This window comes from Aquimarina algicola (genome assembly GCF_006443095.1).
Taxonomy (GTDB): domain Bacteria; phylum Bacteroidota; class Bacteroidia; order Flavobacteriales; family Flavobacteriaceae; genus Aquimarina; species Aquimarina algicola.
On record NZ_VFWZ01000005.1, the window covers coordinates 1 to 57671 of the forward strand.

A 57671-nucleotide genomic window follows, 5' to 3' on the forward strand; every position below is an offset into this window, starting at 1 on the left:
CAAAAAAGATTTCGGTTTAGAAGTAGTTTTAACCATTGAACAAGCTAAGGAAGAAATTATTACTCCAGCTATTAATAAATATCAAAGTATATTAAATCCTATTTTTGAGATATAAAAAAACTAAGCCTAACAATTTGTATATAGCATATGCTCCCTTCTGCAGGCAAACACAACATACAAGGGAAGTTATTTAGTATTAGAATTAAATTATGAAAATAATAGTTAATCAATTTTTTATATACTTAGCTCTGTTTTCGATTATAATATCTTTGAGTAATTGTGCCTCCTTTTCATATGAATTTCAAAATCCTGTGTTTTTAACTCCTTCATTTCTAACTTCAGAAAATGTGAAAGAATTAAATGGAGAATACAGTATTATAGCGAGATCCAAAGACTCTGCAATGAACAATTATAACAGTAGTTTTAATAATTTTTTTCAAATTTTAGATCGAAATCGAGGTAGTAAAAAGGATACCCTGAATAGAAATAATCTAAATAATTTTTCTTTTAAAATAAACGTTATTAATGATACTAATATCAAAATTGAATATCTAGTAAATAGTAAAAAATTTAACGAAAAAATAATTGAGTATGAACTTAGAGCTGGATACTTATATTTAAATAATAAAAATACAATGATTGGTGGAGTTCCTTATATATTCGGAGGAATAGAAGTCAATAAAGTAAGATTAACCAGAGATTTAAATGGTAATTTGGTTGCTGAAATAGCACATCATAACTCAGGAGCTATATTATTAGTTTTTGGAGATGCTAAAGACAATCATTACCAATGTTATTATCACAAAGTAAAATAAACACTATATCCTATGTAAAGGCCTTTCCCAAGTCAAGAGATTAAAAATACGATATTTTATTGTTTTGCTTATCTCATATTGATGATTGTATATGATTGAATTGTTAATAATTCCTCACCTATCACCAATTTATAACTAATACTATACAATAATACACCACCCAAAAATAGATCTACAAACAATCATTTTGAACCTAAAACATTCAAACAAGAACTAAAAACATTCTTCGGAGAACCTAATACGTTAAAATTTTAACCTTTGATATTCAGATTTGAACCTATTAGGTTAAAATTTTAACGTATTACATTCTATTTTGAACCTCAAAGGTTAAAACTTTAACAAAAAACATTCAAAATTGAACCTCGGAGGTTCAACCGAGAATGTAAAAGGTTCAAAAAAGCACCGAAAACATTCAGTTTTGATAGTTTGATAGACTATTTTGAACCCATCAGCTTGTCAGTCTGAGCTTGTCGAAGACCGATTCAACCTTAAATACTCAACCAAGATTCTTAACTATTCAATTTTGATAATCAAACACACTATTTTGATCTAAAAACACTCCTCAGGCATGCAAAAACAATCAAAGATACAGTGAAGAGAGTATAGGTTTTTTGCAGTAAGATGTTAGAAGTATATAGGTATATTAGGTATATCACTATTCAATCTTCACTCTTTATAGACGTATAGTGATATTAAGGTTATTGTATGTCTTTTAGTAATTCAGAAACAGTGATGCCATGAATTTCAGCAATCATACATAATGTATCAATTCTATAGTTTACACCCGCTTCCCAACGCCAAACACTTTTGTTTTCAAGATTATGTTCTATAGCGAAATTGGTATAGCTAGTGTATCCTGCCTGTATTCGTAATTCTTTAATACGATTTCCGATGGCTTTATGTCTTTTTATTTCCTTTTTAGATGCCATAGAAACAAAAATCTTGTTAAAAAGTAAAAAAGCATACGTCTAAAAAGCCGATAATTTTTTTATATTTGTTCAAGACAAGGTGTTTTGCTATTCAAAAAACCTTGCTATTTCAATAATCCAGGAGAGATGTACACCTAATTTAATTAGCCAACATATGATGAGTATACAAGAAGACGAAACTTATTTTTACTTCACTCTAGAGGTGATAAAAGCCCTGCATTTGGATAGCAAAGTGTTTTTTGCAGGTGTAGCCGACAATGCTCCTTATGAGTTTCAGGTATATAGTTGGATCAACACCTTATATAAAGATGGCAAGACCAGTGATGATGCCATTAATGAAATTCATGAAATGCGAAGGCTTTTTTTGATTCAAAATTATAATACTTCTTAGTACTGTGTTTATGATGTAATATCATACTGTAGAGTCAAAAGCAATGTGTGTATAACCCTAAACGTAGTGCTGATTTCTATGACATATAATCAATAAAACCGTCATGCTGTACTCGATTCAGCATCTCACAAGCCGAGCAACACAACATTTGTGACCCTGTACGTCATGCTGAACTTGATTCAGCATCTCACAAGCTGGGCAAACGCAGTATGTGTGACCCCCAAATCAAGTTTGGGGTGACGTAACAAGCAATTAAAACGAAAACAACGAATTATAAACCAAAAACACAAGCATGCTTACAAAAAACATGTTTTTCGTACAAAGTTTTGCGGTTTTACCACAGCAATAGATCACAAGCATTGTTCTATATTTGCTGCTCTACCCGCAGATTTGTACTAAGCTTTAACGTAAATGATCAGATAACTATTAAAACCTAAAGAGCTAGAACAGATTGATGAGTATACATACAAAATTCTATATACATGATAAGGTATATAACGTATTAGAATACGAGTTTTCTATCAACCAAAACATTGATTACAACAATAGGCCATGTGCCAAACCTCTCTTTGCAGGATTAGAAATGGTCATCGAGGCAAGCAAAGACACTTTGTTTTTTGAAGAAGCACTAAAATCGTATAACCTTTTGCAATGCCGATTAGTACGTACACCTGTTGCTATGAATGGCAAGAGCCATACACTACACTTGATTGATGCGATTGTAATAAAGTCGACAACAATCTACAAGGCAGATGGTACAACTCCTTTTGCCGAAAAGATACAGATTACTGCTGCAGGGTTAAAAGATTCTAATTCTCCCGAAGAATACTCAGCCGGTTGGCGAGTAACCCCATTATTGACAGAACAAGCGGCAGAGGAGGAGGTTGAGGATAATGAACCTAGAATTACCAGACAGTATATTACTGATCAAGAAGATGTAGTATTAGACGAATACCAACAAGGAGATCAAATCTATTATGTAATAGAAAGTGAAAATATGGTTGGCGAAGCAGTTGATATTGTATTGAATAACAAAGATGATGACTTTGTATACAAGGGCAAACGACTTGCTAACGATAAGATTACAAACTATATCATCGAAGCCGATATAGAAAAAATACCGCTAGAAGTGGTATCAGAAAATAATACAAACCAATAGTAATCATGGGTACAAATACATTTCAGGTTATATACAAGGGTACAGTTATGGGCGAGACCACTATCAAAGTGCAAACCGCCATAGATATTTACATAGATTCACAAACCGGTAACCGTTTTAAAGAAATCAAACCGAACACAGAAAACTATAGGATTATTCATAGTATGGATTATGCCGATGTATTAGAAGAATTCTCAGGGAATATTAATAGTGGCGAAGCTATTAAGAAACTACAAGAAATGAGCCAAAAAGTTACTATTGATGATACTTTTATACAAACTCTAATGCAAAAAACACAAAATAATTCTAGGTTAAGCGAATATCAGGTATACATCGTATTGCAAAGAAACTGGATTGACCCTATTGAAGCTCCTGCCATAGTTACTGCAGAAGAAGATACACATACCAAATTATACGAGCGTGAGGATGGTGAAATCATGATGAATATTATATATTATAAAGGCAAAGATGGAAATGGTTATAATATTAGTCCTAATGGGCATTTGGTTATCGGACAGGTACATGGACATAATAAAACACAGGAGCATAATATGATAAACATAGAAGGAACATCAAATAGAGATAAAAAAACAGCTATTGCTAATGGATTTAATATTTATTCACTGAGAGCATATGAAACCAATGTAGGTGGTCAAGCCGGTATTGACAAAGTAGATGGTAAGGGTGTACCTTCCCTTTTACTGGGGTCAACACGTGGTAGACCAAATGAACCAGATAAAAGACCTACCTTTGATGTAGGACGAGATGCGCTTGATTTTTGGACTAAAAATGTAAAAGTATGGGTACGACCAAAAAAATAAATTTATTCATCATCTTTGGAAGTTTAGCAATTTTGCTTATCAGTTGTAAAAGCACTAAGACAAACAATACCTTTATTCCTTATGAATTGCCATTTGAAACAGAGAAAGTTATTTATGAAGAAATACAAAAGCTACAAGGAAAATATAAACATGTAGCATTTACGTTTGATTTTAATGATGATGCAACTATTGATGTATATATGAGAACATTCAAAAATAGCCTGTCAGAATATCTTAAACTATCCAATAGAAAAGTTTTTATAAATGATCAATTTTATCCTTTAAGTTTTAATTTAGATCAAAGGTTTCAAATGGAAATGAAAAAAGATATTCCAATTATTGAAAAACATTGTTGGACTAATGTTCGCCCAAGATCAGAAACCTATGAAACTATACCTTTACCAAATATAGAAGAACGAGAAAAACTATTCAATCACCCTGATTGTAGCTTAGGGTATCGGAAAAGGCAACTTTTAATAGACTATCCCCCAATTTTAAAAATTGATATTAAAGGTCATATTATAAAATCTAATGAATAAATGGGTACGACCAAAAAAATAAATTTATTCATCATTTTTGGAAGTTTAATAATCTTACTTAGTAGCTGTAAAAGCACTAAAATAGACAATACATTTATTCCTTATGAACTTCCATTTGAAACGGAAAAAGTTATCTATAAAGAGATACAACAATTAAAAGAAGAATATAAGCATATCGCATTTACTTTTGATTTTAATGATGATGCAACCATTGATGTATATATGAGAACGTTCAAAAATAGTTTGCCTGAATATCATAAACTCTCTAATATGAAAGTCTTTATAAATGATCGTTTTTACCCACTAGATTTTAATTTGGATGAACATTTCCAGATGGAGTTAAAAAATGATATTCCAATAATTAAAAAACATTGTTGGACTAATGTTCGGCCAAGATCAGAAACCTATGAAACCATACCTTTACCGAATATAGAAGAAAGAGAGAAGCTATTTAATAATCCAGATTTTAGTCCTATCTATAAACAAAATACTTTAATTATTGATTACCCTCCTATTTTAAAAATTGATATTAAAGGGCGTATCATAAAATCTAATGAATAAATGGGTAAAACTAGAAGAATAAACAGATTGACCATTTGGGGGGTAATTTTCATTCTATTAAGTAGTTGTAAAACAACTAGAACAGACAATGCGTTTATCCCTTATCTATTACCATTAGAAACCGAAAGTGCTGTATTTAAAGAAATGAGTTATATCCCATCAGAAAAAAAAATAGCATTTTATTTTGATTTTGAAAAGAACGGAAATATCAATATATGGGCTGATACATTTTCTAATGGATATAGTAAAGAAGTCAGGTTATCTAACAGAAAATTATTTATAAATGATAAATTTTATCCTTTAGTCTTTTCAACAGATGAAACTTTTCAAGCTACACTAGAAGGTGGTAATATTATAGTTACAAAAGACTGTTACTATCATAAACCAGATAGAAAAGAAGTTATAACAGAGATAATAATTCCAACAATTTCTGAAAGAGAAAAATTATTCCCTTATATAGATAAAGAACCATGTCAGATAAGCCAAAGGAGAACAATTTCAATGAGACATCAAGGATATCTTTTAACTATTGATATTAAAGGTAATATTGTAAAAGTTGATAAAAGACCGGATGGGCTTAAGAAAATAGAGTAACCATTAAAATGAAAATATATCATATACTAGTTTTAGGAATATTTTGTTTTTCCTGCGCTACGCAGCAAACAGAGAAAGATGTAGTAGACATTTTTGAAATTATAAATGCCCAACTTCACTCAAAAACAGAACAAAAATTAATCGTCGACAAATTTGCACTACCACCACAGTCTCAATGGTGGGAAGATAAATATGGTATTTTAATTGAAGATGAAGAGGGGGATGGCCTTACTTATTTTGACAAATCTGATCTACCATATGTTACAAAACAAAGGTCTGATTTAGAAAGTGATAAAGACAATCGGCTTTGGTCTAAAAGCAAAATTGATATAAAAGGTAATTTGATAGATCTTTCTGTTTTTAAAAAAAAGAATAAAGAATTTTCTGATGAATGGTGGGCAGATGTAAAAAGTGTGCATCATCAAGAAAAAATAATATCCTATACTTACCCTGTTTTTAATAAAAAACATACAATATCTTATGTATGGAGCACAACATATACAAAAAATGCTCATCATGGATCAAATAAAGAGCAGTTATTGTTTAAAAAAGACAAGAATGATAGATGGCAAATGATTTCTGTAACAGACGCTAATTCCTTCTTTTAATATTTAAAAGAACAAATAAAAAAAATAATGGAAATAACAATATACATAGCCATAGCATGTGGTTTGATCTTTTTAGCATATTTAAAAATATCTAATATTGTACGCAACTCATCACATATTGATCATGATAAGACATATGCAGAAACAAAAACATATGTAAATCTAAAGGCTATAAAGAAGTTTGTGGATCAGGCAGATAGAGTAAAAATAGATTTGAATGCCATAGAATTTAAACATAAAGTAACCACCAAAACTGTCAATACAAATGATAAGTTTATTTCTCTTGATAATAGGATTGATTACTTGCCTGATACCTACGAGCAGAAACGCTATATCAATCACGGGGTGATTACTTTTAACTACAAAAACCAAGAACATAAACAATTGGTGGTGATGAACGGTATTGACGAAAAAAGCTTATTAATCTATCTCTACATGCAAAAACATACATATTTGTACATTGATAAACATGATATCTCAATACGGTTTCTAGACCTATTTTTTCTTCATGAAGCATCAGAAGGAAAATTTCAACCGAAAGGGATAGAACAAATTGATTTGGCAAATAATGATACGATGATCAAAAACAGTATGTATACTCAATACTAATATTTTGAGAAAAAAGGATAATCATTTGGTTGATTCTCGTTGTATGATATTTGTTTATTATCAATTTTTAAATAAGAAAAAAAAATCTATAATAAATTTTCTTCTATATTTTTACATATTGTTTTTTTTACCTGCATCAGCTTTTATGTTTACGATACTTACTTTAATTACAATTATCAAGTAACCAAAACAATTGCTTATTTCACAAACCTGCAATTTTATATAGAAAACGGTATAACTAATAGAATTGAATTTGAAATAGTACTTCTATTGATAATTTTTCCTTGTTTTTATATCATCAACAGCACCATCGTATTTATAGCCTTTATATTTGATGATAAGATTAAAAAAATATGGCAATACATCACAGGGCACAAAAACTACAAATATTACCGAAATAGTATACTTCTACTCACTGTATTTTGTTTTTTGGTCACCATATTCAGAATAGTGTATACAGATATTAAAATAGAGCAACAAGTATCTGACCTACCGGTTATTGTTGAATATGAAGAGGGTAATGGGGAAATTTACTTAAAAATCCCTATTGAATTTAAAATACAGAATCGTTGTTTTAAAAAGATTAAATATGTACCCATTACGATAACGGATAACTATTTTAAAACACCAGAAGGGACATATGCTCCTGTTAAAAATTCGAATCAAACAATAATTAGCTCTTTTAGCACATTAACCTATGTAGAATATTTTGACTATCCAGAATATATACCCAATGAAGAATTACAGAAGGTAATTGAAAAATATAGAGATACAATAAGAAAAATTGATAAGGTGAAAATTTCGAACAAAGATTTCCTTAAATCTCATAGAACATTAGATTCAATTTTGTTTACAGACATAGAAAAAAAATTCTTTTTTTCGTTTAATAGTCCTGCTTTTATTCCATTAGATAAAACGTCAGTTTTTATAAAACCAAATTGGTCTTTGGGTTTAGATTAAATAGTTAATATTCATGATCCATTAATTTTCAATAAATGAGAGTACAATAAGATAACACTATGCATGTCGGTACATTAGAAAAGTTTAGAAAAAAGCATCCAAAACTTACAGCGTATTTCTTAGAAAGTGATTTAATATGGGTAGATTATAGAAAAGAAAATAGTGATTCGTCTTTAGCATTTACACAAACTTATATTTTTTCTAACGAAATAAGCAGCAAATCTTTTGGAAATAGAGTTTACTTTTCTAAAAAAGAAAACAAAAAAGAATTGCTAGATGGGTATTATAAATCGGTTATGATGATGGCTCTTATACTCTGGTAAATTTTGTAAAAGGGGAAATATGATGGCAAATTTATTGCATATCATGGAAACGGAAACCTTAAGGCTCCTTCATTTTTAAATGATGATTTAAGATACGGGAAAGAAACTTTTTACAAAAAAAAGGAAATTAAACACAACTCAAAAAATTAATAAAAATAAAGCTGATAGTAGAATAATTGTGACTACAGCAATAAATGAAATTTTTATTTTTTTTTGAAATTTAGGATTACTAATTATCCTTTCAATGTTACTTTGTTTAGGCCCATCACCTTTTTGGATAAGTCCATTTTCTTCAAGAATTATCCTGGCTTTTTTTAAATTTGATTCTTCCACTTGAAGTCGAATGCCTCCAATGGCTTGTGAAATAAAGTTATGCACTTGAACGGTATGTTCATCGAGAACTTTACATTCAATACCTTCGGATTCAAGTTTAGACTTAACCACAGCTACATCTGTGGGTAAATCGAAGGTCATTAAAGTTTTAAAATTTTCCAATGTTAAGATTTGTCTAGTTATACTATATGCTAACAAACATAAAAGTAATAATAAGCAATAAAAAACCGAGACAATATTATCTCGGTTTGGTAAATTTTGTCTTATTTGTGACTCAGAGCATTCACGGTCCAAACTTTTTGGTTACATCTGTATCGCAATAGTATCATTTAAAATGTTATTTCTTTTTCTGTTAATTGGTATCCTGCAAAAACTCCAAACCCATTTTCTCCTTCAATGTTAGTGGGTGCAATTACAGATTCTGTAAAAGGATTATCATCATTATAATTGTTTATAAATTCTGCTCTTAATGCATTATATAATATCTCTTCTGTATTGGCAACTTTGATTTTTACCTTTGTTATTTCTGCAAAACCAGGGAGAAAAAAGCCTCCATCTGCAGTCACTACAGAGTTTTCTCTATTTGTATCCGTTATAAATCGGTTAAACTCAAAATCTAAATCTCTAGTTGTCTCTCCAGAAGTATCACCTTCAAAAGAATATGTAGCTTCTGCTCCAACTACATAATAATTACTCTTTTCTTTTATATCTTCAATAGTTACTTTCATTTTACGATTTCCTATAAAATCATCTCTATTATCTACTCCAATACTTTGCTCTATTCCTGTTACTTGCTCCAATGGGATTATGCAAGAAGATGTATATTCTTTACCTTGTACTGTTGTAGCTAAAAAATATTTTTTACCCGGAGTTATAAGTAAATCTGTTGCAGGAGCCTCGTAGCTTAAAGAGCTATTAGAATAAATAAGGCTCACCTCATTTTCTTCTTCATCTTTGATGATCACGGTGGCATCTTTGATCACAAAATCTTCATTGGTAGTATTAGTTCGTCCTCTTGCCTTGGATTCAGATTTAGAAACTTGCACTTTTAAGATGGTATCTTGCGGAGATAAAAAACCGTTGATAACGATAAGTTGCTGTTGATCCAACAAATCACTCGCATCTACATTGGTTTCGCACCCAGCTAACCAAACGCTTACTAATAATAGTATTGTATTTTTAAAATATCTCATAATTTTTATGATTTATATTTTGATTTTTTAGAATTTATATGTGTAATTAATAGAAGGAATAAACTGTAAGACAGAAACTTTGGTAAGTTTATTATTTCCTTTAAAATAGTAATAAAAAGGATTTCTTCTTCCATATATATTATAGATAGAAAATCCCCATGTACGCTCTCTATTTTTTGCCAGCTTTTTATGAAATTGAATCCCAAGATCTAAACGATGGTAACTCTCTCCTCTAAAGTTATTTCGTTCTGTACTAAAAGGAGTGGTGCTTCCAGAAAATTCAGGGTTTCTAATAGGAAAATTTCCTGCACTAGATATGGTTTCTTTATCCAAAAGGTTAAAATTATTTCCTGAAGAATATATCCATGTTCCTGACAAGGTAATTCGATCACTAGGTTTGTAGATTCCAACCAAAGAGACATCATGTCTTCTATCATATCTTGAGAAAAATTTTCTTCCTCGATTAAGTTCATCAAATTGCCTTTCTGACCATGATAATGTATATCCTAACCAACCTGTTAGTTTTCCTGTTTTTTTGCGAAGTAAAAGTTCTGCTCCATATGCCCAGCCTTGACCTGTTGTTATGTTTTCTTCCCAATCAATTTCTTTTCCTGTTTCCAGATCTTCTAATAGTAAAAACGAAGCTCCTTCTTTATAAGAAATTACATCATCCATCTTTTTATAATAGCCTTCTAAAGTAAGAGCATACCCATGATCTAAAAAATCTTTGGCAATACCCAAAGCGTATTGTTGTGAAACCTGAGGTTTTATTTGATCGGTAGAAGATACCCAAAGATCTGTAGGTAACCCAATACCAGAGTTAGAGAGTAAATGAATATACTGATTCATTTTTGCATACGATGCTTTAATAGCAAGGTCTGGTTTCACATTCCAGGCTATAGTGGCTCTTGGCTCAAAATTAAGATAGTTTGTTGATTTGAATTGAAAATGAGTTAATCGAAGACCAGGAGATACACTTAATGTATTTGTGATTTTCCAATCATCTTCAAGATACACTGCACTTTCTATAGATTCTATATTTTGGGTAATATCAACATTGTCTTCTCCTGTTTGTCTAATTTTAGATTGTTTTGGGGTAAAATTATGGTAAGTAGATGCTACTCCAAATCGTATAGAATGCTTCGGATTAGGGTAATAATCAAAATCTGCTTTAACCCCATAATCATTGATGCCTGAGCTTGTTTTAAAATTAAAAATTTCGTTATTGAATTTTTCATCTATCTTAATTCCAAAATTATAATTACTGAAAATCAAAGAAGTGTTTGAAAAAAACTTATCACTGAACTGGTGATTCCATCGCAATGTTGAGGTTATGTTACCCCATCCTAATTTGGTTTTAAGATCATCTCCTTCAAATTTGTCAACGGCATTAAATCTGTCTTGTCCAAAATAATTACTCCAATACAATTTATTTTTTTCATTAAAAACATGATGGATTTTAAAATTAAGATCCATAAAGTGATATCCTACTTTAAAATCAGAAGGCTGAAATGGTCTAGTTAACAAATCGGCATAAGTTCTGCGTCCACTAAAAACAAAAGAGGTTTTTCCTTTATTAATAGGACCTTCTAATAACATAGAAGTAGAAATTAATCCTACTTTTACTTTCCCGCTTAGCCGTTCTTTATTTCCATTTTTTGTATCTATTTTTAGTACAGAAGATAACCTACCTCCAAACTTTGCCGGAAACCCTCCTTTAAACGTTTCTATAGATCTTATGGCATCTCCATTAAATACTGAAAAGATTCCAAAAAGGTGATTAGAATTATAAACTGGGGCTTCATCCAAAATAATTAAGTTTTGATCTGGAGTTCCTCCTCTTACAAAAAAACCAGCACTTCCTTCATTTCCTCTTTGGATTCCTGGTAATAATTGAAGGGCTTTGACGACATCTTTTTCTCCTAAAATAGCTGGTATGTCTTCAATTTCTGAAGGTTTTATAGACACTACGCTCATCTGAGTTACTTGACTTTCATTAACACCTCTATCTGAATCTATAATAACCTCTTCAAGACTTTCTGTCTCAAGTTTCATATCAAAGTTAAGAGAGAGGTCACTAGTGAGATTGATATTTTTTTTAATCGTTCCATAACCGATAAATGATATTACGATATCATGAACTCCCTCGGGTAGAGTAAGAGAAAAGAAACCATAATCATTAGTCGTTGTACCAACACTACTATCGGGTACATAAATGGATACTGTAGGCAAATACTCTTGACTTCCTGACTCTTTTACATATCCACTTATTGTATATTTTTTTGATGTTTTTTCTTGACAAAATCCTTGATAAAGGCATAGGAATAGTAGACAAGATATTACAATTACTTGTTTTGTTTTCAATTTTTAAAAGTTTAATGGATTAAATTGTTGTTGTTTTCTAACTATGAAACAACCAATTATGTTGAATTTTATGAATATAAAATCTGATTTTCAATTGTTAATTAGTAATATGAATATTCATATACGTAGTTAGAATCAATTTTAAGATAGATGAGACTTCATCATTGAGAATTTTGTTTAAGAAAATGTTGGGTAAGGTACACTTCATGCTTTATGAACTTTTTTTGATTAAACACTTTAAATAGTTAGAAATGGATACATCTTATTGTATACAAGTCATTTATATTCCTAAAACAAAATGCTTACGAAATACCCTAATTTTTTTTTAAATTAAATTCTATATTGACTTTAATTTGATAATATTTTTGTCCTTATGGATGGTTAAATGGCACTATATCTCTTGTAGTACTACAGCTATTCTCTTTTTTTTAAAATACTTTAAAAAATTATATTTATACACAGCTTCATTACTTAATCTATTAAAAAAGACTTTGAGGTAGAATTAAAAATAATGAAGTTTTAATCTTGTACTTTGTATTTATTTTGAGAATATTTTTTCGTGGTTATTTCGTTTAATAATTTTTTTTGAAAATAAACCAGACAAAAAAATAGATCAATTAAGGCTTCTTTTCCTCAAATTTATTTTTAGGAGCATTCTATGACATCAAACTCAGATAAATCAAACTTACCTTTTTGAGTATTTTAAGATTCTCCTAATATCAAATATTGTAACCTGTCTTTTGTAGTAATTATTTTATCCAACGTCAAAATACCATAATGAAAATTCCTAACTATCAAATTGGTAGGTAATAGATTAATTTCATTTATACTTACAGTATTTCATTTTGAGTATTATTGATTTTTTATGAATGCCAATGGTCTTATGTATTAGTAGTAGTGGACTTCTACTTGCGAAACTTTCGTTTTATTACTTATAGTTCGTATTGTCTACCGTTATTTATTTCAAGTCAAGTTTGTCGATTTGGTTTCTAATCGTAAATTCTTTCATCTCATTTTCCAGATTATCAAAGTCTATTTGTGTTACTTTCCTTATAATTTCTCCATTTTTCATTAAATAAATTTCATCACAAGTTTCCGCTAAAGTCGAAAATATATGAGATGAAATAATTACTGTTTTCTCTAATTTTTTTAATCTTTTTATTATTTCAGTTATAACTAAATTACTTTGAATATCAACACCATTAAAAGGCTCGTCAAGAATGAACACATTATTTTCTTGTAAAAGTATGGCAGTTAAAGCTAATTTCTTTTTCATTCCGGTTGAATATGTTGAAGCATATTTTTTTAATGGTAAATCAAATATATTTCTGTCCTCAATATTGACTAGTTTCTTTTGTCTTGCGTTGGTAAGTAATTGTATATATTCTTCTCCAGTTATTTTAGGGAACAAGAAGGGTTCTGTTAATAAAAGCCCTAAATGGTCTTTTAGTTTAGTATATTCAGAAGAAATAGTTCCTTTATAGTTTTCAAGTCCTGAAATACATCTAAAGAGTGTTGTTTTTCCCGCTCCATTTTCTCCAACGATTCCATATATTTTACCTTTCCCAAATTCTAAATCGATTGAATTTAAAACTTGTTTTTTACCGTAAAATTTTGATAGTTTATCAATTTTAATCATTTAAGATAGAGTTTAATTTTTTGATTGATTTGGAATAAAAAAAAGGAATAAATATTAAAAGTATTGGAGGAAATATAAAACTAAGTACAATTAAAATTCCTTGTGATAGATGCATTTCGTTGGGGAAAAATGAATATTTAATAAAAATTATTGTAATCAGATAAGGATAACACAAAAGAAGAGATAGAATCAAAACGTCTATTTCTTTAAAAAATGAAATACTTAAAGCTATTATAATCGGTAATATTAAAATTGTAAAAAAGATTAAGCATGTTCTTGTTTTTTCTATTAAAAATTCTTTTGAAGATAAATTGTAATTCCAGACGAAATATTCATCTTCCATTTTTGAATAATACGAAAGACAAGTAAATCCAATTGCAAGCATAGAAAAAATACCAAGATTGAAGTTTCCAACTGATATCGAAATATAAGTTAAGAAATACGCTATTGGAAAAACGAAGAAGGTCTTTCTAAAACCAACTGTAAATTCGAATGGTTTTCTACTAAATGGTGTTGGGATTACTATGTTAGTAGTTTTGTTGTAGTTAAACAAAGTAACTGTAGTTATACATAAGTTTAAAATACCAGAAAAGACAAATTGTTTTTGATAAACCAAAAAAAGAGTAAAAGGCAAACAATAAATAAAGTTTTCTAGTATTCTCAATATTTTGTATTGCTTACCAAAAATAGATTTTAAAAAAACATTTCTATTAGTTTCACTTAATCTTGAAACAAAACTTAAAGCAAATAAGACATAAATATAATTGGCAAATTCTGTTTTTTCAAATAGATAACTAGACAGAAAAATAAAAATAAAAGGAGAAAGTACATATCCAATCAAAAGTGGAATTCCGAAATCTATCATTTTTCGGTTCATAATTTTAAATTGGAGTTGGAAGTATTCTTTCATTAGTGGTGATTCATTCTAATGGTTGCCAGTGTTTAATATATGTGTTATAGCAAGATAAAACGTTACAAAACAATCGAATTTTCCCTCACATTGATGGCTAATCTTCTTCTTTTGCAAACATGTATCTTACTAAAAGTACAAAAATTGTTCTATTAAAATTCTAACTGATTACTATGGTCACATGTTTCGTGTTGAGTACAGTTTTAGTTTCTATCGGAATAATATTTTGAAACGGTTCTTTGCTAGCTCTTAAAACTATATCCGATTTTATATTATTAGTTCAATTAGGTAAGGCTATTTTTGTAGTATTATTTTTGGTTGATTTCATGACCAAAAAAGAGTATTAAAACCCTTTGCCTGCTTTATACGTAAGTATAAACCCGTTGGTATTAGAAAAAGGTGTTTCCCGATCAAACATAGTGTAGCTGTATGCAAAACGCCAATTTTGAAAAAAATAAAGACCAACAAGGGCGTTTAGCGAAGAACTCGTACGATACCCAATCCCAGCTTCTATTTTATTTTTGTAGTTGACGGATACATTAAAATCGAATTGCGCCGGAGCATCTTTTTCCAGTTTAACAAGCATGCTTGGTTGTACCCTTACTTCTTCAAATCTACTTAGATATAATCTGTAACCAGAATATAAATAATATGGTGTTTGAATATTAACGTTTTGATCAGAAGCAATACTATTAGAAAACAAGTTTTGTACAGCAAACCCAACGTAAAGCTTATTATGATTATAAAGAGCTCCAAAACCAAAAGTAGGTACAGTTACATTTACATCATTTTCAAAATTTGGATCTCCTTGTATATTGAGTCGTGATAAATCCTCGTTTAAAAAAAGGACTCCGGTAGTTAGGCCAAAGGATAACACATTCGGATTATAATTCCACCATCGAGCTCTATTATAATTATGATCAAAAAAAAGTTTATATGCATAAGAAGCAAAAACAGTTGTAGCAGAAGTTACTCCGATTTGATCTCTTATGATTCCTCCACTAACTCCTACTTTATCATCAATAATACTAGTGCTAAGAATACCAGAAAATGTTCTTGGGTTTCCTTCAAAATCATTCAAGTATCCAAAATTACTTATGCTTATTTCAGTTTCAGGATAATAACCCGAATGTGCAGGATTCAGTAGTACTTGATTGTAATAATAATCAGAAAAAATAGGCGTTTGTTGCGCCTGTATAGCATTAAATAATAATGACAAAATAAACACTGTCATTACTTTATATATAGTAGTTCTCATGTAATTAGCGTTTTAAAACTAAAAAGCCTTTTAGCTTTTTTAATGAAGTATTTCCTGAAACATTAATATTGAAAAAATAGGTTCCTTCAGGTAATTCTCTTCCTCCTAAGTTGGTTAAACGATTTGCATCCCCTCTAAATACTCTTGAGGTATTGTTGTAACCAGAAATTTCAAATACTTTATCTCCCCATCTATTGTAAATAGATACGATGTTCTCAGGATAGTTCTCAATACCGTCAATTCTCCAAAATTCATTAATACCATCCCCATCAGGAGAAAATCCATATTTGGTATTATCGTCTACAATTTCTATTTGATTTTCAATGGTAAAACTTTCCGAAGTACACCCTGTAGCACTCCCTGCCGCATTGTAAGGAGTTATGGTAACACTTACGTTTTCATTAGCATTGAAAGTATTGGCAAACGTATAGGTTGTTCCAGAAGTTACATCAGCATCGGTCACGTTGTTGTTTGTTGTTCCTGTAATGGTTACCAAATACCCATCTGCATTACCAATCGGATTCCATGAAATACTGCTCAAATTAGTAGCGACATTTGTCGCTCCATTTAGAGGTGAACTTAGCGTAGTACAGTTTGGAATTACTAAGGTTGGGGCTTCAATGGTAAAACTTTCCGAAGTACACCTTGTAGCACTCCCTGCTGCATTGTAAGGAGTAATGGAGATATTTACGTTTTCATTAGCATTGAAAGTATTGGCAAACGTATATGTTGTTCCAGAAGTTACATCAGCATCAGTAACGTTATTATCCGTTGTTCCTGTAACAGTTATCAAGTATCCATCAGCATTACCAACGGGATTCCATGAAATGCTACTCAAATCAGTAGCGACATTGGTTGCACCATCTAGAGGTGCACTTAGTGTAGTGCAGTTTGGAATCACTAAGGTTGGGGCTTCAATGGTAAAACTTTCTGAAGTACACCCTGTAGCATTCCCCGCGGCATTGTAAGGAGTAATGGAGATATTTACAGTTTCATTAGCATTAAAAGAATTGGCAAACGTATATGTTGTTCCAGAGGTGACATCAGCGTTAGTAACGTTGTTATTTGTTGTTCCTGTAACGGTTACCAAATACCCATCAGCATTACCAACAGGATTCCATGAAATGCTACTTAAATTAGTAACGACATTGGTTGCACCATCTAGCGGTGCACTTAATGTAGTACAGTTTGGAATTACTAGGGTTGGGGCTTCAATGGTAAAACTTTCTGAAGTACACCCTGTAGCATTCCCTGCGGCGTTGTAAGGAGTAATGGAGATATTTACAGTTTCATTAGCATTGAAAGTATTGGCAAACGTATATGTTGTTCCAGAAGTTATATCAGCATCGGTGACGTTGTTGTTTGTTGTTCCTGTAACGGTTACCAAATACCCATCTGCATTGCCAACGGGATTCCATGAAATACTGCTTAAATTAGTAGCGACATTGGTTGCGCCATTTAGAGGTGAACTTAGCGTAGTACAGTTTGGAATTACTAAGGATGGGGCTTCAATGGTAAAACTTTCTGAAGTACACCCTGTAGCATTCCCCGCGGCATTGTAAGGAGTGATGGAGATATTTACGTTTTCACTAGCATTGAAAGTATTGGCAAACATATATGTTGTTCCAGAAGTTATATCAGCATCGGTAACGTTGTTGTTTGTTGTTCCTGTAACAGTTACCAAGTATCCATTGGCATTACCAATCGGATTCCATGAAATACTGCTCAAATTAGTAGCAACATTGGTTGCGCCATTTAGAGGTGAACTTAGCGTAGTACAGTTTGGAATTACTAAGGATGGGGCTTCAATGGTAAAACTTTCTGAAGTACACCCTGTAGCATTCCCCTCGGCATTGTAAGGAGTGATGGAGACATTTACGTTTTCACTAGCATTGAAAGTATTGGCAAACATATATGTTGTTCCAGAAGTTATATCAGCATCGGTAACGTTGTTGTTTGTTGTTCCTGTAACAGTTACCAAGTATCCATTGGCATTACCAATCGGATTCCATGAAATACTACTTAAATTAGTAGCTACATTTGTAGCACCATTTAGCGGTGAACTTAATGTGGTACAGCTTGGAATAGTTGGTGTGGCACTTCCTGTTGAGAAACTTTCTTCGATACATCCTGTTGCATCTCCAATCGCATTGTAAGGAATAATAGTTACATAATACGTTCTATCATTTCTTAATTCAGTAGGGATGTTATACGTTGTTACATTATTAACATCAACACTATTGGCAATATCAATAGCGCCACTAACACTTCCTATAGTTACTAGATATCCAGTTGCATCTGCTACAGCATTCCATGAAATATTAGTATCGATAGCAACATTGGTTGCTCCATTTAAAGGACTTGTTAAGTTTGTACAAATAGGTGGTTTTGGTATAATTTGCGTAGTGAAACGTTCTTCTGTACACCCAGTAGCATCTCCTTCTTCATTATAAGGGATTATGGATACAAATAACTCTGTATCTTCTGGTAAATCTGTCGTAGGATTATAAGTAGTTATATTACCGACATCTTCATTGAGTACATCAGATGCTCCTGCCGACGTTCCTATAATTATTGTGTATCCATTAGCATTTATGATAGGGATCCATGATAAATTTGTGTCTACAGACACATTGGTTGTTCCATTTGCTGGCATCGTTAGCGTTGTACAATTAGGTACAGCAGCTGGTGTAGTGGCAATAGTAAAACTATCTTCTGTACAAGGCCCAGTAGCATCCCCTTCATCATTAAATGGCGTAATGGTTACCATAACAGTTTCTCCACCAGAAAAATCTGTTGGAAAATCGTAAAAAGTGTCTGTTACTTCTTGGTTTACAATTTCTGTCCCTCCTACAGTAACGATAACACGATATCCCCTTGCAAATTGAGCAGCATCCCAAGTTAGATTGGTATTTACAGGTACATTGGTAGCGCCTTGTAACTCTGTAATAATACGTGTGCATTCTGGTATTGGGCAATCTAATACATCTTCTTCTATTCTCCAACTATAATTACCTATTATGGATTGCCTTTCTTCTAGTGCATCACAATAGGGTACATCCCTAGCACCTAATGTAATACCAGGTGTTAAATTTTGTTGTGACCATGCGATAAGAGTATTATCGTAATTTTCTCTATTTAGTCCTGAAAGATCTAGCATGCTATTCATGTTGGTAACAAGAGATACATTCCAGTTTGCTAAATTCTGATTAAAAGCACTGGCAGAAGAGAACATACGTTCCATGTTTACGCTGCCTAAGTCCCAATTATCTAATGGCTGATTAAAGACCTGTGCGTTATTAAACATATTTCTCATGTTATTTACATTGCTAACACGCCAACTGTTTAGAGATTGATTAAAAGAAGTAGTATTGGCAAACATAGATGTCATATTTTCAACATTTCTAACATTCCAATCATTGATGGTACTGTTAAACACTAATGCACCATTAAACATATTTGCCATAGAAATTACTGATGCCACATTCCAAGAATTCATACTTTGGTCGTAAGCTTCTGCTTTTCTAAACATGCTCTCCATAGTAGTTACAAAAGAGACATTCCAGTTATCAATATTCTGATTAAATAGTATTGCTTCATTAAACATGTCATTCATGGTCAATACTTCACTAGTATTCCAATTATTTAAGGGTTGATTAAAGGCTATTGCTTTTTCAAACATCGAAGACATATTGGTTACCGAGGCTACTTCCCAATTATTGATAGGTTGGTTAAAAATAGTTGCTTCTTTAAACATGGATTCCATTAGGGTTACTGAACTTACATCCCAATTATTTAAGGGCTGATTAAATCCCACAGCTTCTTCAAACATTGAAGACATATTAGCCACTGCGCTCACATTCCAGTTTCCGATAGGTTGATTAAAAACAGTAGCATCCTTAAACATACTATTCATAGCTACAACAGAATTCACATCCCACTGATCTAAAGGTTGATTAAAGATAATAGCGCTTTCAAACATGCTATCCATAGACCGGACATTGGTAACTTCCCAATCATTTATATTTTGGTTAAAATTAGATGCCCGGGCAAACATTCTAGACATAAATGTTACAGAAGACACATTCCATTGATCTAACGGTTGATTAAAAGTAGTTGCAGCATCAAACATGCTGGACATTGATGTGACATTGCTTACATCCCAAACGTTTATCGGTTGATTAAATGCGATAGCACGATTAAACATGTTTTGCATTTCGGTTACTGTACTTACATTCCAATTATCTAAAGGCTGATTAAATGCTAGGGCATTAAAAAACATACGCTGCATATTGGTAACTTTTCCCATCGTCCAATTGTTTAGAGCGCTATTAAAAGCAATAGCACCACTAAACATACTTTCCATGCTTTCTACATTACTTACATTCCATGTGTCAAGTGGTTGGTTAAATACTATACAATCATAAAACATATCTTGCATATTGGTAACTTTTTCAGTATTCCATGAGTCTAAAGGCTGATTGAATGCTTCTGCACCTCTAAACATTCTAAGCATATCAGTAACATTACTTACATTCCAACTATTCAATGGTTGATTAAAAGCCTTGGCATTAAAAAACATATTTTTCATGTCAGTTACGTTACCAACATTCCAATTATCTAAAGGCTGATTAAAAATTTCACAATCATAGAATACATTTTCCATGTTGGTTACATTACTTACATCCCAATTATTGATATCACCATCAAAGAGTTCACACCGCCTAAACATTCTTGCCATATCGGTTACACTAGATAAATTAGGAACATCGGTTGCATTGTACTCCATATTTTCACAAAACCAGAATGCATTTCTCATCGTTTGCCATACTTGAGTTCCCCATTGATCTACAGAAATAAGTTTTTTATTATCTCGTCTTGTACTATTATAAACATGAGAAGGATAATCGCCTATGATAGCTATAGTATAGATCCCTGGATTGAGATAGGTATGTGTGATTTCTGAAGTTACACCATTATCATATTGATTATCTCCCCAATCTACTGAATAGTTATAAGTAAGATTTCGAGTAGTTTCTAATATAATTTGATTTGCAGATGTAGATTGTACATCCAAGTTTCTGGTGTCTATAGTAATTTTAAATGCATCGGGACTATTTACCCAACTAGGTACGGTTTTAAATTGTATTTCTTCGCAGCCTGTAGCTTGTCCCGAAGTATTATAAGGTGTAACGGTAACAAAGACATTATCACCTGGAAAAAACTCATTGGTAAAAGTCACACCTACTACATTTCCAACATCTTCATTATCTTTTACAATTTGTAAAATGTTGCCCATATCATCTCTTCGTATGATTGTAACAATATATCCGGTGGCATTTGGAGCTGGATTCCAACGAATATCAGAGTTAGCAGGTACGTTATTATCACCATTTTGAGGAGAGATAATCTCGGTACATAGTACAAAATCGCAATCAACTGCATCGCCGGTAATTCTCCAATTATGATCATTAATTAATTCTTGTCGTTCCTCTCTCCCTTCACAATAGTTCAAACCTACAACATCCAAAGTAACATTGTCTTTTACAGTTTGCGAAGCCCAACTAATAAGTGTATTGTCATAATTGTCTTTTGATAGATTTGTAGCTGATAACATCTGTGTCATGTTCTCAACATTTGTAATATTCCAATTCTCTAAACTTTGATCAAAAGCATTGGCCCGATAAAATAGGTTTGTCATATCATCGACCTTACTTACATCCCAATTACTTACAGGTTGATTAAATACTGTAGTCAGAGCAAACATGCCTTCCATCTCTGCCAAGTCTGTGGTTACCCAATTATTTAAGGGTTGATTAAATGCACTTGCGTTATAAAACATTTCTAGCATACTGGTGACTTTACCTACATTCCAGCCACCAATAGGCTGATTAAAAACCGTACAGTTTTTGAACATTTCCTGCATATTAGTAACATTACCTACGTCCCAACTACCAATAGGCTGATTGAATATCATAGGTCTAAAAGAAGAATCTTCTTTAAACATTTCTTGCATATTGGTTACATTACCTACATTCCAACTACCAATAGGCTGATTAAATGTTATTGCCCCTTCAAACATATTACTCATATCCGTTACGCTAGTCACATTCCAACTACTGATATCTTGATTAAATGCAACACAGTTGGTAAACATACCTGCCATAGAAGTTACATTACTAACTTCCCAATTATCTAGGGGTTGATTAAATATCATATCCAGGAAACCACTAAACATTTCGGTCATGTTAGTTACATTACTTACATTCCAATTATTTAAAGGTTGGTTGAACTCTCGGGCTCTGTCAAACATACTTGCCATATTGGTAACTCTGGCAACGTTCCAATTATTTACAGGTTGATTATATCTAAAAGCTTCGGAAAACATTTGAGACATATCGGTAACGTTACCCACGTTCCAACTGTTAATATTTTGATTGAACACAGAAGCTCTAAAAAACATCCCACTCATATTGGTAACTCTAGCGACATTCCAACCGTCAAGAGGTTCATTAAAACGTGTTCTTGAAAATGTTAAAGACATATCGGTAACATTGCTCACGTTCCAATTGGCCAAAGGCCTGTTAAACGTTTGCGCACCATCAAACATTCCTGAAATATCGGTAATGGTACTTACATTCCAATTGTTTACAATACCATTGAACCGAGTACAATTGCGAAACATATTTTTTAGTGTAGTTACCTGAGATAAATCTGGAGCATCAATAGCGTCAAAATTCAAATTTTCGCAACCATCAAATGCATTCTCCATAGTTTGCCATTGTATATTCCCCCAACTCAAAATTTCTATAATTTTAAGTTTATCACCTGCTTGATTAAAATAAATGGAAGGAAAACTACCGCTAATATTTATAGTGTATTCACCTTCTGTAGTATACGTATGGGTGATGTCTCCAGTAACGTTAGCATCAGTTTGGCCATCACCCCAATCTACTGTATAATTATATGTGTATGCTGGGTTTGTCGGAATAGTAATTTGGTTGTTGGCAGAAGAACCAGCTTCTATATTTGAAGTATCCCAAACACTAGTAAAATTTTGAGCGTAACTATTTATATAAATTATTAATACTAATAGAAAAGTAGTTTTTCTATTCATAATAGAATTTTTAGATATTATTTATGATAGCCTCAAAAATAGATGCTTTACAGGGTAAAAACGTTTCAACTTATAAGTTGAAACCTATAAACACATAGTTAATGTTTACTGTTTGAAGTATTGATAATCTCTAAAAACTAACTAATAGAGGAGTAGTTATAAAATTTTGGATTTTAAGAGTTAGAATCCTTTTTAAGCATTGATGAGTTCTAAATGTTTCTGACGATACTCTGATGGTGTTTGTCCCACCGATTGTTTGAATAATCGATTGAATGATGTTTTACTGGCAAATCCAGATTCGTAACCGATAGCTAAAATTTTGTAGTGAGAATATGCTGGGTTTTTAATAAGTTGTTTTGCTTTATCTACCCTGTAAAGATTTATGAAGGTATTAAAGTTTCTTTGAAAACAAGAGTTTAAAATTTCAGAAAAAAGATGAGTACTCATGTTTAGATTCTTAGCAATATCTAGTTGCTTAATTTCGTGGTCCAAAAACGGTTGTTCTTTTTCCATATAATCTAAGATTTTTTGTACATATTTATTTTTTTCTTCTTGATTTAATATTGATTTTTTAGCTCCTAGTTTTGTACTGTTGGTTTTTGTCTTACTAGACTTTTGTTGTACTAATTTTAAAATTTTTGTTTTAAGAACTTCGTTTTCATCTTGTAATAAAATTTGATTTTCTTTTAATTGATTAGCTTGTAATTCTGCCTGTCTTTTCTTTTTTACGATCACTAATAATATACTGATTAAAGCAATAACTATAAATATACCAAGTATAATAGAAGACCACTTAAAAATGCTTTCTTCTTTAAGACGTTTTTCTGTGTTTTTAAGGCTTTGTTCTACTTGTAACCTTTTAGCTTTAGATAGGCTTGATAAATATTTTTTTTGAGTGTTTATATACCCTTTTTGCTGCATGTTTGCTTTTTCTAAATTTCCTTGCGCTTCAAATACTTTTGCAAGTTGTTTATGCGTATTCATTTGGATTTTTAGAAAATCATTAGTAAAAGAGATGCCCTGAGCCATCTGCAGTGGTTTAGCAGCTTCATCAAAACGATTCAAACCTACCAATGATGCTCCTATGAGGTAAAGACTTAAAGAACGACGTTCGATAGATTGTTCTTTTGTATATAAAGACTCTGCCTTTTTACTATGGGTCAATGCTTGATCAAATTCATTTAGCAGAAGATAATTCTCTGCCATACTATTTAAAGCATTAATAATAATATCATCTCGCTTTAATTTCTCTCCAATATGTTTTGCTTTTTCTAGATACAGTAGCGCTGTCTTAAAATCTTTATTAGCAGAAAACGATTCAGAGAGTCCAGTATAAACAGCCATTTTATAAACATCAGGACCATTAAATTCGTTTATATAATGTTGAGCTTCTTCAAAGGCGGTTCTAGCTTTATCATGGTACCCTATTATATTTTGTAAGTTTCCAAGATTAATTAAAATAATTGTTCTTTTCTTATAATTTTCAGGAATATTTTTAGAAAGCTCAAATGCCTTAGAGTAATAATTCATTGATGTATCATATTCATCAATTTTTTGATAGTACACACCTAATCTAATAATAGCATCAATTTCATAAGTTTTTAAATTGTGCTTCTTTGCGTGAGATAATATCGAGTCTGTATATAATTTAAAATTTTTATAATCACCTAATTGATAATATTTCCATTGGGAATCTGTTAATGCTTTAGCCTTTAGAATATGAGTATTATTATCAATATTTACTATTTCTTGTGATTGAATAGAAAATATAAAAAATAGAAATATAAAAAAAGACACTATCAGCTTTAACATTAAAAATGATTTTAAAATATTCGTAAATTAATCATTTTATTTTCTAACACGCCCTTACTAAATTGAATATACTGTTTTCAATTATTGTCCTTACAGTTTTTGATTCTTAAAAGGACTCAAGTTTTTAATGCTTCAAAATCAAGCGATTTCAAAATAGAAAAAGATATGATTTAACAAGAGTAAGTTCGAAATAAAAAGAATTTAAGTGACTGATTTTTATGTTAATAATAAAAAAGTAAATGTTAAATTTATTTTTTGCACAAAGCAGCATAGGAGTAGTAGTTAAGAATAATATTGTGTGATGAATACATGTAGGGTTCCGAAACCATTTTAACTCTTTGTATACGTAATTCTTAGGTAGTAATTAATTGCTTGTTTTTTTGGTATTTAGGGATAAAAATATCATCATATAATTTTTAAAATAGTTTAGTAGTAAAGATTACACTTTTTGTTAGCAAAACACCAATATTCAGTTTTAACATTCCTTCGCTCGATTCTTAAACCAGTTTAAGTTTTTTACCAAAGTGGCTAGATAGATTTATCGCTGTTAATTTTTAAAGAAAATTAAAGTGAAAAATCAAATCAAAACAATCCTGCTGTTTTTAGTAATCGCTTTGTTGGGGAGTAATTCTGATGATGATATTGTTCTTCCTATCATCAATCTAATAAATGAGTTCATTGTAAATAGTGATACTGCTACTGATGACGATTCAGCGAAGTAGGCAATACCCCAAGCAAAGGTAGTTGCACTCTTCATAAAAGTACTTTTGAGTCATAAAGAGGTAGTTGCAACCCTTACTTTGATCCTTCGAACTATCATATAGGTAGTTCGGTGCGTCACAAAAGTACTTCCAGACCGCGCAAAGGTAGTTCGAACCACCTTTTTTTGGGTCGATACCCCAAAAATTATCAAAAATATCCGTCAATATACGCCCTCGAAGCCGTAAATGATCAGAAAAAAGGAAGAATCGATGGCTTTGAAGCAATAAAATATGGGAAAAAAGAACCAAAGTACGGTCTCGAACTACCTTTGTGCGGTCTTGACCCCTTGTTATAGAGAGGTTACTCCCTCTATGACAAGGGGTTGCAGCTATATCAATTATAGTATGAAGTATTTTTTATTAGTTTTTTTAAGCAGCTTGACAAACAAATCATTAATTGGCGTTGCTATACAATTTTGTTTGCCTCGTTCTACTATGACTCCATTTTTGGCATCAAGTTCTATTGGTTTTCCATTGAGTCTATCTGTGAGCATTGAACTAGACTTTTCTGGAGGGTACGATAACAGTTTAGCAATCATTTTATCAATAAAATCGACTTCTATTTTAGCTCCGTCTGCTATAGCTACTTGTATAGATTCTTTTAAGGCTGTTTTATATAATTCGAGCAATTCGTCATCTTGAAAAACCCAACAGGTTTCACCACTTAAACATAGAATTGCGCCAAGTGTAGCACTCTCACATACTTTTTTCCAACATGCTGTTTTAAAATCAAAGGTTTGTTTAATCGTAGCATTTTCTCCTTGGAAAAGGTTTTCAAAATCTCTGGCTAATCTGCTCTCAGGCACTGTTAGAATTGGTTTTCTCAATATTTGATAAATATCATCTTGTTTTTGCTGTGTAGGACAATCTATGATACATTCTAAAATGTTTTCTTCCTTTGTATATTCCAACAAGGGTTCTTTATGATATAAGCCATTTCTAATAGAAACCAGTTTAGTGTGTGGCCTTACCAATTTTAATAGTGTACTGGTAGCACTATTGTATTGATGTTCTTTTAGACATATTATCAACCAATCTAATTCTTGATTGTAATTGTTTATGTCATCTACCAAGATTTCATTTTCGATACCATTATATAGAACCTTTATGGTACCTTTTGGGGTTCGATTATAAAAGTGTAGGTCGAGCGATGTATTTGCTTTTAATAGGCAGGAAATAGCACTACCTATAGCACCTATACCCAATATTCCGACTTTTGTTCTTTTAAAACCCATTAGCTATTTGTATCCTTCAAAAGAGTTTGTATTTATCTTTTTAGTTTTCATCTAGTTCTTTTGGGCTGACTCACATAAATGGGTTATAAGTACCCTCCCAGATATGACCGTCTGGGGTCTCAAAACACCCATGAAATCCACCCCAATCAGCTTCTTTGCCTTCCTTTAATAATTTTGCACCTGCCTCGATCACTTGGTTTAATATTTCCAAAACTACTTCTTTAGTACTAACATTATGTACTAAGTTTATTCCTCTATAGCCATATTCTTTTTGTTCATTAAACTTTCCACTTTTTGATTAACAAGTTCTGGTCTCCTCATTGGATTGTATAAAGATGGGTTTTTTGACATAATTACTAAAGTTGCTAATTCCTTGTCATTCAGTTTAGATAATTCTTTGTCAAAATAAAAATTAGAAGCTGATTTAATTCCATTTTGTGAATTCAGAAAATCCATTTTGTTCATAACCCAATTTAGATTCTCCTTTTTTGTGGTTTCATTTTCAATCTTTAGAGCTAGTGAATGAGCTGTAAAGAACATATTTTTATAGTATTTTTTGTTGTTTGAATGTAAATAGAATCTCGAAGACCAAAGGTTGATCGAGGGTTTGTAGGTTCCAGATATCAGAGATCTGAATTCTTGTTTAATTATTCCGTTCTCAAGAGATTCGTCAAATTCCATATTATAGAGTTCGTAAAATTTTTCAGGCAATTTTTCAGCTCGTTTTATGTCTTCGGTAAATTCTGTAAGTTCAGATTCTGTTAGATGAAATTTCCAAGAATTGACAATAAAAATATACAAAGCTATACTAGCGATTATTCCTAAAAGGAACAATATTTTAGAAAGTTTTAGAATTCGTTTTTTCATTTCAATTATAGCTAACGTTCTGCGTATGACTTGTTACGGAATTTTCCGAAGGAAGATTCCGATGAAACACTAAAGTAGCAAATCTGCAATGAATTCCGCTAAGGAATTCGGTTGTAATGAGCTATACACGTTGTTAGCATTAGTTTTTATTATTTTTAATCAATTCAGATATTTTTTCATAATCCGTTTTCTCTTCCCAATTCAAGTAAGGTTTTGGTGAACTCAAGATATTTAATATTTCATTATAATATTTTTCTATGAAATCATATTCAAATTCAAAATCGTAGAAGGATTTAAGTTCCAAAAATTTCTTGCAAATAGGAGTTGATTTGTCAAAATAATATTCCGTCACACCATTTGGACTAAATAGTTTAGCTTTTTTCTTAGTTCCTATATAAATGTAAGGCATGTCATATCCTCCATGCTGAATTGTAACCAATACCTTTTCTTTGGACATAAATAAGGCTTGTCCATCGTCAGATTTAATTTTTTGAAAACCTAATTTTGGCAGTAGGAGAGCCGCTTTTTCACAAAGCTGATCATATAAAGGGTGATTTGGCCAATCAAATGACATATTGTTTATTCTATTATTAATGCTAACGGTTGGTATACGAAAAGTAGCGCGTTTTGTAAACCGATTTTTCGGTTTGATACTGACCTCAAATTTATGAAATCAACTTTGGATTAAGCACTTATACCGCTATTTTTTACATACGTTGTTGGCGGTAGTTTTTAAATCCATCGTCTAACTTTTGATTTGTATTCCTTGTATTCGTTCCCAAAAGTATTTTCCATAAGTTTTTCTTCGTATGGAATGTAATGGTGATTTGTCATAACAAAAAAAAGTAAACATCCCAATATTGGTATAACCGTACCTAAAAGAACCCAAACTCCCAATAAGCTTAATGTAAATCCGAGATATATAGGATTTCTGCTTATTTTGAAAAGTCCATTGGTCACAAGTTTTCGCGGACTTTTAAACGAATGTATTTCAGTATCAATTTTTTCAAATCGCTTCCTAACAATTACTGTCATAATGAGTCCCAATACAATCAGCGGTATTCCAATGTAATTTAATGGGCTTGGAAAAATTATCTTGAAAACAAATAAGTTTTTTATTGTAACCATTAAGATTATACAGAATAAGAATAGAATTGGTGGAATTATTTTTTTCATACCTTCAGTTTTAATTTATCAAAGGTATTTTGATTCCAAACCGATTGCATTAACATAGGTTTATGCTAGCATCTTTTTCCTGATTCTACTCAAAGCTATAGGCGTTATTCCAAGATAAGATGCTACCATATGTTGTTTTACTCTGCTTTCCAATTTAGGAAATTCGTTTAAAAATATTCTATATCTGCTTTCGGCATCAAGTAATAAAAACTCTCTTTCTCTTTTTTCTTTTACAGAGTAGCCCTTTTCTAACAATTTTACCAATAGTAAATTCCATTTAGGATTTTGTTTTCTTAGTTTTTCCCAACAATCGTATGATATTGTCAAGACTTTTGAATCCTCAATTGCCTCGATAAAGAAATGTGAAGGTTTTTTTGAAATCATTGAAGAATAGGAACTAATAAAACTTTGTTCGGGCATAAATACTTTGGTTAACTCTTTTCCCTCGTCAGAAATATAGACATACCGAAATAATCCTGTAAGTACAAAACCCAATTCGTTTGGAATTTGTCCTTCCCTAATAAAATATGATTTAGCTTGAAAGTCTCTGGCTTTAGAAATGCTAATAAATTCCATAATTTCTGATTCCGTCAAACCGGTTAATTGTCTTATTGAATTTATTAGTTCTTCTGTCATTTTTCAAATTATCGCCAACAATGTTATATAGTCACTAAGGTAACTATATATCCTAATATTAAGAAATATAGTTACCTTAATAATGCTACACTTGTGAATCTAAAAGTAACAATATCCAACAAAAAACCGAGACAATAATGTCTCGGTTCGGTAAATTTTGTCTTAAAAGTGACCTCGGTAGGATTCAAACCTGTAACTGATATATCAGTATTTACAAAGGTTATGCTAAATTCTATATTTTATGTTGACGATTTGTGAACTAGAACCTATTCAGGTATTTTGATAAAACCTTTCGTTTTATAAAAGTAAAAATTTATTTATTCAAATTTAATAACAATCTTTATTTGAAATAGAACTCTTCTATAATTTGGATTAAATTATATATATCGTCTTTTCATATCTATAGCAAAAATTAAATTTGGTTAGCAAGAGAAGTCTGGACAATTTTTCTAAGATATTTATTTAAATATAAATGGTCTTAAATATCTGTCCGAATAAGCGTGATAACTCCATTAGTACCCAAAGTTTTGTTCTAGAACACCTTTGGATAATGTTACCTGCGTAGCAGGTAGCGGAACCACTTCGTTTGTGCCTTTTACAAAACCTAAAGGAGTAAGTATACTCTCTGCTCTGTTAGTACGAATCAGGTCATGAAACCTAAATCCCTCTCCAGCAAGTTCTACACGTCTTTCATGCCAAATGGCTTCCAATAAGTTCTGACCGTTAAGTGATGGTGACAAATCTGGTAAAACGGTGTTGGCTTCAGTCCCACGGGCTCTCCTTCGCACTTTGTTCACAAATTCTATTGCCATTGTGGGATCGGTAGCATGTATAGCTTCTGCGTACATCAGATATGCATCGGCAAGTCTTATAAGGCGAATATTGTTTGCGCTATTGTTATTTCCTCCTATATCTGGTTTTGGGTAATTAGTAAAGGGTTCCCATGCATATTTTCTTACGTACCAATCTGTGCCAAAAGGACTATCATTAAAGAAAAGTGTTGCGTCAAGCCTAGGGTCGTTTGGCTCGTATTCATTTCTTAAATCTTCTGTTGCTTGAACAAAACCTCCGCCTCTGTTGTTGTTTGGATTTACCCTTCTTGGAATTCCTGTTCCTAAAATATTGGCATCCGTGACGAAGTTAACTTCAAAGATCGATCCAGAGTTCCATTCCCCTTCGGGTTGAAAAATAGTACTATAGTCTGGTGTTAATGAATAATTCAACGCAAATAGTTGATCGCCAAAAGATCTAATCTGATCATTTTTATTTTGGTACAATAATACTCGCATCATCAAAGCTAAGGCGGCTCCTTTGTCTGCACGCCCTTGGAAATCAACTCCTCTATCAAATCGTGAGGGTAGGTTATCTATGGCAAACTGCAAATCTGATTCTATCAATTTATATATAGCTTCGCTAGAAGCTCTTGGTTGATTAAAATCGGATATTTCCAAAGGTTTCGTAACAAGAGGCACTCCTCCAAATGAATTAACGAGGTCAAAATAATACAAGGCGCGTAGAAAACTGGCTTCTGCCAAAATTTCCTGTTGTCTGTCTGTGTCTTCAAACTCGATATTGGGGACATTTGTCAAGACCAAATTAGCAAATAAAATACCTTCATAGTTTAAGCTCCATAATTCCTCAAAAATGGGGCTGGAAGTAGTATAAGCATAGGTTTCTCTTTCCAAGAGAGGTGCATTGTTTGATGCTGTTCTTCCTCCTTTTATAAAGTCATCAGTTCCAATCTCACCAAAAATAATATCCGTTCCCATTGTACCCCAAAAATTACTTCCATATAACACACGAAGGGATGAATATACTGATATAAGGGCCTGTTCTGCTTGTTGTGGTGTGGTGTAAAAATCTTCAGAAACAGGCTCCCCGAAATTTTGTGGTTCCAGTTCGTCATCACAGGATGATGCGAATACAACCAATATAACACAAAGGTAATATTTTACTCTTTTTATATTTTTATTTAATGTTGTCATCCTTTAATTTTTTAAAAATTAACATCTAATCCCAATGATATTGTTCTTGCAGAGGGGAATCTTCCTCTATCGATACCGATATCCAATGTAGTTCTATTACCGTCTTGGGTCTGAGTATTGTCTATACCTAGTTCTGGGTCCAAACCACTATAGTCAGTAAATGTTAGCAGGTTCTGTCCAGCAATATAAAAACGTATATTTGAAATAAATGTTTTTTCAAGAGCATTTTCTGGCAATGTATAGCCCAACTGTATGTTTTTCAACCTTAGATAAGACCCATCCTCAACAAACCTGCTTGAAGCTAAATTGTTATTTGGAAATCCATCAAAGGTTGCCCTGGGAAACGTATTGGAAGTTCCGGGTCCTGTCCATCGGTTCAAAAATTCAGTGCTTAAGTTGGAATCCAGAAACCCTTCCAGCATCCACCCTGTTGCGTTAAAAATATCGTTTCCTTGCGAACCTTGGAAAAATACAGATAAATCAAATTGTTTATAAGCCATATCCAAGTTAATTCCGTAAGTGAAATCAGGTAATGGAGAACCAATAATTGTTCGGTCATCATCATTGATTTCACCATCTCCATTCACATCCCTATATCTAACATCGCCAGGTTGATTGCCCTGTAAACTTGCATTATTTTCTATTTCGTTTTCATCTTGAAAAATTCCAATCATCTCCAGTCCGAAAAACGAGGCCAAAGGTTGTCCTGCCTCCGTTCTGCTTAGGTCTACAAATCCATTGCCACCCCTTCCAGCAGTAATAACACTACCTTCGTCAGCTAAGCTAACCACAACATTGTCAACAAATGTTATATTACCTCCTAAGCTAAAACTGAAGTCACCTATTTTTTTCTTGAAGTTAGCCACAAGTTCCAAACCTTTATTTTCGATCTCTCCTGCGTTTACGGTAGGATTTTCGGAAAAACCACTAAGTCTTTGTATTGGAGTCTCCAATAATAAGTCTGATGTTTTCTTGATAAAATAATCTGCTGAAAATGTAAAGGAACTTTTAAAGAAAGCCAAATCGATACCAAAGTTTGTGGTCGTGGTAGTTTCCCATTGCAAATTAGGGTTTCCTGGTCTGGTTGGGCCTAAACCTATAGCTGGAGATTCATCAACGCCCAGTACATAGTTATTATTGGTACTTAAGGTGCTGAATATGGCCGAGTTTGGAATATTCTGGTTTCCGGTCTCTCCCCAGCCAATACGAAGCTTTATTTGATTGATAGGTCTGATTTTGAAAAAGCTTTCATTATGCAAATTCCATGCAAATGCTAATGAAGGAAAATAAGCAAAGTTATTGTTTGTTCCAAAGCGGCTTGATCCATCTGCTCTGTATGTTGCCGTTATTAAGTATCGCTGATCAAAATTATAATTAACCCTACCAAAAAATGAAAGTAAACTGGACTCCGAAATATTACCTCCGTTGGTAGCTGTTTCTACCGCTCCGGATCCAAGGGTAGGGTTTTCGACACCATCAGGGATATTACTTCTTGTTGCATTTGTGGAGTTAGTGCTTAATTCTTGGCTTTCATGACCTAGAAGCACTGAAAGTGAGTTTCGTTCATTAAATGTTTTTTGGTAGTTCAAAGTATTGAACCATAGCAATGTTCTTCTCTCCACCCTGCTTACTACAAATCTATTGTTTGGGCGATTTTGTTCTGCTGAAATGAAAAATTCTTCCTCGAAATTATCTACTTTCCGGTTATTTATCTCAAGCCCAATATTGGAATCAAAAGTTAGGTTTTTGAAAAGTTGTACATTAACAAAAAGATTGCCTAAAAAACCTTCCCGTGAAGAAGGATTCAGATTATAGATAGTAGATCCGACAGGATTACGAATTTCAGTAGAAAATAAAGGTCTTGCAGGTGTGCCATCTTCATTAAATATTGGTGAGACAGGATCTATGATATAACCAGCAAAAGCTGTTTTCTGATTGGAATTGCTACCACCATCCAAAACACTTACCGTTTTTGCATTGGTATATTGGATATTATGGCCAAATTTAATCTTTGGCTTTATTTGATAGGTATTGTTGATTCTGAGATTGGTACGCTTAAATGAAGTGTTTCTCACAATGCCTTTTTGATCAAAGTGGCCAAAAGAAAAGTAATAATTAGTCTTGTCAGTACCACCTGCGACGGACACTTGATGGTTGGTTACCGTACCTGATTTGTAAATGGCATCTGGCCAGTTAAAGGTTTCCAATGAAGAAGGGTTTTCCAAATCTGGATTGATAGGTTCTCCGTCATTGATTCTACCTTCATTGTTTATTGTAGCCCATTGTTCAGCATTTAAAACATCTAGGCTATTTATTTTTTCTTCAAAACCGAAATAAGTACTGTATGAAATTAAAGGAGCGCTTTCTTTCTTTCCTTTTTTGGTAGTAATCAAAACCACTCCATTTGCTGCTCTTGAGCCATAAATTGCCGTTGCAGATGCGTCTTTGAGTACTTCAACAGATTCTGCATCTGCAAAATTAATATTATTTATATCATCGATTGGCACTCCATCTACGATGTACAAAGGATCAGCATTATTCACCGTTCCGACACCCCTTATCCTTACAGTAGGGGTTGAACCAGGTTGTCCTGAAGTTTTTGAAACGGACACTCCTGCGACCCTTCCTTGTACTGCCTGTGCTAATGATGGTACTTGGGTTTTGTTGATTTCTTCGGTTCTAACCGAAGAAACAGATCCGGTTAAATCCGATTTTTTTACAGTACCATAACCGACGACTACGACTTCGTCCAGTTGTTGTTGATCGGTTTGAAGCAATACATTGATAACAGTTTGATTACCAACTTGAATATTTTGTGTGACATATCCTATATAAGATACTACAAGAGTTTCACTTGGTAAAACTTGAATACTGTAATTACCGTCAAAATCTGACTGAGTACCCCTTGAGGTTCCCTTTACCAGAATGTTGACACCTGGTATGGGCCCTTGCTCGTCTGATATGGTCCCGGTTATTATCTGTTGGGGATTTGGTGATTGTGACTCAAATTTATCCTCATATATATTGTACTTTGAGCCTGAATCTTTGTCAAATAAATTAAATTCAACTCGAGATTGAGCGGTTTTGTATAGTTTTTCATGATTGAAACTATCCTTTTTTAGTATAATTGTTTCAATTTCTGAAGGAACAGTTGCCTGAATCTGAAGTAGGAAAGCAAAAAAGAGAAATACCGCCAATTTAATATTTGAACTTAATCTAACAGGATTCCGTTCCTTCTCCCACTTGCGGGCTAAATTTTTCATAATAATTTCATTCTGGTTGATAATTCATTTATCCACTATTCTAATCAATCGTGCCTCAAATCTATATAGACAATAAAATATGAATGTATCTAACCGTTTATTTTATGTGTCTTTCCATACATTAAATTTTCCTTTCGAAAATCTTGGTAATCGGTTTTTTTATCTATAGAATTAACCTGAGTTTCCAAAAAGAGAGAAGCGGAATGAGTGTGTGAGTTTGAGTTATAAAATCTCAAAAAACAACTCAGGATGCTCCAAAACAAAGTTATATCAATTTATTTTTTGTTGATAACCTTCTAAAAAGGAATGGGGCATAAAAGAGCATAAAAATCTAACTTATTCAGATGGCCAGATGATTGCTGCAAATTCCTGTGAAGTAGATTTTTTTTTTCTTGCTTTTAGTGCTTAAGAGCAATCGCAAGAAATAGATTGGTTTTATGATATTCACATTCGATATAATAAGTATTCAAGATAAGTTCAGTATCATAATGAAGAAGGAAATTGTTTTTAATGATGAAAACGAATACTAATATTACTAGTGAATACAATATATGAACAGAGCAATACTTTTAATCTTCTACTTTAAGTTAATTTTCGAGTGATATCAATTCTGATTATTATAATACGTGGCACTAGTAAAGAAAAATCAGTTTTTTAAACTTTTGTCTGTTCTTGAAGATTGACAGTTTATTATTTAATAAGAAGTTAAAGATAATTTTAATATAGTAAAACATGAAAAAAATCGAGAGTTTGAGTACAAAAGTTTATTTCAAAATTTTAGTTTATCTGATACTAGTTATATCATTTTTTTCATGTGCTAACACAAAAGAAGCAAAACAGATAAATAAACCTGAAAATGACAAAGCTAATGTTATTTGGATTATTACTGATGAACACAACTTCAGAACTATAGGAGCATATAGAGATCAATTGCCAAAAGATCAAGCTTTTGTTTGGGGAGATAAAGCTTATGTAGAGACTCCAAATTTAGATAAAATGGCTAGAAGTGGCGTTATCTTTAACCGTATGTATTGTAGCGCAGCTGTTTGTACAGCTTCACGTGCATCGATGATGACAGGAATGTATCCTATGACATTGGGTATTCCAAATAATTCTAATAAGAAAGGAGACGGCAAATATTTGAAATCAAATGTTACTACCATTGCAGATGTATTGAGCGATGCAGGTTATATTACAGGTTATTCAGGAAAATGGCATTTATCTGAAAGTAGAACTGATCGAGGCCTTGATAAAGATAAAAACTGGTGGTCACCTTATCCAATAGACAATCCAAACGATACTTATGGTTTTCAAGATAAGCGGTTCATGTTTAATGGTGGACACGATAAATGGATTGGTGTTGATGCTAATGGTAATCCCTACAAAGCCAACCATAAAGCTATTAAACCTCTGGGAAGAAATGATAAATATGGACAACCGTTGTATACAGATGGCAAATCAGATAACGTAAAATTTACTACAGATTGGTTAACGGATAAAACAGTTGAATTTATTGATGCTCATAAAGAAAAATCATTTTTTTATGTTGTAAGTATCCCAGACCCCCATACACCAAATGAAGTAAGAGCACCTTATGATACTTTATTTGATGAGGTAGAGATTCATTTACCCAAAACCTATACACAGGCACAAGCACAACGAGAGGAAAAATTACCTAAATGGCAGAAACCAGATGGTAAATCAGATGATAAGAAACGCCTAAAAAGAGATGTACGTCAATATTTGGGAATGGTAAAACTGATTGATGATAATATTGGACGTATCATTAAAAAATTAAAAGACGAAGGTATTTTTGAAAATACCATTATTATGTTTTCGTCTGATCATGGTGATTTGCTAGGAGAACATGCCCGTTCTAATAAAGGGACAATTCATGAAGCTTCAGCTAAAATCCCTTGTATCATTACACAAGGGGAAACCGGAAAAAACCCTTTGATACCTCGAAATAAAGTGGTGAATCTTGCAGCAAATAATACCGATTGGATGCCTACATTTTTGAGTCTCTTAAATGTAGATTGCCCAAAAGTAGCAGGTCGGGACATTTCACCGATTTTAAATGGGTCAAGACCTGCAGATTGGAAAGATATAACCTATACTCGTTTAGGTCATTACGCAGCGATTACAGAGCATTATAAGTTACATCTGGCAGCAAAAGAGAAACCTTGGTTATTTGATATTGAAGCAGATTCGTCAGAACGTGTAAATTTTATTGATGATCCAAAATACACAACCATTGCAAAAAAGTTAGCTAAAGATGTTAAAAATTACATGGTTTTGGCTAAAGATAACAATCCAAAAATTCAAAAACTTATAGATAACATTTTGACCAAATAGAATAATATTAATTCAGAGTATAGAAATATAGCAAATACTTCAAAAGCATTCATTCCCAAAAATAGGGAAGGATGGTAGTAAAAAACATCTTATAAGTATGAAAAAAATTATTCATTTTTTAATATGTACAATCACGTTTGCTCAAAACTCAGAAAAGCCTAATATCTTATTTATTATGTCTGACGATCATACGAGTCAGGCAATGGGAGTCGTTTAGCACATCTCAATCCAACTCCTAATATTGATAGAATAGGAAAAGAAGGAATCATTTTTAAAAATGCCTTTTGTACCAACTCTATTTGTACACCTAGTAGGGCTAATATTATTACAGGGCAGTACAGTCAAACCAATGGGGTTTTAGACTTACATATTCCTTTAAAAGTAGAAAGACAGTACTTACCTATAGAAATGAAAAAACTTGGATATCAAACAGCAGTAATAGGAAAATGGCACTTGAAAAAAATACCTGAAAATTTTGATTACTACAATATATTACCTGGTCAAGGAAAATACTTTGATCCTGTTTTAACAGAAATTGGAGAGACCAATGATGTAGATATCCCAAGATATGGAGGAAGAATCGAAACTATTAAAGGGAGAAAGCATAAAGGTCATTCTTCTGATGTAATTACTGATTTATCTTTAGAATGGCTAAAAAATAAAAGGGATAAGAGTAAACCATTTCTATTATTACATCATTTTAAAGCGCCACATGCAGGCTTTGATAGCGCACTCAGGTATGATAGTTATTTAGAAAATGAATTTATTCCTGAACCAGCAAGTTTGTATGATAATAAGAATAACGGATCTATTGCTACAAAAGGTGTTGATAATTCTTTAATAGATACTATTGGCTCTTCTGTTGGAAGAAGGCATTATAAGCGTCGTCAAATATATAAAGGGAATAGAGAAGCAGCTAAAAAGATGACAGATAAAGAATATAAAAGTACTGTTTATCAAAATTATTTAAAAAGATATTTACGTTGTGTAAAAGGAGTAGATGATAATATCAAGAGATTATTAGACTATTTAGAGAAAACAGGAGAATTAGATAATACGGTTGTCATTTATACCGGAGATCAAGGATTTATGTTAGGGGAGCATGATTATATAGATAAACGTTGGATGTATGAAGAATCTTTAAGAATGCCATTTTTAGTACGTTACCCTAAACTCATCCAAGCGGGAAGCGCATCAGAAGCCATAGTGAATAACGTAGACTATGCACCCACTATTTTAGATTTAGCAGGAGGAAAAACTCCTGAATATATGCAAGGAGAAAGCTTTAAATATGTTTTGGCAAACAAAGGAAAAGAACCAAAAGGCTGGAAGCAATCCACATATTACAGATACTGGATGCACATGTACAGTCACTTTAATCCAGCACATTTTGGGATTAGAACAAAGCGATATAAACTGATTTTCTTCTATGGATTACATTATAACAAGAAAAAGAAAAACAATGACGGGCTACCAAAATTCCAAACGCCGGCCGCTTGGGAATTTTATGATTTAAAAAACGATCCAGAAGAACTAGATAATAAGTATGCAGATCCTAAATATTCGAAAATTATCCAAAAGTTAAAAGCTGAACTGAAAGAGCAAAGAAAACAATACAATGAAGAAGATCAAAAATACCCTCATTTACAAGAAGTAATTTCTACTCACTGGAATGATTAGAACCAATAAATATACAAAATGAGATCAATTGAAATCGCTCTAATATCAAGTGTTTTATTAGTATCAAATACATTAATAGCACAACAAGATCATGTGCAGCAACTAGTTGATTTTTTTTTACCTATGAAACCTCAAGGACTACTTATTTTTGAGGGGATTTGGGGTAATAATAATGTGCTACCAAGAGATATTAAAAATGGACTAGAAGATTCTACTATTAAACAATGGTGCTATTGGGATGGTAAGATTGTAAAAGATGACAAGGGGAAATATCATATCTATGCAAGTAAATGGGATCAGAAATATTCGCATAGAGATGGGTGGCATAAGGGTTCTAAAGGTACGCATGCTGTAGCAGACAATATTATGGGCCCTTATAAAGACAAAGGTTTGTTGTGGCCGGATTGGCAAGAAGGTAAAGGACACAATGTAATTGGGTTACGCATGCACGATGGGCGTTATGCTGTTGTAACCTCAGAATTAACACCAGGTGAAGTCTTTGTATCGGATCATTCTAATGGTCCTTTTAAACTTTTGGGACAAATCAAAGTAGAAGACCCTCATGGATTTGGTATGGGGTTGGCGCGATATCAAAATCCCGAAAAATCACACTATGGTAATATGTCAAATGTAAAAGTTATGCTGCGTCCAGATGGCAGATATATGATTATAGCGCGCTCTACAGCGCCAATGATTAGCGAGAATGGTATCCTTGGACCTTATAAAATTATGGGAGACCGTATTTATAAAAAATATCCTGAACTACCTCAAACCAAAAATGAAGACCCTACCATTTGGTACAGCGGTGGTTTGTATCACATTGTTTATAACCATTGGCCTAGTAAAACATCATATCATTTTTCTTCTGAAGATGGTATACATGATTGGAAATACAGAGGAATTGCCTTTAAAAAAGATGAATTCAAAATTTTTAAATATACCGATGGTACTATCAATGATTGGCAATTTATTGAAAGACCTACAGCATATGTAGAAAATGGGCATGTTACTCATTTTATATTTTCAGTAATAGATGTAAAAAAAGGACAAGACAGAGGGAGTGATAACCATGCCAGTAAAATCGTAGTTGTTCCCTTTGATGGAGTTGCTTTTGATAAATACATGAAAGGAATCATAGAAAACGAAGAATAAGTTAATGTGTTTAAAAAATAGAATTATATGGTATTTTGCATTGATAACTGCATTGACAGTGCATGGTAAACATAATGTAACCAACCCCAGACCTAATATCATTATTTTTTTAGTAGATGATATGGGTATTATGGATACCTCTGTGCCTTTTTTTGTCAATACTAAAGGTGAAGTAGAAAAGCATCCTTTAAACGATTGGTATCATACACCCAATATGGAACGTTTAGCAAAATTAGGAACACGTTTCTCTACGTTTTATGCCCAAAGTGTATGCTCCCCATCTCGTATTAGTATTTTGACAGGACAGAATGCTGCACGCCATAGAACCACACAATGGATTCATCCAATAGTTAATAACCGGGGCAAATTTGGGCCAGAAGATTGGAGATGGGAAGGAATTGAAAATACTCATAAAAATCTACTGTCACAACGTTTAAAATCAGAAGGCTATCAAACCATTTTTGTTGGGAAAGGACATTTAGGAGCTATTGGTACCCATGCAGAAGAACCTTTACGTTTAGGCTTTGATTACAATATTGGAGGAAATGCATGGGGTAGCCCAGGATCATATTTAGGACAAGATAACTATGCTCACCCCAAAAAAAAGAATCAAGTACCACATTTGGAATCTTATCATGGTAAACCCGTTTTTTTGACCGAAGCACTAACATTAGAAGCTAACAAAAAAATAAGTCAGGCCGTTCAAGCCGATATACCTTTTTTCTTAGAAATGTCTCACTATGCAGTACATAGGCCTTTTATATTTGATAAAAGGTTCAAATCAAAATATACTTCAAATATCTACAGTAAAGAAGCACAAAAATTTGCTTCAATGGTAGAGGGTATGGATACATCTTTAGGAGATATATTGAACCATTTAGAAACTTTGGGTATTGCAGACAATACATTGATTTTTTTTATGGGAGATAATGGTTCTGATGCCCCGATAGGTAACCCTCATGATATTGCAAGTGTTGCGCCATTACGAGGAAAAAAAGGAACCCATTATGAAGGTGGTACAAGGATACCTTTTATGGTAGCTTGGGCAAAACCTAATAAGAATAATAGATGGCAAAAACGAATACCAATAGTTCAAGGGGCTATAAACCAAAAACTTGGAACTATTATGGATATTTATCCTACCGTTTTAGATATGCTTGGTTTAGAAAAACCCCATGATTATAGTATCGATGGTCATTCACTATACCTTATTTTGACTGGTAAAAAAGACGAAGCACGACCTAATGATTTTTTGATGCATTTTCCGCATGAGCATAGAAGTAGTTATTTTACAAGTTATAGAAAAGGAAACTGGAAGTTAATCTACCACTATTTTCCTGAAATGAATCCAGCCCAAGAGCGATACGAATTATATAATCTTTCAAATGATCATGATGAAACTAAGAATTTATATCAAAAAGAGCCAAAAATATTAGCATATATGATGACGACTATGTTAGAAAAACTAGAAGCTGAAAACGCTCTTTTTCCAATCGATAAAAATGAGGCAACATTAAAACCCTTTCTAAAAAAATAGATCTAGGATGAGAATCAAAAGAGCCATTATAGGGTATTAAATAAATTACTAAATTAATTACCAATGAAACTAAAAACGGTACTACTTTTTGTAGGAGTGACATTACTTATTATGTCTTGTACTAACAAGGTTAATTTGCAAAAACCTTCTAAAAAACAACCAAAGAAAATATTAAAAACAGAAACTAGAAAAATGTTGGCGCCAACACCTCCTATGGGGTGGAACAGTTGGAATGCTTTTGGGAAACATTCTATTAATGAGAAAGTTGTAAAAGAAACTATAGACGCCATTGTAGCCAATGGTTTGCAAGATGCAGGTTATAATTATGTAGTAATAGATGGAGGCTGGAGAGATACAAAACTAGGGGATAATGGTGAACTTTTAGTGCATCCTACAAAATTTCCAAATGGGATAAAACCTTTGGCAGATTATGCTCATTCAAAAGGTTTAAAGTTAGGATTGCACGTTGTACCGGGTTCTCATGACTGTGGGATGGATCCCGTGGGAGGTTTTAATAATGAAGAAAAACATGTACAACAATTTGTTGACTGGGAATTAGATTTTATAAAATTAGATTTATGCCGAATGCGCATGGATAACTGTACATCTTGCCCTCAATATAGATTTGGCTGGAGTGAAAAAACTATCGAAGCATCCTATAGAAAATATAGTAAATTATTAAATGAATCCGGAAGAGATATCGTGCTAAGTATAAGTGCTTATTCATATAGGGATTGGTATCCAGAAGTATGTGATATGGCACGAATCACTGGCGATATTGAGGCAAGAATTCATCACGGTGCCTATTTTAATATTGATACGACTTATCATAAGCATAGTAGTGTCACAACAATTGCTGATGTATCTAGTTTTTATGCTGACAAAGCCGTAAATGGCTATTGGAACGATCCAGATATGTTAGTAGTTGGAAACCATGGTTTAAACCAAAATGAAGAAGTATCTCATTTTGCATTGTGGTGTATGATGTCTTCACCGTTAATACTAGGTAATGATCCAAGAAATATGAGTGAGTTCGAAAAAACCTTGCTTACCAATAAAGAAATGATTGCCATCAATCAAGATCCAACAGAGCAAGGAAAGATTGTTCAAATGGATGATAGAACAAGAATTTTGGTAAAAAAACTAAAAAATGATAAATACGCATTATTGCTACTTTCCTTAGATAGAAGAGGTGTTTATGACTTTAACTATGATATAAGTAAACTAGGTTTTGATAAAGCAGCAAAAGTTAGAGATGTTATTAATCATAAAGAGATCTCATTGGACAGTAAGATAATATCGGTAAAACTCGATATTAATTCGTGTAGGCTGTTTGTGATTTCAAAATAAAAATTAAAATTTAGAAAAGTCAAAGGTTCTGGTAAAGGTCAGAACAAGAAAAGTTAAGTGTAACCGTTGCTATAAATTAAAGCAATATAAATGAATACATGATTAAATTGTACCTAAACAAATTTCTTCTGATTGTCTTGCTAGTGTTAGTAGGAGGATGCAAATCAGTAGATTACACTCAAAAGAAAACTAGTTACTGGATGTATTTATCAACTTCACCTGCAAAAGATTCTGACGGAATTGATATCTATATTTGGAATCCTGAAAAAGGTGAATTGAAGTTTTATAAAAAGAGTAAATCTTTGAAAAAATCAAAATATATTGAAATTAATACAGCAAAAAATAAACTCTATTCGGCTAATGATGGAGTATTGTCAACATATCATATTGAGAAAAATGGAGATTTAACAGTTGTCGATACACTATCTTATGGAAAAGAAAAGGGAGCGTTTTTATCCCTCAACAATACTAAACAATTCTTGTTAAGTTCTTTGTATAAATCTGGGAAATTAATGACATTTCGGCTAGATAGTACGGGAGACATTGAATGTAAGGTCACAGATATCCAACATATTGGTAAAGGCTCGAATATGAGACGTCAGAAATCGGCACATCCGCATATGTCAATACAGCCCAGAAATAGTAATGTAGTGATTGTGCCAGATTTAGGCGATGATAAAGTTTATTCATATACTTTGTTACAAAATGGAGAATGTGTACCAAGTGAGTTACCATTTGTAAAATTACCAGATGGTGTAGGTCCTAGATATGTGGCATTTCATCCTTCAAAAGAAATTATTTATATTCTTACAGAGTTGACTTCAGAAATATATGTATACAGCTATCATCCCAAGAAAGGTATTACAGAATTCATCAATAAAATAAGTATACTACCTTCAGGTTTTAAAACATTAAATACATCTGCAGATATAGCGATTACTGATAATGGTAAATTTTTGTATGCATCTAATAGAGGACACAATAGTATTGCGATTTGTGAATTAGATAGTTTAGGAAATATTAACTTTAAACATACAATAGCTTCAAATGGAGATATTCCGCGTGAGTTTACTTTAGATCCAACTGGACAATTTTTACTAGTAGCAAATCAAAAATCCAATAACCTATGTGTGTTTAAAATTAATCAACATACTGGTAATTTAATTTTAAAACAAAACATATCAACTGGCGATAGCCCTCAGGGATTTGGTTTTTTTAGAAAATGATATGTAAGAAGTTTATTCACTTTTTTACTTAAAAAGACGACTATTTAATCTATAGATACAAATAGTAGTTATGGCTTGAGTATTTTAGTTTGTCGAATTTAAGCAAAACGGATGTATACGCTTTTTCATCTTTTGATTAGTATGTGTTGTGAATAAAGATGTTTTGACAGAGTGCTTATAAGTATTAATGCGAGCTTGAGAAAAATATTTAGTGATTAGAGAGCACATTTACATAAGTGGATTTTTGTCAATAGATAAAGAAACACATGTTTATCAACAAAATTCTAAAACAAATTGGAGTCACTAATTTTAAAAACTAAAGCATTTATAATAGGGTTTATATAATAAAATAACTTTTAAATAAATTAAAAATAGAAAGCACGAAATGATTCATAGAATGAGCATTCGTAAAAGAAAAGGACAACAGATTAGGTATATAGTTTTAGGACTTTTAGTTATTGTATTGGCTTCATGTCAAGATCAAAAAGACTCAACAAAGATTGAGGTTTCAGACAAATTAAGAAGACAAAATTTTGATTTAGATTGGAAATTTATTCAAGAGGATGTACAAGGTGCAGAACAAACGAATTTTAATGATACTTCATGGCGTACATTAGATTTACCACATGATTGGAGTATTGAGGGTGAATACAATGAAAATAATCCAATGGGTGATCGTTGTGGGTATCTACCAGCAGGATTCGGTTGGTATAGAAAAACTATACAAGTGCCAGAAACCTGGAAAGGTAAATATGTAGAAATTGCTTTTGATGGGGTATATATGAACAGTACCGTTTGGGCAAATGGTCGAAAACTAGGTCACAGACCCTATGGTTGGATATCTTTTGCCTATGATATTAGTGAAGAAGTTGCAAATTCAAACAAAATCACTTTTGCTGTTCGAGTCGACAACGATAAACAACCCTCAGCACGTTGGTACACAGGAAGTGGAATTTATGCGCATACTTGGATTGATATAAAAGATAATATTCATATTGTGAGAGATGGCGTTTTTGTAAAAACCAAAGGTAAAATCCTTTCTGTAGCTACTGAAATGGCAAACAAAACCGAAAAAGCAGCACAATTCATACTCAAAACCTCAGTAGTAGATGCATCTGGAAAAATAATAACTTCCAAAGAAAATACAGTAGAAATAGGATCGAATTCAACTTCAAAAACAACAGAAACATTACAACTTAAGCAACCCAATTTATGGTCTGTAGAGACTCCTTACTTATATACTCTGGTGAGTACAATATATCAAAACAATACAGTTTTAGATACAAAAAAAACAAGATTTGGTGTTCGTGATATCGAATGGATTCCCGAAACGGGTATGTGGATTAATGGCAAAAATGTAAAGTTACAAGGGGTTTGTAACCACCAAGATGCAGGAGCATTAGGAGCAGCGGTGCCTGATAAAATTTTACGTTTCCGCATTCAGCAATTAAAAGATATGGGAGTAAACGCCATTCGTACAGCACACAACCCGCAAACGCCAATTTTTTATGATTTATGTGATGAAATGGGGATGATGGTCATGGATGAAATTTTTGATGGATGGATGCGAAAAGCAGATAACGACTATGGAGCCCACTCATTTGAAGAGTGGTGGGAGCGTGATGTAACGGACTGGATCAAAAGAGATCGTAATCATCCATCTATAATCATTTATAGTTTAGGAAACGAAACAAAAGGCGAGGTCGCCAAAGATTTAGTGAGAGTATCCCACGAATTAGATCCAACCAGACCAGTAACTTCTGGACATTCAGGATCAGAATATATGGATGTTTATGGGGTAAATGGTGTTAGTGAAAAGTTAGGTTTCTTTGATACTTTAGAAAAAGATAGAGTATTTATTGGAACAGAAAATACCCACTCATTTCAGGTACGAGGATATTACAGAACAAAATCTTGGTTTAGAAATGGGTATCCTAGTAAAAAACAAAATCCATACCCACTACCAGATTTAACTGAAAAAGAGGTGTTTTCTCACGATTGGACGACACCGGAAGCTCGTATAAACGGAAAACAGATTTTTAATTCGAGCTATGACAATGCAATGATTCGTCTAACAGCAAGACGAAATATCCAGCAAATCCGAGATATTCCAAATCATGCAGGGTCGTTTCGCTGGACAGGGTATGATTACATAGGTGAAGCAGGATTTATCCACGGGGCATGGCCATTTAAAGGATTTATGGGAGGTGCGATAGATTTAGCTAATTTTGAAAAAGACCTATATTATTTATATCAAAGTCAGTGGACAACCCAACCGATGGTTCACATCTTACCACATTGGACACATCCCAAGATAACCCTAGATACAGAAATACCAGTATGGGTATATTCTAATTGTGATGAAGTAGAATTGTTGCATAATGGAACATCATTAGGAAAAATAAGGCCAGGTAAAGAATGGGATCAAATGCAATGTCAATGGATGGTGAAATGGAAACCGGGAACACTTAAAGCCATTGGGTATAAAAATGGAAAACAAGTAATAGAAGAAGTTGTAAAAACAGCAGGAGAACCTTCTAAAATTGAATTATCAGTAGATGGAGAACCACTTAGATCTTCTGGTAAAGATATCGTACAAGTACGCGTAACAACAACAGATGCAAGCGGCCAAATGTACCCTTATGGAGAAAACAGAACATATTTTCACATATTTGGTCCAGCAAGAATTCGTGCTTTAGATAACGGAAGTCCTATAGATGTAGAAAAACATTTTGAAGCTAAAGATAGAATTGCTTTTTATGGATTAACACGTGCCTATGTAGAATCATACCGAGACAACAACGCACCAATTACAGTATTGGCGAGTTCAATTTTAGGAGAAAAAAAGCAAATCACATCAAACAAAGTTAGTATAGATACAAAACTGATAGCCTTACGGGGCAAACTTCAAAATGTAGAATTGAAAATTTATTATACAACCGATGGCTCAAAACCAACATTGAGGTCTAAAGTGTACGAAGAACCATTTACAGTTCCATTGGAAACTACAGTAAAAGCTTTAGTGATAGCCAATGGAGAAGAACTACAACATCTAGAAGAACGTTTTGGAGTTAATGAAGGCTTTGTATGGAACCCTATTAAAGAGAACTACAAAATTGTTGGAGAGCAGGCAGAAACCGCAAAATTCAAAAATGCAAAAGTAATTCAAAAAGGAGTAGGCTTTAATGGAGCAGGCTTTTTAAAATTAGAAAAGCAAGGCTCTGTAGAATGGTATCAGGAAAACGATGGAGATGAAGGCGAAGCTAACCTTTATATTCGTTATGGAGGAAATAATCCTGACGAAAAAGGAGCTTTTATTAAAGTTATCATCAATGGAAAAGTCGTAAAGGAGAAATTATTATTAAGAAATCTGACGAGAAGAGAAGGAAAATGGGGAAAGAAAAAAATAAAAATAAAGATAGAGCGAGGTGCTAATTATATAAAACTTGAAACCGTTGGAGATTTTGGACCTGCTATAGACGAAATTCTAGTGAATTAAAATACTATAAAATGCATAAGTTAAGTCTGGCTATTATAACAGTAATATTAACATCAAGCTTTGGAAACGCACAAAATGATAAAAAAATGGCGCTAGGTGAACAGCCTATATTTAAAGTGTCTAAAGCAAATGAATCTATTATTATAAACGGGAAAATGGATGAAGAGAATTGGAAAAAAACAGAAGCAAGAACTTTTGATTATACATATAATAATCTGAAACCAACCGATATGCAGACATCAACATTTAGAATGCTTTGGGATGAAAAAAGCTTGTATTTATTTTATGATTTTGAAGATAAATTCTTGAATGCCAGAGAGACCAAACGTGATGGAAAGCCATTTTTTGACGACTGTGCAGAAATTTTTGTTATTCCTGTGCCGGATAGTTTGGATATGCACTTTGGTTTTGAAGTCAATTTGTACGAAGCATCAAATGATATTTTATTTTTCAATAACTATTACAAGGGCAAAGATGTTGGTTTGAAAACATTTAACCCGGATTTTAAAACTGCAGTAATATATAATGGAACCATCAATGATGATTCTGATATAGACAAAGGTTGGACGATGGAAATGGAAATTCCATTATCGGTGTTTGGATTCTTGGGTGATTTTGTTCCTGTTAAAAAAGGAAATACCTGGGCATTTTTAGCTATTAGACAAGATAGAAATGAAACAGAAGGGGAACGCCGTATAACATCAACATTATTCCCTATTTATGATATAGAAAAAGATGTCCATCAACCTAATAGATTTGGGCTGATGAAGTTTGTGGATTAAATATAAACTGTCTTAAATATCTGTCCGAATAAAGGTGGTGATTCTGTAATGCTATGCAAATCAAATTGTCAACATTGTTGATGATTGAACATTTTGTTGACGATTTGTGAACATTTTATATCAAATAATATGATAGTCCAAAAACAACAAAACCTTGCAAATCATAGAATTTGCAAGGTTTTGATACTCTTTGTAAGTAATTTTTGTGACCTCGGCAGGATTCAAACCTGCAACTGATATATCAGTATTTACAAGGGTTATGCTAAATTCTATATTTTATGTTGACGATTTGTGAACTAGAACCTATTCAGGTATTTTGACAAAGCTTTTCGTTTCATAAAAGTAAAAATTTATTTATTCAAAATTTAATAATAATCTATATTTTACATAGAATTCTTCTATAAATTGAATTAAATTATGTCCAGCGCCTTTTCATATCTGCAGCAAAATTAAATTGGACTTACATGATAAATTCCGACAATTTTTTAAGATCTTTATTTAAACATAAACTGTCTTAAATATCTGTCCCAGTAAAGGTAGTAACTCTACACTTCCATTTGCAAGCATTTCTATATTTTTTACTTCTTTATCATGAGATTCGTTTGAAATACAAGTAATGATATGGTATCCTTGTTTGCTAGCTTCTTTTTCTATACCTACCAATACCTTAGCGAAAAAATGAGCTAAAATATTAGGAATAATTACACCTATATTTCGTGTCTTCTGTTCTTTTAGATTTTTTGCGGTAATATTGGGAATATAATTATATAACTCTGCTAGTTTTTTAATTTTGTTTTTGGTTGGCTTACTAATCTCTGAATTATCCGTAAGTGCTTTAGAAACTGTTGATACCGAAAAGTTTGACAGTTCTGCAAGTTTTTTTAATGTCATCATTCTATTGTTCATATTCAATATTTTTATACTAATGGTAACACCGTTTGATATAATAACTTACTATAAATAACCCTTGCCGTTATAATATTTGTTCCTGAATTTTAGGAATTAAGAACATAAGTAAACACCCTTTTAATCGTCCTCTATTTACCTATCTTTATCTTTTGTTAGGGATAAAAGGGTATTTCGAACCTGAAAAAAATCTATTCTGAAAATACCGCAAAACTAGGTATGCTAAGAGATAATTGATTAAACAGCGTAGTGGCTTGGTTTACATCATTTATTTGTTTAATCCCATATTACAGGCATGAAGACTGTCATCTCTGCTTCTCCTCGGTTACTCCATGCAAAATAAGGAACGAATTGTGTTTTGAATGGCTTCCACTGTGGTTGTTTAATCACTTTATACATATCTTCAGATCGGTCTGAACGAATTAGTATTTCTCCTTCAATGGTAGTTACACCGCCTAAAAAATCCATTCGATGATAAAGGTGTAAGTCCTGGTTACTTTTTATATAAACATCAAGTATCCTTGTGTTTTGTGGTAAGTCTGGTGATTCAATACAATACACAATGGGGCCTCGTTTGATCGCCAATTGATTTCGTACTTCTTCAATTCTAGGGTGTCCTTCTACCAGCGTAATTTCCATAGGCATATCCAAAATAATTACATCACCTGCTTTCCATTCACGATGTATAGTTGCGAATGTTCCTGGGACTACCTGTATTTCGGTTGATTTGCCATTGATTTTAAGGGTACTGCCTTTTGCCCATGCGGGTATTCTTATTTTAATTTCGAAAGCATTCGATTTACAAGCTTCAATAGTAATTTTTACAATACCTTTCCAAGGATATTCGGTATCTTGTTTTAATTTAAGTGATGACCCATCTTGTAAAGAAGTAATCAGGTCATTTGCTCCAAATAAATTTACAGAAACTCCATTTTCGGTTAAACTATATGCCCATCCAGAAATCTTGGCTAAGGTTCGCACTAGGTTAGGAGGACAGCAAAAACAATCCAGATAAGGTTTTCTGTTCGGTGTTTCAGTGATATTTTCATGAGCGTGGTAATCTCGTGTATTGTGAATCATTCGTAGAGGATTGGCATAGAAATAATCTTTACCTTCAATACCAATTCCGGATAAACCACTGTTGAAAAGTACCAATTCAATAATATCTGCATATTTGGATTCTCCATGAATTTGTAGCATTCGATAGCTAAACATGGCGTTACAAAGATTTGCACAGGTCTCATTATACGCTGTCATATTTGGCATCATATATTCGTCAATAAACCCCTCTTCAATCATATCCAAGTTTGTTGATGCTCCATAATGAGCTTGCCCAACAGCACCAGTGACGTACATTTTTTTTGCAGTTATGTTTTCCCAAAGTTTATCCAGTGCATCAATTAATGCTTGCTCTCCGGTTTCTGAATATACATCTGCTGCTCCTGCATAATAGTATAAAGCCAAAACAGCATGTCCAACAGCTTCAGTTGATTCTCTTAGGGCGGTTCTTTCCTGAACCATATCTCCAATAGGATATCCTTCTGTAGTACTGTGATGTTCAACATCGTACTTACCCCGATTATTGATAAAGCGTTCAGCTAGTTTTAGATACTTTTGAGACTTGGTTATTCTGTACAACTCAACTAAACCCATAATCTGAGTTTGATTAAAACCAAACCGACCATATTGCTTAGTTTCAGGCATGAATATGGTACATAACAATTCGGCTTGTTTCAAAGCAATGTTTAGAAAATTCTTTTGTCTTGTTAACTTATAATGAACACAAGCACTGATAAAAAGATGCCCGACGTTATACATCTCATGATATTTTCTATTTTCATATCGATCTACTCCTTCTGTAGTTTGTATATAGGTATGGATATACCCGTCATCTTCTTGAGCTCTGCCAATGATATCGATGTATTGATCAAGTTCTTTTAAAAGTTCTGCGTCTTTGGTTTGCGCATAAACGTAAGCTTGTGCTTCCAAAAACTTATAAAAATCACCGTCATGCCAAAACATACCTTGATGTGTTCCGGTTTTTTCTCCGGCTGCGATTTTAAAATTGTTCAGTGCATGACCTATATCTCCACACAAAACTTTACCCATATACGGTATCATGTTGTGATATAAAGAAGTAAATTTCTTAGCCCAAAAACCTTCGGTCCATTTGCAGTCTGTTACATTGATTTCTTGCATTTTTTTGAAAGGGCTTTCTATTGGTGCTATTATGTTTTGTTTTTTTATTTCTTCGTTTACATTCATTTCTCTGTGGTGTATTAGATGTATTTAGTTGATGTTACCAATGATTGAAAAAGTACTATTCAAAAGCATTATTCTACGGTAAAGGTTTCTTCAAAATTGGGCATATTCAATGTAGACCAATTTTCTTCTGTTTTCTTATCATGAAACCATTTAGGCTCTATATGTGTTTTTGCCCATTGATTCGATTTTGCTACCAATTGCTCAAGGACCTCTGGGTGTTGTTCACTAAGGTCGTTTTTTTCTTCAATATCATTGACTATGTTGTAAAGTTTCCAAGGGGTTCGCTCTCCTTTATAAGCTTTCCAGTTATTCAATCGAATCCCAACTTCATTACTTCCTGTTCTATGCCTTAAGGTGAATATAGGTTCTTCAGGTCGGGTTTTCTTTCCTTGAATAAAATCATACCATATATCTTTCCCATCTATTATTTTATTTTTTGGCATTTCAGCTTTGGCCAATTTTACAAAAGTTGGATAAAAATCTAGAGCAGATACTGGATGTTGATAAGTTTTTCCTTTCGGAACGTTTTTTGGCCAATGAAAAAACATAGGTACACGAATTCCTCCTTCGAGCGTATTTCCTTTTCGACCTCGTAAGGGGGTATTCATTCCTCCTTTGTCTGTTCTACCCCCATTATCACTTAAGAAGACAATAAGCGTATTTTCTAATTCTCCGGTTTTTTGTAAACTAGATACAAGTTTACCTACGCCACGATCGATAGCATGTACCATAGCTGCATAAATTCTCCTGTTTTTATTTTCTATATGCGCATATACTTCTAAGTCTTCATCTTTAGCTTCTAATGGTGTATGAGGAGCATTATACGACAGATATAAAAAGAAAGGCGATTCTTTTTTTGAAGCTTGATTTATGAAATTTTGTGCTTCCCGAGATAAAGCATCAGTAATGTATTCTGTTTCATCTATGTCAGCGCCATTCTCTTCTAATGGGGTAATGTATTCCCATATTTTATCATTCCCTTTTTCTTTTTCCTTTTGATAAGCTACTTTAAATTGTTCTGGGAAATAATTATGGCCACCGCCTAAGAACCCAAAAAAATGATCAAACCCTCTATTATTAGGGTGATACTTTGAAACCGTCCCAAGATGCCATTTGCCGATAGCGCCTGTATAATACCCCGCTTTGTTTAATACTTTGCTAATGAAAGGCTCTTTTATCGAAATCCCTTTTTGATCATTATTATGAGCTCTAGGTAAATTGTATTGAGAGCCAATATTGTGAGGGTATCTTCCAGTCATTAATGCCGCTCTGCTTGGACCACAAAATGGATGTGCTACATATGCCGAAGTGAAAATAGTACCGTTGTTTGCTAGGGTATCTATTGCCGGAGTTAAAATGTCTTTAGCTCCATTAAACCCCACATCTGCATAGCCAAGATCATCACATAAGATTAGGACAATATTAGGTCGTTCATCTTTTTTTGTAAGATTTGATTCTTGTGATTGCTTTTCTGCTTTGGAAGTTTCTTTGCATGAAACAGTAAAGAAAATTATTACCACAAAGGCTAGGGTACGTAGCAGAACCTTATTTGTCAGTTTATACGTTATAGTTTTATTCTTGCTCATGTTTTATCTTTTTAGAACTGATGTAATGCTTTTAAAATGATCCGCCAATCCAACCAAATCATTATTTTCGATAAGATTCTTATCAAAAAGAGAACTTCCCATTCCTACCCCTTGACATCCCACGTTTAAGAAATCAGTTATGTTTTGTTTTGATACACCGCCAGTAGGTAATAAGGGAATCTCTTTCAAAGGACCTTTGATATCTTGTATGAATTGAGTACCCAATTGGGTAGCGGGAAAAACTTTTACCATATCGGCCCCCAGACTCCAGGCTTTATAAATTTCTGTTGGTGTATACGCCCCTGGAAAGACGGGAATTTTTGCTGAAACACAAGACGAAATAACTTCTTCATTAATAATTGGAGTTACTATGAATTGAGCTCCTGCATTCAATGCCTCTGCAAGCTCTTTCATAGAACAAACTGTTCCTGCCCCTACGTTCAACTCAGGGAAACTACTAACCAACTCTTTAATAGAGGTTACCGCATTTGGAGAATTCATTGTTATCTCGATCGTGTAAAAACCAGATTTCAGATAAGCAGGAATGATTTTTATAACAGTTTCAAGAGTATACCCTCGAAGGATACCAACAATTGGTGTTTGTTCAAACTTTTTCCAGGAAAATACTTGATCATGCATAGGCTTTAGCTATTTTTTTATGCCCTAATAGGAGGGCATTGTCAATAATTTCTGGTTTGAAGCAGGTAAAATTTTCCGCAGGGATATTGGATGCCAGAGCAAGAGAATAAAGTTCTTGAAGCATTCCTGATGCGCCTAAGAAAATCTGCTGTTCAGTTTGTTTCAAATGAGCAAGTTCGCTACCAATAATCAATCCAGATAGATAGTAAAAGTTCATTTCTTTTTTGGTGTGATGAAGTATGTTATTTGCTCTTATTGAAAATAAAACTTTCATTATTTCATTATTTATTCCTTTTTGTACTCCATCCAAAAATATTTTCGAAAACTTTGGATCCCATTTTATGTTGGTCATGGAGAAGGATAAAATACTTTGCGTGCTCAGTATTTCGAAAAGTTCACCAGTCATAAATGTTGAAAAATCATATATTTTATCCTCGAGAAAAGTAATATGTTTTGAATGCGTTCCCGGTAAAACGATTATTCCTTCTGAAGCTTCTGAAATATGGTCCATTAACCCAATTACCTGCGCTTCTTCACCTCGTATAATATCCTTTTTTGTTTTAACTCCGGATATTAATAAAAGTTGAATACCTTTGGCTAAAGAGGTTAAACAACAAAGTATATCCTGACCATTGATAGATTGTGGAACAGAAGCATATTTGAGTTCTTTCATCCCAATTGTAGAGGTGATCATCCCCGAAGCAATAACCAAAAGATTGTTTTTGTCAATATCTGAGAATACGTTTAGTTGCTTTAGTAAATAATTTTTGAAAAAAGCCTCTTGAGAAAATTCGTTTTGCTCAAGGTATTTTTGATATAATTTACTAACTCCTAAATTTGTTTTGTGTTCTTGAATTACTTTTAAATTCTCAGTGTCGACCAGCCTTATTCTAAAATTGGTAGTACCCCAATCGCAACTTATAAATTGCTTTGGTAAATTCATTATTACAACTCTTTAGTAACTCTTTTCTTAATTAAATAATCATCTAGTGCAAATACAGAGCAATCGACCCCGATTCCACTATTTTTGATTCCTCCATGGGGGAGATAGATGTCATATTTAAATCCGTTTAGATGAACTTCGCCAAACTCAAGTTCTTCGGTAAATTGATGTAAGGTGTCTTCGTCAGAGGAATATACATAGGATGCAAGACCAACACTGGTACTATTAGACAATGCAATTGCTTCCTCTATAGAAGAAAAAGAAGTGATAAGCGCTACAGGGCCAAAAATTTCTTTTTGTAAAGTATTTGCTTCATTATTTTTAAATAATAGTACTGTGGGTTGATAATAAAATCCTTCTTTTGCTATTCTTTCTCCACCAAACAACAATTTTGCTCCTTCTTCTTGCGCTTTTTTGACGATATCATCCATTTTTACCAGAGATTGTTTGTTGGCTAACGGTCCCATAAAAGAAGAATTTTCTTCATCTTTTCCATAACCGATTTTTATAGTTTTTACCTTTTGGGTAAACTTTTCTACAAAATCGTCAAAAATTGTATCGTGTACATAGAATCGATTAGGTGCAACACAAACCTGTCCGGCATTACCGTATTTCAAATCAAATCCATCAGTTACTGCTTTATCTAAATCTGCATCGGGGAATACCACAAAAGGAGCATTTCCTCCGCATTCCATACTATAACGTTTTATAGATGTACTACTACTTTGGGCAATTAGTTTTTGTGCAGTTTCTGTCGATCCAATCATTGTGATCAACTTGGGAATAGTACTTTCGCACAGAGGAATACCCACCTCTGTTACATCTCCGCAGATCACATTGATCACTCCTTTAGGGAAATTAATTTCTTCACAAATCTCTCCAATCATATAAGCAGACAAAGGAGAGAACTCTGATGGTTTTAAAATAATGCTACAACCCGCTGCCAAAGCAGGGCCTAATTTAAAACCTAAGTTCAATAAGGGGAAATTGTAAGCCAGAAAGGCAACAACAACGCCTATAGGTTGATGAATTACTTTATGTGTGTGAGTGCCTTCTTTATCGTTAATAGGAATATCTGTTTTGTTTTTAATCTCCTTTGCATAAAATTCGAGAGAATTGGTTATACTCGTCATATCCTCTTGTGTACCATTCCAGCTTTTTCCCATCTCGTACATCATCATTTCCCTGAGCACGTCTGATTTTTCTATGATTTTGCTTCTTAGTTTTAAAATCCAATTTTCCCGCTCCTCAACAGATAATTTCGACCAAAATTCAAAACCTTTTTGAGCAGCATTCAGTGTATTTAGTGTATCTTGTATTGTTGCCCAACTTAATGTTGCCACAACTTTTTCGTTTAATGGTGATATTAAATCAAAATGAGTATTACCTACTGCAGGAGTTAGCTCCCCGTTAATATATAATTTTTTATGTCCAAAGTCCATGTGTCTTGTCTATTGTATATTTTTCAATTACCTCTTCATTGACAGTAAAACCTAAACCAATGATATCATCATCTAGTTGTATAATTCCATCCTTGAAAATTACGGAATCATTTGTTAACTCTTCTCTCAAAACATTTTCGGTACGATCGTGTTCTATATAATATACCGGATCGTGCAAACGACCAGGAATTGTATCAAGATTCATGATAAAATGAGTGGCAGCTGCAAAAGCAATCCCTGTACCCCAAGTATGTGGCACAATTTCTATTCCGTATACAGAGGCCAACGTAGCGATTCTTTTTGCTTCCGTAAGTCCACCCGAAGAACATATATCCGGCTGTAGAATATCGATTGATTTTGACTCTAATAGCGTATGAAATCCGTAACGTAAGTATTCACATTCTCCTGCAGCTATAGGAATAGAAGTTCTTTTTCTCAATTCTTCAAACTGGCTGTAATATTCTGGGGAAAGAGGCTCCTCAAACCAGCTAATATCATAAGGTTCGACGGCCAGCGACAATTGCGTAGCTTCTCTTAAGTTATAGGCATGATTGGCATCAATCATCAATTTCACATCAGGACCAATAGCTTTTCTTATGGCTTTTACATGTTCGATATCCTTTTCGATACTATGACCGACTTTCATTTTAATCGCCTTGTAACCAATATCTACATATTTTTTTGCCTCTTTAGATAGAGATTCAGTAAGATCTGGTGTGTTTGTAAAATACAAACCCGTTGCATACGGTGTCATTTTGTCTCTTTTTTTTCCTCCCAGTAAATCGTATACGGGTTGTTCCAAAATCTTTCCTTTAAGATCCCATAGTGCAACATCGATGGCACTTATTGCAGCTACCAGGATTCCTCTTCTGGCGTAGTCCAGGGTTCTACGATACATTAAATTCCATAGGGTCTCTGTAGCCAAAGGGTTTTCTCCTAATAAATAGGACCTTAAAAAATCTACACCTGCTTTTATAACGCTAGCCGGGCCATAACCTTCCCCCCAACCTATATGTCCTGTGTCAGTAGTTATTTTTACGATACATATACGCCTTTCTGAATATTCCCACTGAGAAAAAGAAAAACTTTCTTTTAACGTATCGCAAAGAACAAAACTTTCAATTGATTTAATTTTCACTATACTAATTTATTGTTGAATCAATTTGTTATTTAAATGTTTGAAATTTAGCTATGTAAAAAAGAAATTAAGTAATTAGAATTACGAACGAAAGATTGTTTTGGAATCTTTAGATAACAATAGCTAAACATTGTTTTAAATTTTAACAAATTAAATGCATGTTTAACAATTAAAACAGGTAGATTTTATCTTTTACATACATTATATTAACCCATTACTTTTAGACTGGAAAGAGAGCTCTTCTTTTTTAGATGCACATTAACTATAACTTTAATTAAAGTTGATGCTTATTCTTTGAATGGTGCTTTTATAA

Annotated in this window: 44 protein-coding genes; 21 read left to right on the plus strand and 23 right to left on the minus strand. The window is 32.8% G+C overall.

Annotated features, from left to right (window positions below):
• Positions 1-209: 209 nt before the first annotated feature.
• Positions 210-815: a hypothetical protein gene (locus FHK87_RS15690; RefSeq protein WP_140594714.1), complete on the plus strand. Its 606-nt coding sequence runs from the start codon at positions 210-212 to the stop codon at positions 813-815.
• 698 nt (positions 816-1513) lie between these two features.
• Here FHK87_RS15690 and FHK87_RS15695 read toward each other — a convergent pair.
• Entirely contained in the window at positions 1514-1744 is a 231-nt protein-coding gene (locus tag FHK87_RS15695) for a helix-turn-helix domain-containing protein (protein WP_140594715.1), read from the minus strand.
• Positions 1745-1898: 154 nt separating this feature from the next.
• Between FHK87_RS15695 and FHK87_RS15700 the strand changes: the two genes are divergently transcribed.
• The 10 genes from FHK87_RS15700 to FHK87_RS15745 all read left to right on the plus strand — a co-directional run bounded on the left by FHK87_RS15700 (position 1899) and on the right by FHK87_RS15745 (position 8309).
• Positions 1899-2135 carry a hypothetical protein gene (locus tag FHK87_RS15700; RefSeq protein WP_140594716.1) on the plus strand — a complete coding sequence of 79 codons (237 nt, stop codon included), beginning with the start codon at positions 1899-1901 and terminating at the stop codon, positions 2133-2135.
• A gap of 454 nt (positions 2136-2589) precedes the next feature.
• The gene (gene tssD, locus FHK87_RS15705) at positions 2590-3294 is read left to right on the plus strand and encodes a type VI secretion system tube protein TssD (protein ID WP_140594717.1); all 705 of its coding nucleotides are present in this window, start codon (positions 2590-2592) and stop codon (positions 3292-3294) included.
• Between the two features lie 5 nt (positions 3295-3299).
• Positions 3300-4115, plus strand: coding sequence for a hypothetical protein (locus FHK87_RS15710; protein ID WP_140594718.1), 816 nt, complete (start codon positions 3300-3302; stop codon positions 4113-4115).
• On the plus strand, positions 4094-4654 hold the full coding sequence (locus tag FHK87_RS15715; protein ID WP_140594719.1) for a hypothetical protein: 561 nt from the start codon (positions 4094-4096) through the stop codon (positions 4652-4654). The genes FHK87_RS15710 and FHK87_RS15715 overlap by 22 nt, the downstream gene beginning before the upstream one ends.
• On the plus strand, positions 4655-5215 hold the full coding sequence (locus tag FHK87_RS15720; RefSeq protein ID WP_140594720.1) for a hypothetical protein: 561 nt from the start codon (positions 4655-4657) through the stop codon (positions 5213-5215).
• Positions 5216-5809 carry a hypothetical protein gene (locus tag FHK87_RS15725; RefSeq protein ID WP_140594721.1) on the plus strand — a complete coding sequence of 198 codons (594 nt, stop codon included), beginning with the start codon at positions 5216-5218 and terminating at the stop codon, positions 5807-5809.
• 8 nt (positions 5810-5817) lie between these two features.
• A complete protein-coding gene (locus FHK87_RS15730) occupies positions 5818-6417 on the plus strand; it encodes a hypothetical protein (protein ID WP_140594722.1) in 600 nt (199 codons plus the stop codon).
• Between the two features lie 27 nt (positions 6418-6444).
• Entirely contained in the window at positions 6445-7026 is a 582-nt protein-coding gene (locus FHK87_RS15735) for a hypothetical protein (protein ID WP_140594723.1), read from the plus strand.
• Between the two features lie 270 nt (positions 7027-7296).
• On the plus strand, positions 7297-7986 hold the full coding sequence (locus FHK87_RS15740; protein ID WP_140594724.1) for a hypothetical protein: 690 nt from the start codon (positions 7297-7299) through the stop codon (positions 7984-7986).
• 59 nt (positions 7987-8045) lie between these two features.
• Positions 8046-8309, plus strand: coding sequence for a hypothetical protein (locus FHK87_RS15745; protein WP_140594725.1), 264 nt, complete (start codon positions 8046-8048; stop codon positions 8307-8309).
• 138 nt (positions 8310-8447) lie between these two features.
• Here FHK87_RS15745 and FHK87_RS15750 read toward each other — a convergent pair whose 3' ends face one another.
• The 7 genes from FHK87_RS15750 to FHK87_RS15785 form a co-directional block, all read right to left on the minus strand.
• A complete protein-coding gene (locus FHK87_RS15750; protein WP_140594726.1) occupies positions 8448-8804 on the minus strand; it encodes a putative signal transducing protein in 357 nt (118 codons plus the stop codon).
• Between the two features lie 167 nt (positions 8805-8971).
• On the minus strand, positions 8972-9835 hold the full coding sequence (locus FHK87_RS15755; RefSeq protein WP_140594727.1) for a DUF4249 domain-containing protein: 864 nt from the start codon (positions 9833-9835) through the stop codon (positions 8972-8974).
• A 27-nt stretch (positions 9836-9862) separates the two neighbouring features.
• On the minus strand, positions 9863-12199 hold the full coding sequence (locus FHK87_RS15760; RefSeq protein WP_140594728.1) for a TonB-dependent receptor: 2337 nt from the start codon (positions 12197-12199) through the stop codon (positions 9863-9865).
• A 958-nt stretch (positions 12200-13157) separates the two neighbouring features.
• On the minus strand, positions 13158-13838 hold the full coding sequence (locus FHK87_RS15765; RefSeq protein ID WP_140594729.1) for an ABC transporter ATP-binding protein: 681 nt from the start codon (positions 13836-13838) through the stop codon (positions 13158-13160).
• Positions 13839-15091: 1253 nt separating this feature from the next.
• On the minus strand, positions 15092-16006 hold the full coding sequence (locus FHK87_RS15775; protein WP_140594730.1) for a PorP/SprF family type IX secretion system membrane protein: 915 nt from the start codon (positions 16004-16006) through the stop codon (positions 15092-15094).
• 4 nt (positions 16007-16010) lie between these two features.
• A complete protein-coding gene (locus tag FHK87_RS15780) occupies positions 16011-23123 on the minus strand; it encodes a BspA family leucine-rich repeat surface protein (RefSeq protein ID WP_140594731.1) in 7113 nt (2370 codons plus the stop codon).
• Between the two features lie 192 nt (positions 23124-23315).
• The gene (locus FHK87_RS15785) at positions 23316-24935 is read right to left on the minus strand and encodes a helix-turn-helix domain-containing protein (protein ID WP_140594732.1); all 1620 of its coding nucleotides are present in this window, start codon (positions 24933-24935) and stop codon (positions 23316-23318) included.
• Positions 24936-25504: 569 nt separating this feature from the next.
• Here FHK87_RS15785 and FHK87_RS26305 point away from each other — a divergent pair.
• Complete coding sequence (locus FHK87_RS26305) at positions 25505-25657, plus strand: hypothetical protein (RefSeq protein WP_226294281.1); 153 nt, start codon at positions 25505-25507, stop codon at positions 25655-25657.
• Positions 25658-25767: 110 nt separating this feature from the next.
• Positions 25768-25992, plus strand: coding sequence for a hypothetical protein (locus FHK87_RS15790; RefSeq protein ID WP_140594733.1), 225 nt, complete (start codon positions 25768-25770; stop codon positions 25990-25992).
• 42 nt (positions 25993-26034) lie between these two features.
• On the opposite strand, the gene FHK87_RS15795 is transcribed toward FHK87_RS15790, so the two are convergent.
• The 8 genes from FHK87_RS15795 to FHK87_RS15825 all read right to left on the minus strand — a co-directional run bounded on the left by FHK87_RS15795 (position 26035) and on the right by FHK87_RS15825 (position 34858).
• Positions 26035-26931, minus strand: coding sequence for a ketopantoate reductase C-terminal domain-containing protein (locus FHK87_RS15795; RefSeq protein ID WP_140594734.1), 897 nt, complete (start codon positions 26929-26931; stop codon positions 26035-26037).
• Positions 26932-27001: 70 nt separating this feature from the next.
• Positions 27002-27142: a hypothetical protein gene (locus FHK87_RS26310; RefSeq protein WP_226294282.1), complete on the minus strand. Its 141-nt coding sequence runs from the start codon at positions 27140-27142 to the stop codon at positions 27002-27004.
• Positions 27143-27177: 35 nt separating this feature from the next.
• Complete coding sequence (locus FHK87_RS15800) at positions 27178-27798, minus strand: transglycosylase domain-containing protein (RefSeq protein WP_140594735.1); 621 nt, start codon at positions 27796-27798, stop codon at positions 27178-27180.
• A gap of 139 nt (positions 27799-27937) precedes the next feature.
• Positions 27938-28372: a hypothetical protein gene (locus tag FHK87_RS15805; RefSeq protein ID WP_140594736.1), complete on the minus strand. Its 435-nt coding sequence runs from the start codon at positions 28370-28372 to the stop codon at positions 27938-27940.
• 158 nt (positions 28373-28530) lie between these two features.
• Positions 28531-28974, minus strand: a complete 444-nt coding sequence (locus FHK87_RS15810; protein WP_140594737.1) for a methyltransferase family protein — start codon at positions 28972-28974, stop codon at positions 28531-28533.
• Between the two features lie 60 nt (positions 28975-29034).
• Positions 29035-29610 (minus strand): Crp/Fnr family transcriptional regulator, encoded by a 576-nt coding sequence (locus FHK87_RS15815; protein ID WP_140594738.1) that lies wholly within the window; start codon positions 29608-29610, stop codon positions 29035-29037.
• Positions 29611-30122: 512 nt separating this feature from the next.
• Positions 30123-31595, minus strand: a complete 1473-nt coding sequence (locus FHK87_RS15820) for a RagB/SusD family nutrient uptake outer membrane protein (protein WP_140594739.1) — start codon at positions 31593-31595, stop codon at positions 30123-30125.
• A gap of 11 nt (positions 31596-31606) precedes the next feature.
• Positions 31607-34858, minus strand: a complete 3252-nt coding sequence (locus FHK87_RS15825) for a SusC/RagA family TonB-linked outer membrane protein (RefSeq protein WP_140594740.1) — start codon at positions 34856-34858, stop codon at positions 31607-31609.
• Positions 34859-35590: 732 nt separating this feature from the next.
• Here FHK87_RS15825 and FHK87_RS15830 point away from each other — a divergent pair.
• From FHK87_RS15830 to FHK87_RS15865, 8 genes are all read left to right on the plus strand, one after another.
• The gene (locus FHK87_RS15830; protein ID WP_140594741.1) at positions 35591-37213 is read left to right on the plus strand and encodes a sulfatase-like hydrolase/transferase; all 1623 of its coding nucleotides are present in this window, start codon (positions 35591-35593) and stop codon (positions 37211-37213) included.
• Between the two features lie 267 nt (positions 37214-37480).
• Entirely contained in the window at positions 37481-38893 is a 1413-nt protein-coding gene (locus tag FHK87_RS15835) for a sulfatase family protein (protein ID WP_317133554.1), read from the plus strand.
• Positions 38894-38911: 18 nt separating this feature from the next.
• Positions 38912-40045 (plus strand): glycoside hydrolase family protein, encoded by a 1134-nt coding sequence (locus tag FHK87_RS15840; protein ID WP_140594742.1) that lies wholly within the window; start codon positions 38912-38914, stop codon positions 40043-40045.
• 4 nt (positions 40046-40049) lie between these two features.
• Positions 40050-41582: a sulfatase-like hydrolase/transferase gene (locus FHK87_RS15845; RefSeq protein ID WP_140594743.1), complete on the plus strand. Its 1533-nt coding sequence runs from the start codon at positions 40050-40052 to the stop codon at positions 41580-41582.
• 63 nt (positions 41583-41645) lie between these two features.
• Positions 41646-42932: a glycoside hydrolase family 27 protein gene (locus FHK87_RS15850; RefSeq protein ID WP_140594744.1), complete on the plus strand. Its 1287-nt coding sequence runs from the start codon at positions 41646-41648 to the stop codon at positions 42930-42932.
• A 98-nt stretch (positions 42933-43030) separates the two neighbouring features.
• On the plus strand, positions 43031-44158 hold the full coding sequence (locus FHK87_RS15855; RefSeq protein WP_140594745.1) for a lactonase family protein: 1128 nt from the start codon (positions 43031-43033) through the stop codon (positions 44156-44158).
• Positions 44159-44555: 397 nt separating this feature from the next.
• Positions 44556-47657, plus strand: a complete 3102-nt coding sequence (locus FHK87_RS15860) for a glycoside hydrolase family 2 TIM barrel-domain containing protein (RefSeq protein WP_140594746.1) — start codon at positions 44556-44558, stop codon at positions 47655-47657.
• An 11-nt stretch (positions 47658-47668) separates the two neighbouring features.
• On the plus strand, positions 47669-48439 hold the full coding sequence (locus FHK87_RS15865; protein ID WP_140594747.1) for a carbohydrate-binding family 9-like protein: 771 nt from the start codon (positions 47669-47671) through the stop codon (positions 48437-48439).
• A gap of 498 nt (positions 48440-48937) precedes the next feature.
• Here FHK87_RS15865 and FHK87_RS15870 read toward each other — a convergent pair whose 3' ends face one another.
• The 7 genes from FHK87_RS15870 to FHK87_RS15900 form a co-directional block, all read right to left on the minus strand.
• Entirely contained in the window at positions 48938-49345 is a 408-nt protein-coding gene (locus FHK87_RS15870; RefSeq protein WP_317133551.1) for a LacI family DNA-binding transcriptional regulator, read from the minus strand.
• A 276-nt stretch (positions 49346-49621) separates the two neighbouring features.
• The gene (locus tag FHK87_RS15875) at positions 49622-51610 is read right to left on the minus strand and encodes a glycoside hydrolase family 127 protein (RefSeq protein ID WP_140594748.1); all 1989 of its coding nucleotides are present in this window, start codon (positions 51608-51610) and stop codon (positions 49622-49624) included.
• Between the two features lie 68 nt (positions 51611-51678).
• Positions 51679-53196, minus strand: coding sequence for a sulfatase family protein (locus FHK87_RS15880; RefSeq protein WP_140594749.1), 1518 nt, complete (start codon positions 53194-53196; stop codon positions 51679-51681).
• 3 nt (positions 53197-53199) lie between these two features.
• Positions 53200-53835 (minus strand): bifunctional 4-hydroxy-2-oxoglutarate aldolase/2-dehydro-3-deoxy-phosphogluconate aldolase, encoded by a 636-nt coding sequence (locus FHK87_RS15885; RefSeq protein WP_073312329.1) that lies wholly within the window; start codon positions 53833-53835, stop codon positions 53200-53202.
• On the minus strand, positions 53828-54778 hold the full coding sequence (locus FHK87_RS15890; RefSeq protein ID WP_140594750.1) for a 2-dehydro-3-deoxygalactonokinase: 951 nt from the start codon (positions 54776-54778) through the stop codon (positions 53828-53830). The genes FHK87_RS15885 and FHK87_RS15890 overlap by 8 nt, the downstream gene beginning before the upstream one ends.
• Positions 54779-54780: 2 nt before the next feature.
• A complete protein-coding gene (locus FHK87_RS15895; RefSeq protein WP_140594751.1) occupies positions 54781-56220 on the minus strand; it encodes an aldehyde dehydrogenase family protein in 1440 nt (479 codons plus the stop codon).
• The gene (locus FHK87_RS15900) at positions 56204-57358 is read right to left on the minus strand and encodes a mandelate racemase/muconate lactonizing enzyme family protein (RefSeq protein ID WP_140594752.1); all 1155 of its coding nucleotides are present in this window, start codon (positions 57356-57358) and stop codon (positions 56204-56206) included. The genes FHK87_RS15895 and FHK87_RS15900 overlap by 17 nt, the downstream gene beginning before the upstream one ends.
• Positions 57359-57671 lie beyond the last annotated feature (313 nt).

Excerpts from the sequence above, each read along its gene's own strand:
- FHK87_RS15775 (WP_140594730.1), bottom strand. The coding sequence starts at position 16,006 with ATGAGAACTACTATATATAAAGTAATGACAGTGTTTATTTTGTCATTA.
- FHK87_RS15795 (WP_140594734.1), bottom strand. The coding sequence starts at position 26,931 with ATGGGTTTTAAAAGAACAAAAGTCGGAATATTGGGTATAGGTGCTATA.
- FHK87_RS15720 (WP_140594720.1), top strand. The coding sequence starts at position 4,655 with ATGGGTACGACCAAAAAAATAAATTTATTCATCATTTTTGGAAGTTTA.
- FHK87_RS15860 (WP_140594746.1), top strand. The coding sequence starts at position 44,556 with ATGAGCATTCGTAAAAGAAAAGGACAACAGATTAGGTATATAGTTTTA.
- FHK87_RS15885 (WP_073312329.1), bottom strand. The coding sequence starts at position 53,835 with ATGCATGATCAAGTATTTTCCTGGAAAAAGTTTGAACAAACACCAATT.
- FHK87_RS15815 (WP_140594738.1), bottom strand. The coding sequence starts at position 29,610 with ATGACAGAAGAACTAATAAATTCAATAAGACAATTAACCGGTTTGACG.
- FHK87_RS15880 (WP_140594749.1), bottom strand. The coding sequence starts at position 53,196 with ATGAGCAAGAATAAAACTATAACGTATAAACTGACAAATAAGGTTCTG.
- FHK87_RS15840 (WP_140594742.1), top strand. The coding sequence starts at position 38,912 with ATGAGATCAATTGAAATCGCTCTAATATCAAGTGTTTTATTAGTATCA.
- FHK87_RS15690 (WP_140594714.1), top strand. The coding sequence starts at position 210 with ATGAAAATAATAGTTAATCAATTTTTTATATACTTAGCTCTGTTTTCG.
- FHK87_RS15830 (WP_140594741.1), top strand. The coding sequence starts at position 35,591 with ATGAAAAAAATCGAGAGTTTGAGTACAAAAGTTTATTTCAAAATTTTA.
- FHK87_RS15845 (WP_140594743.1), top strand. The coding sequence starts at position 40,050 with ATGTGTTTAAAAAATAGAATTATATGGTATTTTGCATTGATAACTGCA.
- FHK87_RS15855 (WP_140594745.1), top strand. The coding sequence starts at position 43,031 with ATGATTAAATTGTACCTAAACAAATTTCTTCTGATTGTCTTGCTAGTG.
- FHK87_RS15850 (WP_140594744.1), top strand. The coding sequence starts at position 41,646 with ATGAAACTAAAAACGGTACTACTTTTTGTAGGAGTGACATTACTTATT.
- FHK87_RS15865 (WP_140594747.1), top strand. The coding sequence starts at position 47,669 with ATGCATAAGTTAAGTCTGGCTATTATAACAGTAATATTAACATCAAGC.
- FHK87_RS15800 (WP_140594735.1), bottom strand. The coding sequence starts at position 27,798 with ATGAAAAAACGAATTCTAAAACTTTCTAAAATATTGTTCCTTTTAGGA.
- FHK87_RS15765 (WP_140594729.1), bottom strand. The coding sequence starts at position 13,838 with ATGATTAAAATTGATAAACTATCAAAATTTTACGGTAAAAAACAAGTT.
- FHK87_RS15870 (WP_317133551.1), bottom strand. The coding sequence starts at position 49,345 with ATGAACAATAGAATGATGACATTAAAAAAACTTGCAGAACTGTCAAAC.
- FHK87_RS15805 (WP_140594736.1), bottom strand. The coding sequence starts at position 28,372 with ATGTCATTTGATTGGCCAAATCACCCTTTATATGATCAGCTTTGTGAA.
- FHK87_RS15780 (WP_140594731.1), bottom strand. The coding sequence starts at position 23,123 with ATGAATAGAAAAACTACTTTTCTATTAGTATTAATAATTTATATAAAT.
- FHK87_RS15895 (WP_140594751.1), bottom strand. The coding sequence starts at position 56,220 with ATGGACTTTGGACATAAAAAATTATATATTAACGGGGAGCTAACTCCT.
- FHK87_RS15710 (WP_140594718.1), top strand. The coding sequence starts at position 3,300 with ATGGGTACAAATACATTTCAGGTTATATACAAGGGTACAGTTATGGGC.
- FHK87_RS15755 (WP_140594727.1), bottom strand. The coding sequence starts at position 9,835 with ATGAGATATTTTAAAAATACAATACTATTATTAGTAAGCGTTTGGTTA.
- FHK87_RS15745 (WP_140594725.1), top strand. The coding sequence starts at position 8,046 with ATGCATGTCGGTACATTAGAAAAGTTTAGAAAAAAGCATCCAAAACTT.
- FHK87_RS15700 (WP_140594716.1), top strand. The coding sequence starts at position 1,899 with ATGATGAGTATACAAGAAGACGAAACTTATTTTTACTTCACTCTAGAG.
- FHK87_RS15820 (WP_140594739.1), bottom strand. The coding sequence starts at position 31,595 with ATGACAACATTAAATAAAAATATAAAAAGAGTAAAATATTACCTTTGT.
- FHK87_RS15810 (WP_140594737.1), bottom strand. The coding sequence starts at position 28,974 with ATGAAAAAAATAATTCCACCAATTCTATTCTTATTCTGTATAATCTTA.
- FHK87_RS15890 (WP_140594750.1), bottom strand. The coding sequence starts at position 54,778 with ATGAATTTACCAAAGCAATTTATAAGTTGCGATTGGGGTACTACCAAT.
- FHK87_RS15735 (WP_140594723.1), top strand. The coding sequence starts at position 6,445 with ATGGAAATAACAATATACATAGCCATAGCATGTGGTTTGATCTTTTTA.
- FHK87_RS15725 (WP_140594721.1), top strand. The coding sequence starts at position 5,216 with ATGGGTAAAACTAGAAGAATAAACAGATTGACCATTTGGGGGGTAATT.
- tssD (WP_140594717.1), top strand. The coding sequence starts at position 2,590 with ATGAGTATACATACAAAATTCTATATACATGATAAGGTATATAACGTA.
- FHK87_RS15875 (WP_140594748.1), bottom strand. The coding sequence starts at position 51,610 with ATGAATGTAAACGAAGAAATAAAAAAACAAAACATAATAGCACCAATA.
- FHK87_RS15785 (WP_140594732.1), bottom strand. The coding sequence starts at position 24,935 with ATGTTAAAGCTGATAGTGTCTTTTTTTATATTTCTATTTTTTATATTT.
- FHK87_RS15695 (WP_140594715.1), bottom strand. The coding sequence starts at position 1,744 with ATGGCATCTAAAAAGGAAATAAAAAGACATAAAGCCATCGGAAATCGT.
- FHK87_RS15825 (WP_140594740.1), bottom strand. The coding sequence starts at position 34,858 with ATGAAAAATTTAGCCCGCAAGTGGGAGAAGGAACGGAATCCTGTTAGA.
- FHK87_RS15715 (WP_140594719.1), top strand. The coding sequence starts at position 4,094 with ATGGGTACGACCAAAAAAATAAATTTATTCATCATCTTTGGAAGTTTA.
- FHK87_RS15730 (WP_140594722.1), top strand. The coding sequence starts at position 5,818 with ATGAAAATATATCATATACTAGTTTTAGGAATATTTTGTTTTTCCTGC.